The following is a 56031-nucleotide window of genomic DNA, read 5'->3' as shown; positions in this document are numbered from 1 at the left end:
CACACCGGCCCGATCGGGACGCCGCGTCCGTCACGGGCGCCTGCGGTGGTGGGAGGTTGGACGGGAGCCTGCCGGGTAAACGCCGCCATGGCCCATCGTCGTCCGGGCGACGGTCCCGTGCGCTCAGCGCTCGACGCGGTCGCCGAGCGGACCGTCCGGTCGGTGGCCGAGGCCCGTCGGCGCGGCGGCGCGGGCGGTCGGGTACGGCTACGCCAGCTCGAGGTGACCGTCGTGATCGCGGTGCAGGCCGGACTGGCCGCGGCGCTGGCGGCCCTGATCGCCCAGCACCTGCTCGGCCCCGGGGCGCACGTCTTCGCCCCGGCCGCGGCGGTCGGCACCATCGCCACCGCCATCGGTCAGCGGGCCCGCCGTACCTTCGAACTGCTGGCCGGGGTCGGGATCGGCATCATGATCGGTGACGGGCTGCGGTTCCTGCTCGGCTCCGGCCCCTGGCAGACCGGGGCGGTGGTCGCGTTGGCGATCGCCAGCGCGCTGCTGGTGGCCGGTCGGGGCGGGGCCCTGGTCGGGCAGGCCGGCGGTACCGCGGTCCTGATCGCGACGCTCGCCCCGATGGAACGGGGCCTCGAGCTGCCCCGCGTCTTCGACGCGCTGGTCGGCGGCGCGGTCGGCCTGCTGGTGGTGGCGCTGCTGCTGCCGATCAATCCGCTGCGGGTGGTGGACCGGGCGGCCGCGCCGCTCTTCGCCGCCGTCACCGAGCAGCTGTACGCGGTGGCGGACGCCCTGTCCCGCCGGGACGCCGACGCCGCGATCCGGGCGCTGGACCGGCTGCGGGGGCTGGACGCGGACCTCGGGCGGCTGAACGAGTCGCTCAGCGGGGCGGACGAGGTGGTGACGCTGGCACCGGCCCGCTGGCACCGCCGGGCGCGGTTCCACCGCTACGCCCGCAGCACCGAACACCTGGAGCGCCTGATCCTCACCAGCCGGGCCCTGGCCCGCTGGAGCGCGACCGCCCTCCAGTACGGCGAACCCGTCCCGGTGTGCCTGCCCCGGGCGGTTCGTCGGTTGGGTGACGGCGTGGCGGAGCTGCGCCGGGAGAGCCGGGCGGATGAGGAGCCCGAGCGGACCCGGCAGCTGGTCCGGGAATGCGCCCACCTCGCCGGCCGGGCCTGGGCGGAGGGGGTGCGGTCGTACGGGGACGCCCTCGTCACCGATCTTCGTACCGCCGCCAGCGACCTGCTGCGGGGAACGGGGTGCGATCCGGAGGACGCCAACCGGATGGTGCGCCAGGCCGCGCTGGCCGGGGTGGCCGAGGTCCGTCCGCCGCTGCGCCGGGAGCTGCGCCGGCCGCGGCGTACCAGGATCACCGGCACCCGGCGGCGGGCGCGGCTCGCCAGGCGGGCCCGCCCCGAGGGGCGGGCAGCCGCGTCGTACCCGCCCGCGCGCTGAAGCGCTGCCCGGCACCCGGGCCGGCTGGCGGACCCCGGGTGCCGCGTGGGCGGCACCCGGGGTCGCGCCGGTGGTCGGCGCGGTCGGCCCGGTCAGGTGGCGACGCGGGCCAACAGCGTGAACGCCCGGACCGGATCGTCGGCGAGCTGGGCGCGGTCGGCCTCGGCGATCAGCGTCGCCCAGTCCGCCGGCGCGCTTCCCCGGACGACCGCCGCCTGGGCGGCCTCGCGGGCCACCGCGAGGATCGCGTCGTTCCGCGCGGCAGAGCCCTGACCCGTGCCGAGCTGCCGGCCGAGCGGCCGCAGCACCTCCGGCGCGTTGCGGAGTGAGCCGTCGGTGTTCCAGTTGCCCGGCGCCAGCGCCGCGCGCAGCTCCGGCCGCTGGTCGGCCACGGCCGCCAGCCCGGACCGGCCGTGGTCGGTGCGCAGTCCCCAGCCGAACGGGTACAGCGGTTGGTAGTCCCGGTCGCCGACGTTGATCGGCACCTGGGCCTCGCTGCGCGGCCAGGTCACCGGGAGGCGGCCGGTGAAGGGCCGCCGGCCGAAGAGGACGTCGGCGACCCCGGCGCCCTCGCTGCCGGGCAGCCATGACGCCACCAGGGCGTCGATCTTGCCGAGCTGGTCCGTCACGATCTGCGGCCGTCCGGAGACCACGAGGACGACGCACGTCTCGATCTCGGCGCAGACCTTGTCGATCACGGCCTGGTCGGCGGGCTGGAGGCGCAGCGACTTCTCCTCCTGCTGGGGCGTCGAGCACCAGCCGCACTCCGGGCCGCCGACGTCGCCGTACCCCTCGGCGTACGGCGTCTCGCCGACCACCACCACGCCGACGTCGGCGCCGGCAGTGGACGCCGAGGCGTCCGCGCTGTAGGTGACCCGGGCCTGCGGTGCCACCTGCCGGATGCCCTCCAGGATCGTGGTGCCGGGGATGAGGTCGCCCGACTGGCCCTGCCAGGTGATCGTCCAGCCGCCGGCCTGGTTGCCGATGTCGTCGGCGTTGCGGCCGGCGACGTACAGGTTGGCGTCGCGGCGCAGCGGCAGCGCCCGCCCGGCGTTCTTCAGCAGCACCTGCGACTTCGCCACCGCGTCCCGGCCGATCGCCCGGTGCTTCGCGCTGCCGACCTGGTCGACGTTCGCCGCCGAGGCGTACGGCTGCTCGAAGAGCCCGAGCTCGAACTTCTTGCGCAGGATGCGCCGCACGGCGTCGTCGAGGCGCGCCCGGCTGACCCGGCCGGCGGTCACCTCGGCCAGGAGCAGCTCCTCGAACTGCGGGGCGGTGTTCGGTTCCATGAACATGTCGGTGCCGGCGTTCACGCCGACCCGGACCTTGTACGCGGTCAGGCCGGTGTTGGTCGGCTCGGCCGGGTCGGGAATCTGGTGGATGCCCTCCCAGTCGGAGATCAGGAACCCGTCGAAGCCCATCCGGCCCTTCAGGACATCGGTGAGCAGCTCCCGGTTGGCGTGCATCTTGGTTGGGTTGCCGAGCCCGTCCTCGGTCCAGTCCACGCTGGAGAAGGAGGGCATCACGCTGCCGACGTGGTGTCGCCACAGGGCGGGACCGTAGGGCGAGAGGTCGGTCCGGGCGAAGTGGGCGCGGTCGGTCACCGTCACGCCCTGGTCGATGGGGTACCGCTGCTCCCACCACGGCTTGCCCTCGTTGGCGGCAGCAATGGCCTCGTCGTAGTCGGTGTCGCCGTCGCCGGCGTAGTGCTTGGCGGTGGCCAGCACCCGGTCGGCGTCGTCGAGCTGGCCGGCGCGGCGCCCCTGCAGGCCGTCGATGACGGTCTCCATCGGAATGACCAGCGCGGGGTCCTCGCCGAAGCTCTCGTAGCTGCGCCCCCACCGCTCGTCGCGGGAGACGCACACGCACGGAGCGAAGTTCCACGGGATGCCGGTGGCGCGCACCTCGGTCGCGGTGGCGTGCCCGACCCGCTCCACCAGGGCGGGGTCGCGGGTGGCCCCGAGGCCGACGTTGTGCGGGAAGACGGTGGCCCCGTACACGTTGCCGTGCCCGTGCACGGCGTCGATGCCGTAGATCATCGGGATCTGCAGTCGGGTGCTCAGGGCCTGGGCCTGGAACTCGTTGACCATGTCGACCCAGGCGGCCGGCGTGTTGGTGGCGGGCGTCGAGCCCCCGCCGGACAGCACGGAACCGAGCCGCCACTGCGCGACCAGCGTGGGATCGGCGGCCACGGCAGCCCGCTCGGCCTGGGTCATCTGGCCGATCTTCTCCTCGACCGTCATCCGGCCGAGCAGGTCGGCGACGCGCCGGTCGACCGGCAGCCTCCGGTCGAGGTACGGCAGGCCGTGCGCGTTGACCACCAGGGCCGGCTGGCCGTCGACGGTGGCGCCGGTGGAGCCCGTGGCGAGCGTCAGTGGGATGCTCTCGGCCGTCTCGGCCGTCCGGTCGCCGTGGACGGTGACGGTGATCGGCCGGGCGGTGCCGGACCGGCTGCCGGCCGGAAAGGTCAGTGCGCCGGCGGCGGGGGCGTAGTCGGCGCCGGCCGTGGCGGTGCCGCTGCCCGTGGTGTAGCGGACGGTCGTCGGGGCCGCCAACGGGCGTCCGTCCGACGTGGTCACCGAGACGGTGACCTCTGCCCGGCCACCCTCGCCGACGGTCTGGACCGACCGGTCCGCGGCGACGGTGACGGTCTGGGTGCTCGCGGCCGAAGCGGCCGACGCCGGCAGCAGCGATGCGGCCAGGACGACGGTTCCGACGAGTGCGACGCGGCTGCGCCAGCATGAACTCATGTGGTGCCTCCCTACGGGAGTCGGCCGCCCGCACCCTCTCGGTGGGGATCGCCCTCGTCCCGGTAAGGAATCCTTCCCAATCCCATCAGGGCGCGTCAATATTACGGCGCAATAAAAGTCGGGCGGAGGCGGGCGGCGGCACCGGACGGGGTGGCCGTGGCCGCGCGCGCTGTCGCCGGCGTCGGTCAGGCCAGGGCGGCCACGGCGGCGTCCGCGCCGTTGCGCCAGAGCACGCCGACCTCGCTGAAGCCGGCGGCGCGCAAGGCCGCCAGGTGCCAGTCCACCGGCGGGTTCCACTCCGGACTGTGCCCGGTCGGGTAGATCTGTCGCCGCTTCTCCACCAGGGGCGCGAGGGCCGGGTCCGCGGCGGCCTGCTCCCACCATCCGCTCCACGACTGGGCCGCCCCGGCGGCGTGGCGGGCCGTACGCCGCTGCCGGGCGCGGTCGGCCAGCCCGGCGGTCAGCGTGGGCAGGGCGTCGTCGGGCATGTGATCGGCGTTGACGAACACGCCGCCGGGGCGCAACGCGGCGCGGATCTCGCCGTACAGGGTGGCCAGGCGGGGGCCGTCGAGCCAGTGGAGGGCGGTGGCGGTGAGCACCGCGTCGTACCCGTGGTGGGGGAGCGCGGCGGTCCAGTCGGGACGGTTGAGGTCGGCGGTGACGACGGTGGCGCGGCCGGCCAGGGCGGCCTCGGCGATCGTGAGCAGGACCGGGTCGAGGTCGGCCAGGGTGACCTGCGCGTCCGGGTGGCGGGCGAGGGCGCGCAGGCTGATCGAGCCGGTGCCGCCGGCGAGATCCAGCAGCCGCAGCGGTCCGTCGCCGGCGATTGCGTCGGCGGCGTCGAGCAGCGCGGCGAAGCGGTGTTCCCGGTCCGGCAGGTACGCCTCCTGCTGCCGGTCCCAGCTTTCCTGCCAGGCCCGCGCGTCAAATTGGTAAGGAGTCATGACCCCGACGTTAGTTACCGGGAGGCGGGCTGTCGAGAGCTGGCGCGAACTTGTTGCCAACGATTGGCAATTGCAGCAAGCTGCCGATAGCGGGATGCGCCGGCGGTGCGCACCGCGCGGGCGGATCGATGTGGGCCGGGACGGAGATCCCTCGACCCGGACGCCGGCCGGGGTCGCCGGGACCGCTGTCCGGGGAGGGATCGCTACGCTGCTCGCATGGCAGACGAGGGCGTGTCGACCACGCATGCCGAGGTGGTGACATGGTCGGTGGACGACCCGATCGTGGCGGCGGTGCGGCAGGTGCTGGCGGCGATGCCGTCCGGGTGCAGCTGGCTGCTGCCGGTGATTCAGGACGGTGAGGTCGTCGACTTCCGCGTGGCCGCCACCAGCGAACAGGGCCGCGACGTCTACGGCCGGGGAGCCGGGCGGGTGGGCGGGCTGCTCAGCGCCCTCTATCCCGGCCTGGTCGGCGGCGTGCTGTGGCAGGCGTACCACCGGGTGCTGGCCAGCGGCGTGCCGGCCCGGGTGCCGGACTTCCGGTACGAGGGCAAGCAGGCCGGCGTGGTCGCCGACTCGGTGTTCGACATCAGCGTGCAGCGGGTGCTGGGCGGCCTGCTGGTGTGGTGGGAGCGGCTCGACGAGCACCAACGTCGGATGGAGCGTACCGAGCTGCTGGGCAGCCTCGGCTGGGCGGAGTACGACCTGATCACCGGCCTCAGCGAGTGGTCACCCGGGATGTACCGGATCTTCGAGCGTGATCCGGCGCTGGGCCCGCTGTCGCGGGCCGAGCAGTCCGCGGCGATCGTCCCCGACGACCACGGGCTGCGGGAGGCCGCCTGGCAGACGTTGGACAGCGGTGCGGCGTCGGACGTCACGGTGCGCTTCCGGGCGGGCTCGTCGGTGAAGTACCTGCGCATCCTCTCCGACGTCGCCCGGGACGCCGACGGCGCTCCGGTGAAGATCTACGCCGTGGTGCAGGACGTGACGGCCCGGGTGGCTTCACGTACCGCCATCGAGCGGCTCAGCGACCAACTGCACACCCGGGAGCTGACGGCGCTGGCGGAGCACCGCCTGGCCCGGCAGTTGCAGAACCTGATCCAGCCCGTGCCCCACGAGCCGGTCCCGTTGGCCGGCCTCGAGGTGCTGGTCGGCTACCTGCCGGCGGAGAGCGCCGTGCAGGTCGGCGGGGACTGGTACCACGCGCAGACGTTGCCCGACGGGCTGGTCGCGCTCGCCGTCGGCGACGTCGCCGGGCACGGCCTGGAGGCGGCCAGCGGGATGGCGCACCTGCGGTTCGCGCTGGTCGCCTGGCTCTCGATCGGCATCCGGGACCCCGGAGTGCTGCTCGGGCACATGAACCGGCTCTGCGGGCAGCTGAGGATCACCGCGACCGCGGTGGTCGCCGTCTACGACCCGCCGACCCGGTCACTGTCCTGGGCGCAGGCGGGCCACCTGGCCCCGTTGCTGGCGCGCGGCGGGACGACCGCCGAACTCGACCGGCCCGCGGGCATGCTGCTGGGCGCCGACGCCGACTCGACCTATCCGGTCGTCGCCCCACGGCTGCGCGGGGACGACCTGCTGCTCTTCTACACCGACGGGCTGGTGGAACGTCGGGTCGGCGACCCGGTCGACCTGCTCGGCCCGGTGATGCGGACGCTGTCCGACATCTCCCGTGACCCCGACGCGCAGACCCTGCCGCGGCTGCGCGACGTGCTGCACCAGCCCAGCCCGGAGGACGACACCTGCACCCTGGCCGTGCGCGTGCTGCGCTGACCCGTCCTCAGAGGTGGAACCGGAGCCGCACCACCGTCCCGGCCGGGGTGGGCTCGACGGCGACCTCGTCGCAGATCCGGGCGACGATCGCCAGCCCCCGACCGCGGATCGCCTCGGCGGTGGGCATCTCGCGGACCACCGTGCGCGGTCCGCCCTGGTCGACGACGTCGCAGACGAGCTGGCCCGCCTCGACCCACACCCGCACCAGGCCGCCCCCGTGGGTGTGCTGCAACGTGTTGGTCGCCAGTTCGCTCACCGCCAGCGCGAGCAGCTCCACCCGGGCCGCCGGCAACCCCCGGGCCAGGGCCCGGGAACAGACGAACGCGCGGACGTGCACCAGGTCGTCGGCGTGCGCGTACGGCATCGCGGCGACGGCGGAGGACGGGCCGGCGGGACGGTCAGACATCGTCGTCCTCCACCGGCCGGCGGGCCGTCACCGCGGGTCCACGCCGTCGTCGGTGGGCGGTCGCAGCAGGTCGGCGACGCCGGTGATCGCCAGGACGTTCGCGACGGGCCCGCGGGCGTTGACCACGTACAGCCGGCCGCCGGCCGCGCGGGCCGCGTGGTGGGCGGTGACCAGGCCGTGGATGCCGGTGGAGTCGAGAAAGTCGAGCGCCCCCGCGTCGACCAGCACGACCGGGGCACCGGCCACCGCGGCCAGCAGCACGGCCGTGAGCTCCTCCCGCGCGGCGAGGTCACACTCGCCGGCGAGCCGCACCACCGCCCGCCCGGGTTCGGTGGACGTCCTCGCCTCGAAGTGCGCCATAGGGCAGCTCATCCTTCCCCGCGCGGAGCAGTCGGCCGGTTCGCGCACATGATGTCACCTCCCCGGCGAACGTCGCGCCCGGCGCGGCAGCCCGATGTTCCGCCACGGGACACCGGGTGGCGACCTGGCCGCTGGTGACCGCCGCCGGCGTGGCTCCGCCGCAGGTGGGGGCGGGTGGCGAACGCTCCCGCGGGTCAGGCGGCGGGCTCCAGCCAGGCCACCGCCCGGCGCGCGGTTGCCTCGGGTACGTCGTGCCCACCGTCGAACTCGTCGTAGGTGACGTCGTAGCCGAGGGTCTGCAAACGCGGCACGAGGGTCCGGCTGCACCGGTCGATCGGCAGCACCCGGTCGGCGGTGCCGTGCGAGATGTAGACGCGCGGCGTGCCGTGGGTGAGCAGCGGGGCGGCGAAGCCGGGAGAGAAGGCCAGGACGGCGTCGAAGACGTCGCCGTTGATCAGTCCGATCGACAGCGCGTACGAGGCGCCGTCGGAGAACCCGCCGATCAGCATGCCGGCGATCGGGTAGCCGGTGACGATCTCCTGGAGCACCCGGTCGATCCGCCGTACGTCGGGGCCGAAACCGACCCCGATCACGTCCCAGGTCGCCGCGGCGGACTGCGGTGCGACGAGCAGCAGGCGTTGGTCGTCGGCGACCGGCAGCATCAGCTCCAGGGCCTGCCGGGGTGACCCGCCGGCGCCGTGCAGCAGCAGGGCCAGCCGGTACGGGCCGCCGTCCGCCGGCGCCGGCACGTAGGCCTGGGCGACCAGCTCACCGTCCGGTGCGTCGAACGACACCAGGCCGGTGCGGCCCGAGGCGGCGACCGGTGGACCCGGTCGTACGCTCAGGCGGCCGTGCCGGGAGTTCTCCTCCGGCTGCTCGTGCGGTCGGGCGGTCTCCGGGGTGATCGGCATGGGTGCCTCCGCTTCGGCGGGACTGTCCGGCGGGCTACCCGGTCCGGCGCGAAGCAATCCCGCCCCGGCGGGCGAAGTGGTCCGGCGTGCGTAAGGGCGCCTGAAGCGAATCGTAAGCGGGATCCGGCAATGTTTTGGGCGTCACCGGAGAGCACCACCGACATCCCAGGAGATCCCGATGCGCAAGCTCATCAACTCGACCTACATCACCCTCGACGGCGTCATCGAGAACCCCATGTGGACCATGCCGTACTTCGACGAGGAGGCCGCCGCCTTCGCCGCCGGGCAGACCAACGAGGCCGACGCGCTGCTGATGGGTCGGATCACCTACGACGGCATGTCCGCCGCCTGGCCGACCCGGGACGAGAGCGACCCGAGCACCGGCGCCGCCTACTTCAACAACGTCAAGAAGTACGTCGCCTCGACGACCCTGACCGACCCGACCTGGAAGAACAGCGAGGTGCTGCAGGGCGACCTGATCGAGGAGGTGACCCGGCTCAAGGCGCAGGACGGCAAGGCCATCCTCCAGTACGGCTTCGGCTCGGTCACCACCCAGCTGATCGCGGCCGGTCTGCTCGACGAGGTCCGGTTCTGGATCCACCCGGTGCTGGAGGGCGGCGACAGCGTGACGGCACCGCTGAAGGACTTCAAGGCGTCGTTCGAGCTGGTCGACACGAGGGTCCACCGCAGTGGCGTGATCATCGCCTCGTACCGGCCGACGGCGGCCCGCTGACGGACGCGCTCTCCAGCTGGGCCCGGGCCTCGCCCGGGCCCAGCTTGCCACCCTCGGCGACCAGCGCGTCGAAGCGGTCCCGGCCGAGGGCGGCGACCAGCCGTACCGTCACCCGGTCGGTCTCGTCGCGCTCCGCCGGCGCGGCCGGGGCCCGGGCGGCCTCCCGCGCGGCGGCCGCGGCGCCCAGCAGGCGGGCCGCAGCCTCGGGCGAACGCACCGCCGAGGCCATCCCCTCCAGCGCGTTGACGGCGTCGCGCGGGGACTCCATCGCCTGCGCGGCGTCGAACGCCTCGACGTGCAGGGCCAGAGCGGCGGCCGGGTCGCCGTTCTGTTCGGCCGCGTAGCCCAGCTCGACCAGGACCATCGGCAGGTACAGCGCGGGCTGCGTCTCGCGGCGGCCCTGCTCGGCGATGCGGGTCAGGTGCGTGACGGCCACGTCGAGCTTGCCCTCGCGGCGGGCGGCCAGGCCGAGGCCGATCTCCGCGAAGATCATCGCGTTCGGCGCGTCCTGCTCCACCGCCAGCTGGTACGCGCGTTCGGCCAGCTCCCGGCCCTGCCCGTAGTCGCGGGTCTGCACCGCCAGCCAGGCCAGCCAGGACAGCTTGCTGCCCACCTCGGGCCAGAGCGACAGCTCCTCGGCCCAGCGCAGCCCCTCCCGGTGCAGGGCGGCGGCGCGCTCGTGCTCGCCGCGCATCTCGGCCAGGCCGCCCACCCAGTCGGTCGCCTGCAACCGGCCCCAGCGGTCGCCGAGCTGCGCGAACAACGCCGCGCTGCGGGTACCGGCGTGCTCCAGCGTGGCCAGGTCGCCGGTAGCGTGGGCGAGCTTGGCCCGCGAGCTGAGCACGGCCGCCTCGGTCCAGGCGTCGTCGACGGTGGTGGGCAGCAGCTCCGCCGCCAGGGTCAGGTCGCTGCGATCGAGGACCGCGTTCGCGACGAACCACGCGGCCCGGCCGCCGGGGTCGCCGGCCAGGGCGGCGCGCAGGTCGCCCGGCGCGATCGGTTCGCCCTGCAGCAGCGCGAACCCGGCCCGCCACGGCGCGGCGCGCGCCTCCTCGGCCGGGTCGCCCCGCACCGCCAGCGCCCGCCGCGCCTCGGTGAGCCGGCCGCGCAGGAACCAGTACCAGCTCAGCGCGATCGCCAGGCGCAGCCCGCCGCCGTGGGCCAGCGCCGAGCGCAGGTTCGCCGTCTCGGCGTCGAGCCGGGCCAGCCACTCCTGCTGGTCGGCGCCGCGCAGCTGCGGGTCGGCGCGTTCGGCCAGGTCGGTGTAGTACGCCGCGTGCCGCGCCCGGACGTCGTCGGCGTCCTCGAGGCGTTCCAGGCAGAACGCGGCGACCGACTCCAGCAGCCGGTAGCGGGGGCTCCCGCCCGAGTCGTCCACCACCACCAGCGAACGGTCCACCAGCCGGGCCAGCGCGTCGAGGTCGGTCCGGCACACCTGCTCGGCCGCGTCGGGCGTGCAGCCGTCGCTGAACACCGCGAGCCGGGCCAGCACCCGGCGGTCGGCCTCGGCCAGCAGGTCCCAGCTCCAGCCGATCACCGCGGTCAGCGTGCGCTGCCGCGGCGGCATGTCCCGCTGCGCGGTGGCGAGCAGTTTGAACCGGTCGTCGAGCCGGTCCACCACGCCCTGCACGCCGAGCGCGCGTACCCGGGTCGCGGCCAGTTCGAGGGCCAGCGGCAGGCCGTCCAGCCGGCGGCAGAGCTGCGCCACCGCCGGCGCGGTCCGCTCGTCGAGGTGGAAGCCGCGGTGCTGCGCGGCGGCGCGGGCGGCGAACAGCCGGGCCGCGGCCGAGCGCCGGACCGCGTCGAGGTCCCGGTCGTGCTCGGGTACGGCCAGCGGCGGCACCTCCCAGAGCAGCTCACCGGTGAGGCCGAGCGGTTCCCGGCTGGTGGCCAGCACGGTGACGCCGGGCGCGTCCCGCAGCAGCCGGACGACCAGCGCGGCGACCGGCTCGATGACGTGCTCGCAGTTGTCCAGCACGAGCAGCAGCTGCCGGTGCCGGAGCACGGCGGACAGCCGGTCGACGGCGGACACGCTGGCGCCCGCCGCCTCGCGCAGGTCCAACGCCCCGAGCACCTCGTCGGCGACGCGCGGGTCGCCGACCGGCAGCGGCGCCAGCTCCACCAGGTGGGCGCCGTCCGGGAGGACCAGCTCGCGGGCGGCCTCGGTGGCCAGCCGGGTCTTGCCGACCCCGCCCGGCCCGACCAGCGTGACCAGCCGCTGCCCCGGGAGCAGGGCGCGCAGCTCGGTCAGCGCCTCGGCCCGTCCGACGAGCCCGTCGAGGCGGGCCGGCAGGCTGTTCCGGATGATCGCGGCCTTCGGCGGGGGGCTCAGGCCGGCGTCCTGTTCGAGGATCCTGCGGTGCAGGGCGACCAGCTCCGGCCCCGGGTCGAGGCCCAGCTCGTCGACGAGTCGGTCGCGCAGGTCGGCGTAGCTGTCCAGGGCCTCGGAGGTACGGCCGGCCGCGTAGAGCGCGCGCAGCTGCAACGCCCGCAGACCCTCGCGCAGCGGGTGCCGGGCGACCAGCTCGGCCAGGTCGGCGGCGACCAGGTCGTGCTCACCGCGCGCCATCCGGGCGTCGGCGAGCCGTTCGTGCACCACCAGGCGCTGCTCGGCCAGGCGGGTGGCCTCGGCGCGGGCGAACTCGGCGTCGGCCACGTCGGCGTACGCGTCGCCGCGCCACAGGGCGAGGGCGGCGGTCAGCCGGTCCACGTCGGTGGCGGTGGCCAGTTCGGCGAACCGGTCGGCGTCCACCGCGCCGGTACGCAGCAGGTAACCGGGCGGTCGTGACTCGACCAGCTCGCGTGCGCCCGGCTCGGCGTCGTTGAGCGCCTTGCGCAGCTGGGACACCCGCACCTGGAGGGCGCCGGCCGGATTGGCCGGGACGTCCTCACCCCACAGGTCGTCGATCAGGCGGTCCGCCGAGACCACCTGGTTGCGGTGGGCCAGCAGGTCGGCCAGCAGCACCCGCACCTTGGTGCCGGGTACGACGACCGGCTCGCCGGCGTCGGTGCTGACGGCGAGCGGCCCGAGCACCCCGAACTGCACGGCGGCCATCCTATCGACGTGGAAGGCGATCTGAAGCCGACCGTAAGCGCCGTGGCCCACCGTGGGCACATGGACATCCACCACGAAGAACACGGCACCGGCGAGGGCCGCCCGGTCGTCCTCGTCCACGGGGCGCTCTCCGGCATCGGCACCTCGTTCGGCAGGATCCTGCCGCTGCTGGCGAAGAGCCGGCGGGTAATCGCGGTCGAGCTGCAGGCACACGGTCGCACCCCGGACATCGACCGTCCGCTGACCGTGGAGAACTTCGCCGCCGACGTGGTCGAGCTGCTCGACCGCCTCGGTGTCGAGCGGGCGGACCTGTTCGGCTGGAGCATGGGCGCGGCGGTCGCGCTGCGCCTCGGCACGGACCACGCGGACCGGGTCGGGCGGCTGGTGCTCGCCTCGGTGAGCTTCGACGACGCCGGCCTGCACCCGGGACTGTTGGACGGCATCCAGGACCTGCAACCGGAACACCTGCACGGCTCGGAGTTCCACGAGGAGTACCTGCGGACCGCGCCCGACCCGGCCGGCTGGCCCAACCTGGTCACCAAGATGAAGGTCCTGGACGCGAACCTGCCGCGGTGGACGCCCGAGCAGATCCGCGCGCTGGCCGCGCCCACGATGATCGTGCTGGCCGACTCGGACATCGTCCAGCCCGAGCACGCCGTGCGGATGTTCCGGCTGCTCGGCGGGGCGGTGGCCGGGGACCTGACCGGCCTGCCGTCCTGCCGCCTGGCCATCCTGCCCGGCACCACCCACACCACCATCCCGCACCGCGCCGACTGGCTGGCCCCGATGATCGACGAGTTCCTGGACGAGGATCACCGCGGGTAGTTGCCTTCTCGCAACGGTCGCGGAAATTTCCACCGTGGGTAACCTGCGAGCGTGAACGACGATGCTGCGGCTTTCGACCCGGGGCTGGTGAGCCCCCGGCCGACCGCGGTGTCCGTGCTCATGTCCGAGGACTTCACCGCCTCCACCGTTACCGCCCTGCGGCACCGGTTGCGGGCGGCGGTCAGTGGCGCGGGACTCGTGGGTGACGAGGGCTACGACTTCGTTCTCGCCGTGCACGAACTGGCCACCAACGCGGTGCGCCACGGTGGCGGCCACGGCCACCTCGACCTGTTGCGCCAGGACGACGTGCTGATCTGCGAGGTCAGCGACCACGGGGTGACCGCGTCAGGTCTGCCGGTGCGGCTGCCCCCCGTCGACGTCGCCGGGGGACGCGGCCTGTGGCTGGCCCACCGGCTGAGTGAGGGCCTGCTGCTCACCCGAGGGGTCGACGGCGTCACCGCCACCGTGACCGCGTGCCTGGACGCCGTCGCCGGCCCGCCCGTCGTCGACGGCGCGACCGCCGAGCCGCACCGGTCCGCCGAGGACGACCCGCGATGACGCCGCGGTCGGGCTGACGGCACCGGATCAGCGCCGGCGATACCAGCCCGACGGTCGACTCCGGACTCCGCCCGGTGCCGGCCCGTCGGCGGTCGCCGTCAGGGTCGGCGGCGCGTCGGGTCGGGCCCCTGGTCCCACTGTTCGCCGCGCCTGCGGCGGTCCTCCCGTACAGCGCTGCGGATCGACCGCAGGGTGGCGTCGGGGGCGAAGATGAGCGCGTACCAGCGGTCGAGCATCGCGTGCAGGTCGCTGAGCGTGGCCGTCGCCCGCTCCGTCTGTTCCCGGGCCGTCCTCAGCTGCTCGCGGGCCGCCTGTGCCTCCGCCTCCAGCTCCGCCACCCGCACCCGCATCGGTTGCACGAGGGTCAGTGCCGCATCGGTGAGCATGTCCGCCGCCTCCGCCTTGAACTTGCCGCGTTGGGCCACGACGGCGGCGATGGCGGCCAGGCCGCTGGCGCCGCCGAGCACGCCCAGCACGGACAGGAGGACCTGCACCCACTGTGGCGCGGTGCTGGTGTCGGCCGGCGGCGTCATCGTCGGCCGCCGGTGGGACAGTTGCCGCTGTCCACGTCGGTGTTGCGGATCAGCCTCCGCAGGTCGAGCAGGATCTCCGTGGCGCGCCACCACGAACCCACCGCGACCGCGGTGATGAACGACGCCGCGGCGATCGCCATCCGGCCGGACATCACCACCAGGGCGACGGAGTACATCCCGGCGAGGGTGCCCAGCAGGAGCATCGCCGCGAGTTCGATGCCGAGGGCGGTGGAGACCCGTCCCGGCCAGGTCAGGCCGAGCAGGCCGCCCAGCCCGGCGACGACGAGGCCCAGTTCCCAGCCGATCCGGATCGGTTGCGGCATCGCCATCTCCACCGAGGGTGGGCGCACGTTGAGGGTGATCAGCAGGAGCCCGCACACCGGCGCGGTGACCAGGACGGTGTTCTCGAACGGTCGCCGGTTGCGCCAGATTCGCATGCTCTGCACGGCAACTCCCTGAGGTCGTTGCGGGTACCCCGTCGGGAGCGGTTGCCGGAGGCGTACGACCACGCAGGCCGGGGTGGCACCCGCTGCGGTACCAGGGTGTGACGACGAGCGCCATCGGTGGTCGACACCTCTAGTCATACCACCCGTTTCCGGTCGCCCCAACTGATGGGATCCGACATAAGCGCTGGTCAGGGGTGGCGCGAGCGGTCTCGGACGGGCCGCCGCGGGAGGTTGAAGGGGTGAGTCGAGCGACGTCCGGATGTCCCCTCTCGACTGTCGAGCAGGCGGCCTCGCCACTGTTCAGGAACAAGACACCTTCCGGGCAAATAGCCAAAAAAGCGCAAAACACCAATGAACCCGGTCACCAGGTGCCGACGGCGGAGCGTTTGCCGACCGTGGCCGCGGGTAGCCACGCTGCCTCGCCACCGGAAGGACGTCGCATGGCCGAGCTGAAGTTCGTCGAGAAGGTCGCCGCACGGGCGGGCGTACCGCCGGAGACGGCGCGGTCCCTGACCGAGGCCACCCTGGGCACCCTCACGCAGCGGATCAGTGGCGGCCAGGCCGGGGCCCTGGCCGGCCACCTCGCCGACGAGTTGAGCCCGTTGCTGATCAAGGGCACGGAGGATCCGGAGGTGTTCGGCTACGACGAGTTCCTGCGTCGGGTGGGCGACCGCGCCGGGGTGGACCGCGGGGTCGCCGAGCGGGGCGTACGGGCCGTCCTGCAGACCCTGCACCGGGTGGTCGGACACCGGGAGTTCGAAGACGCCATGGTGCAACTGCCGGCGGACCTCCGGGCGCTGGCCGAGCCCCTGCCCCACGGGCCCTGACCGACGCCGGCCCCCGGTCGTACCCGGGCCGGCCGGCGACGGTGGATCCCCCGGCGCGCCGCCGCGCGGCCGACCGGCGCCGGCCGGGGGTGGGGGCGGGTCAGCCGACGGCGACCGCGGCCAGGTACTGCTCCGCGCGGTCCGGCGCCATGAACCAGTCGTCCAGGTCGTTCGGGTCGCAGAAGCCGTAGGCGAACCGACGGGCGACCGCCGGACTGGTCGCGGCGGTGGCGAGGATCTGCTGCACGTGTGGGGGCAACGGCTGGAGCATGGCGTTCGTCCAGTGGGTGACCGCCTGGCCGGTGTCGGCCCAGAACCGCTCGAACGTCCGCTCCATCCACTCCGGGTCGAAGGGCTGGTCGGCGCGGTCCAGGATCGACCGCAGGTACGCGTCGGCGCACTTCGCGGCGGTGTTGCTGCCCTGGCCGGTGATCGGGTCGTTGGCGATCACCACGTCGGCCATGCCGAGGACGGCGCCGCCCGAGGGGAGTTCGCCGACCGGGTGGCGCACCGTGGGGGTGTACCGGCCGGACAGGGTGGCCCGCCCGTCGGTCAACTCCACCCGGGCGCACCGCTCGTGGATCCACGGCGTGTACTGCCGGGTCAGCTCCAGGGTCAGCCTGAGGTGCTCGGCCGGATCCCGCCGCTCCTGCCACAGGTCCAGCGGCCCGCCCGGCACCGCCTCCCAGAACAGGATGTCGCACGGTCCGGACATGGTGAGCGCGGGAATGACGAAGAGTTCCCCGAGCCCGGGCACCGCGTTGAAGCTGACGTGCGGCTGCGGCCACAGCGGGTCCGGCGTCATGCCGTGCACGTACGCGACGGCCAAGCCGCGCTGTGGCGTCGCGTAGACCGACCGCTGCGGGTCACGGTCGAAGACACCCACCAGATCGCCCTTGCCGGCCGCCACGACGGTCAGGTCGTAGCGGCCGAGCCGGGTCAGCCCGTCCAGGTCGGCCGTGGTCACGCCCTGGTAGTGCACGGTGCCCCCCCGCTGCTCGAACAGCTCCAGCCAGGCGGCCATCTTCAGCCGCTGGTCGGTGCTCTGCGCGGGGTCGTCCAGCGGGCAGGGAACGCGCAGGGCCCGCTCGCCGGGCGGCGCGGACAGCGACACGTGCAGCCCCTGGATCTGCGGCGTCTGCTCCGTCCAGAGATCCAGGCCGTACCGGCGTTCGGTGTGCAGGGCGGCGGCGAACATGGCCTGTGTGCTCATCACCCAGCCACGGCGGATCTCCTCGGGCGTACGGGCCGACATGATGGTCACGTCGTAGCCCTCGGCGAGCAGGCCGAGTCCGAGCTGCAGCCCGGACTGACCGGCCCCGACGATCAGGATTCTGCGCATCTGTACCTCCAGGTGGGTGAGCTACCGGACCGCGCCGGCGGTGCTGGCCATGGTGTGTTCCACGACCGTCACCAGGGCCCGCGCGACCGACGAGGGGTCCCGGACGTCGCAGGCGACCAGGGGAACGTGGGCGGACAGTCCGAGGGCCGCCCGGACGTCGTCCAGGCGGTGGGTGAGCACGCCGTCGAACAGGTTGACGCAGACCACGAACGGCAGGTCGGTGTCCTGCTCGAAGTAGTTGACCGCGGGGAAGGACGCCTCCAGGCGTCGGGTGTCGGCCAGGACGAGGGCGCCCACCGCGCCGCGACACAGGTCGTCCCACATCGGCCAGAACCGGGGCTGGCCGGGCGTGCCGAACAGGTACAGCACCAGATCCCCGCCGATCGTCAGCCGGCCGAAGTCCATCGCCACGGTGGTGGTCGTCTTGTCGATCCCCGGATCGAGCCGGTCCACGGTCTCGCTCGCCGCCGTCATCCACGCCTCGGTGTTGATCGGCGGAATCTCCGAGATGGACTGCACGCACGTCGTCTTGCCGACCCCGAAGCCGCCGGCAATGACGATCTTCGCCGACGTCGGCAGGGGGTGCTCAGGCGAGCTGACGGAGGCCATCGCGGAGTCTCTCCAGAAGGCGGTGGTCGAACGGGGAGGCGGCGGTGTCGCCGTGGATGCACAGTCGGTCGGTCGCGGCGAGATCGTCAACGACCACCCGGGTCACCCCCAGCGACATGCCGCAGACGGCGGACAGCTCGGCGACCGACCGGGTCGTGCGGGCGTGCTCGTAGAGCGAACGGGGCTCTGGCAGCAGGCCCGAGGCGAACACGGCGTCGTAGTACGGCACCGACACCAGGGTGTGCACCAGCAGGTGCTGCCGGGTGCGGGTGCGCCCGCCGGTGAGGACGTAGGGCCGCACCTTCCAGTACGGGGTGGGCATGGTGGAGACCTCCTTGGGCTCCGGGACGGTCAGCGGGCCGGCCGGCCGGCGGTGTGGCGGTGCAACTCGCTACGGACCTGCGGGGTGAGCGCGTGCCGGACGGCTCCGACGAACTGTGTCATCCGGTAGGCGACGACGCGGAGGTCGCAGCCGGCCGTGGCGGCCACGGCCAGGCCCGCCGACTCGCCCACCCGCATGAACAGCAGGTGCCCGTGGGGCAGCCGGACCGTCAGGTACTCCGACGTCCCCAGGTCGAGCAGGGCGGCGCTGCGGTCGGCGATGCTGAGCAGCCCGGAGGTCAGGGCGGCGAGCTGGTCGCCGAGGTCGCGGGGCACCCGACCGGACGCGGCGAGCTGCAGTCCGTCGAGGGAGACGAGCACTGCGTGGGTGACGCCGGGTACGTCGTCGGCGAACTGGCGGACCAGCCAGGCGCAGTCCGGCGGGCTCTGGCCGGCGATCTGCTGGTGGCGTGCGTCGAGCGGTCCGGTCATCAGGGGTGTCCTTCGTCGAGGGTGGCTGGTCGGGCGTCGCCGACCCCGGCGGCGAAGTCGGCTGTCTCATCGGGCCAGGCAGACCCGCCGGGCGCTGGGGCCGGGGGCTGGGGTGCCGTACCCGGTGGCGGCGGGCGGTGCGCTCCGGGCGAGGGAGTCTGCCCACGTACGCTCTCGCGTACCCGGCGGGGCAGGCCGCCGGCCGGCTCCGGCGGGCGGGTGTCCGGGGCCGGGCCGTCGCCGGCCGGCGCGGCGTCGAGGAGGGTGGCCAGGCGCACCGTCGGGGCGCGCCTGCTGTCGTCGGACCTGGACATCTGCGCGCTCCCTTGCGGGATTCCGGCCCAGACGGGTGGCCGGCCGCCCGCCGTCGTCGGCGCGGTGCCGGCAGGCCCCGGCCGGGCGGCGGGCGCCACCTCGCAGAGCAGGGATCCGGGGATCAGCACCGTCGCGGTGGTGCCGCCCGAGGGGCGGGCGGTGAGGTTGACCCGCAGCTGGTGGGCGCGCGACAGGTGCGCGACGACGAGCAGGCCCAGGTGGGCCGCGGGGTTGCCGGTGGCCGGTGCCGGCGCGGTGCCGGCCAGCATGGCGTTGAGCTGCGGTAGTTGGCCAGGGTCGATGCCCACGCCGGCGTCCTCGGCCCGGAGCAGCACGCTGCCGTCCTCGGTGACGTAGGCGGAGACGACCACCGACGAGGTGGGCGGCGAGAAGCGGGTCGCGTTGTCGAGCAGTTCGGTGAGCACCCGGATGACGTCGTCGGCGGCGAACTCGACGACGCCCAGGTCCACGACGTGTCCGACCCGGACCCGCGGGTAGTGCTCGATGGCCGAGGAGGCGGCCCGGACCACGTCGACCAGGGTGACGGTCTGCGGGCTGGCGTCTTCGACCCGGCGGCCCAGCAGCACCTGGAGGTTCTCCGCGTGGCGGCGGATGCGGGTGTTCGCGTGGTCGATGCGGTAGAGCCGTTCGAGCCGTTCCGGGTCCTGCTCGTCGGTCTCCACTGCTTCGAGGTGGCTGCCCATCTGGTACGCCGAGGCGAGGATGCGCAGCGCGAACTGGTCGCAGATCGCCGGCCAGAGATCCTCCGCGTGGTTCTCGGGTGGGGGTGGGCTCGCCGCGGCGGCGTCCGCCTGCGCGAGCGCGGGATCGAGCCACCGGGCCGCTCGCTGCCGCCACGTCATGCGTCGACGATGCGGTGCCGTCACTGTGGACATCTCGTCGTCTTTCACGAAATAGCAGACCTATCGGTAATCAGGGTTTCTGACACGGTGCAGCAGTCAACCACCGTTCCCTGATGGTGGCAACGCCGTACGGCCGATCTGAGGCTTTTCGCACCGCGCCACCACCCTGTCCGAGGCCGCGCAGGACGGGGTGGGCTGCGCGATGACGGCAGGCGTACGGGTCGATCTGCGTCGATCAGCCGGTGGTCGTGCCGCCGCATGCCTGCCGTCCCGGTTCCGGGCCGGTCGCGTCGATGCCATGTCTGTACATCGCGCGCAACGGTCAGAGCGCAACATCATTTTCTGGGTGACCACCGCGCACGGCTGGTCAGGTGCCGTCCACCGTCCCCGCTGGCCCCGACGAGGCGGTGTCAGGTGCGGACGTCGGGCGGCGGAGTCACCGGCCGGTACGGGGTCACGGACCGCGCCCCGCCAGTGCGCACGAGGGCCCCGCCCGGCGGCCGGCGCCGCCAGTGCGCACGAGGTGGTGGCTGCGGAAGCCGGTCGGGTCGGCCGGGGCGGTGGCGGCCGGTGTGCAGCGCCGATCCGTTGCCGTGACCGACCGACCCGGCCGGGTGGCACGACGCCGCGCCGGCCCGGACGGTCAGCCGAGCAGGTCCCCGGTGGGCAGCGGCAGCCCCGGCAGTGACGGCAGCAGCGACGGGCTCGGCGCCGGCGGCGGGGGAGGCTTCGGTAGCGACGGCAGCGACGGCAGGAGCCCGGATCCGGAGCTGGGCCGCGGCGAGGGCCGCGCCGACGGCGACGCCGGGGCGGTCGGGGGTGGAGCCGGGGCCGGAGCGCTCGGGGAACCGCCGGTCGTCGAGGCGGCCGGCGCGGGCGGCGCAGGCGGGGCGCACCGGGGCCAGCCGGGGCAGCTCGCCGCCGCCAGGTCGCGCAGGACGGCGTCGATCTCGGCGCGCAGCCGGGCCGCGTCGGCGGGGTCGGTGACCGAGGTCAGGTCCTGTTGGGCCCGGTCGACCCAGTGTCGGGCGTCGTCGAGCCGGCCGGCGGCGACGGCGTCGCGGGCGCGGGCGATGCTCTGCTCGACGGTGCGCACCGCGGCCTGCTCGGGATGCAGGACCTTGGTCAACGACCACAGCGGGCTCGTCGGCCCGGCGTTCTTGCTGCCCACCCCCAGTCCCGTCGCCAGCACGAGGACGGCGGCCACGGCGGCGGCCAGCCGCAGTGCCCACGGCCGGGGCCGTCGCGGTCGGACGCGGCCGGCCCGGGCGTCGTACGGCCCGGAACGGAGGTCGGCCCCGCCCCGCCCGCCGGCCTGGGTGCCGACGGCGGGGAAGCGGTCGCTCGTCCCGGTCTCGTCGACGCCGGCGGTGACGTCGGCCTGCCAGGCGGCGAGCATGGCCGCCAGGTCGTCGCCGTCGGTGCCCTCCTCGCCCCGCCCGAGCGCGTCGAGGAGCAGGTCGTCGCGGGTGACTGTACCGAGGTCCAGCTGCTCGCCGCCGTCGGGCTCGTTCCTGGTCATGCCGCCACCTCGTCAAGTCCGCTGCCCGCAAGGGTACGGAGCCGGGCGAGGGCCCGGGACTGGGCCACCCGTACGGCCGCCGCCGACATGCCGAGGATCGTGCCCACCTCCTCGGCGGTCAGGCCGACCGCCACCCGCAGCGTGATGATCTCCCGCTGGACGTCGGGCAGCCGCTGCAACAGCACCGACAGCCGGCGGGCCAGGTCGGTGGCGACGGCCTGCTGCTCCGGACCCGGCGCCGCGTCCGGGTGCTCCACCGGGGTGTCGGTCATGGTGACGGCGGAGTCGCGTACCGCCGCCCGCTGGGCGTCGGCGACCTTGTGCGCGGCGACGGCGAAGACGAACGCCGAGAACGGCTTGCCCTGCTCCCGGTAGCGGGGCAGGGCCTTCAGCACCGCCAGGCAGACCTCCTGGGCGACGTCGTCGGCGGTGGTGTACGCCCCGCCGACGCGGCCCAGCCGAGCCCGGCAGTACCGCACCAGCCCTGGCCGTACGTCCGTGAGCAGGGCCGAGACCGCCGTCGGATCGCCGACAGCGGCTCGACGGACGAGCTCTGGCTCGATCGATGTGGTCATGGATTGCGAGACACCTTCGTTACCGGCGGGTTAACCGCACGCTATCGAGACGTGGGCCACTTTGCATAGGTCACCCTGGGTGCCCGCCCGCCTGCGCAAAGAAGTGTGTTGCGTTCCGTCCGGCCGGCGCGATGTCAGTGATGTCGACGGAGGGAGGGCGCATGGGTGTCGAAGTGGCGGTGCAGGGACTGACCAAGTCCTTCGGCGGGCAGCCGGTCTGGTCGGACGTCAGCCTGACCCTGCCGGCGGGCGAGATCTCGGTGCTGCTGGGCCCGTCCGGCACCGGCAAGTCGGTGTTCCTGAAGACCCTGGTGGGGCTGCTCCGGCCCGACGCCGGTTCGATCTGGATTGAGGGCAAGGACCTGCCCCGGCTCTCCGAACGCGCGCTGTACGAGGTGCGAAAGCTGTTCGGCGTGCTGTTCCAGGACGGCGCGCTGTTCGGCTCGATGACCATCTACGACAACGTGGCGTTCCCGCTGCGGGAGCACACCCGCAAGTCCGAGTCGCAGATCCGCGACGTGGTCAACGAGAAGCTCGACATGGTCGGCCTGGTCGGCGCCGAGAAGAAGCTCCCCGGGGAGATCTCCGGCGGCATGCGCAAGCGGGCCGGACTGGCCCGCGCGCTCGTGCTCGACCCCCGCATCGTCCTGTTCGACGAGCCCGACTCCGGGCTGGACCCGGTGCGCACCGCGTACCTGAACCAGCTCATCATCGACCTCAACCAGCGGACCGGGGCGACGTTCCTGATCGTCACGCACGACATCAACACCGCGCGTACGGTGCCGGACAACATCGGGCTGATCTACCACGGGCACCTGGCCATGTTCGGGCCCCGGGAGATGCTGCTGTCCAGCACCGAGCCGGTGGTGCGACAGTTCCTCAACGCCCAGCGGGTCGGCCCGATCGGGATGGCCGAGGAGAAGGACGCCGAGGAGTTGCAGGCCGAGGCGGACGCCGGGGCCGAACTGCCCCCGCTGCCGCCCATCCCGCTGCAGCTGCCGCCCTCGGACGGGCTGCCCCGCCAGGCCGAGCGCCCGCCGGGGCAGTGGTGCCGGGACAACGGCGTCACCCCGCCACCCGGCTCCTTCGAGGGCCGTCGCGACACCGCGCAGCCGACCATCGAGCTGGGCCGGGAGCTCGCCGCCGACAGGCGGCACCACCGGGAGGTGGCCGGATGAGCGCCCCCGTCGCCGCCGTCCGCGCCACCGGCGACTTCTTCGCCTTCTGCCTGGACACCCTGCGCGGCCTCGGCCGCCGGCCGGTGCAGGTCCGCGAGTTCGTCCAGCAGGCCTGGTTCATCAGCTCGGTGTCCATCCTGCCGGCCGCGTTGGTCTCCATCCCCTTCGGCGCGGTCATCGCGTTGCAGCTCGGCTCGCTGGTCCGGCAGCTCGGCGCGCAGTCGTTCACCGGGGCCGCGTCGGTGCTCGCGGTGGTCCGCGAGGCCGGCCCGATCGTCACCGCGCTGATCATTGCCGGCGCGGGTGGCTCGGCCATCTGCGCCGATCTCGGCTCCCGCAAGATCCGCGAGGAACTCGACGCGATGCAGGTGCTCGGCATCGACCCGATCCAGCGCCTGGTGGTGCCGCGCGTGCTCGCCTCGATGCTGGTCGCCGTCCTGCTCAACGGCCTGGTCAGCGTGGTCGGGGTGAGCGGTGGCTACCTGTTCAACGTGGTCATGCAGGGCGGCACGCCCGGCGCGTACCTGGCCAGCTTCCAGGCGCTGGGGCAGCTGCCTGACCTGCTGGTGGGCGAGGTCAAGGCCCTGCTGTTCGGTGCGGCCGCCGCGCTGGTCGCCTCCTACAAGGGGATGACCGCCAAGGGCGGCCCGAAGGGCGTCGGCGACGCGGTCAACCAGAGCGTCGTGATCACCTTCATGCTGTTGTTCGCGCTGAACTTCGTCGTGACGGCCGTGTACTTCCAGCTTGTACCGCAGAAGGGAAGCTGACATGCCGGGCCTGCGGTACCTTGACGACCTGGGCGGCCAGCTCGCCTTCTACCTGCGCGCCTTCGCCTGGACCCCGCGCACCGTGCGCCGATACAAGCGCGAGGTGGTCCGGCTGCTGGCCGAGGTGAGCTTCGGCTCCGGCGCGCTCGCCGTGGTAGGCGGCACGGTCGGCGTCATCTGCTTCCTGACCTATTTCACCGGCACCGAGGTCGGCCTGCAGGGCTACCAGGCGCTCAACCAGATCGGCAGCAGCGCCTTCACCGGCTTCGTCTCGGCGTACTTCAACACTCGTGAGATCTCCCCCCTGGTGGCGGCGCTGGCGCTGTCGGCCACCGTCGGCTGCGGTTTCACCGCCCAACTCGGAGCGATGCGGATCTCCGAGGAGGTGGACGCCCTCGAGGTGATGGGCGTGCCGTCCCTGCCGTTCCTGGTCACCACCCGCATGATCGCCGGCTTCATCGCGGTCATCCCGCTCTACGTGGTGGGGCTGCTCACCAGCTACCTGGCCACCCGCACCATCGCCGTTTTCTACTTCGATCAGTCGGCCGGCACCTACGACTACTACTTCAATCTGTTCCTGCCCCCCGTCGACGTGCTGTGGTCCTTCTTCAAGGTGCTGGTCTTCAGCGTGATCGTGGTGCTGGTGCACTGCTACTACGGCTACACCGCGAGCGGTGGACCGGCCGGCGTCGGCGTCGCGGTCGGGCGGGCCGTCCGGCTCGCGATCGTCGCGGTCAACATCGTCGACTTCTTCCTGTCGCTGGCCATCTGGGGCGCGACCACCACCGTCCGGATCGCGGGGTGAACATGAGAAATCGCATTCTGGGCATCGTCTTCATCGCCCTGCTGACCGCGGCGCTGACCGCCTCCGTGCTGCAGTACAAGAAGGCGTTCACGCCGGTCGCCTGGGTAACCCTGCACGCCGGTCGGGCCGGGCTGCAGCTCAGCCCGGGCGCCGACGTCAAGGTACGCGGGGTGGTCGTCGGCGAGGTGCGCTCGGTGGGCAGCGAGGGCGCCGGCGCGAGGATCCGGCTGGCCCTGGACCCGGCCACGACGCCACTGATTCCGGCCGACGTCAGCGCGCGGCTGCTGCCCAAGACGCTCTTCGGCGAGCGGTACGTCGAACTCGTCCCGCCGACCGGCGGCCCGGCCGCACCGATCCGCGACGGCGCGGTCATCGGCCAGGACCGCAGCCGTACGGCCGTCGAGCTGGAACGGGTCCTCGACCAGGCGCTGCCCCTGCTGCAGGCGGTGCGGCCCGACCAGCTTGCCGCGACGCTCGGCGCCATCGCCACCGCGCTGGAGGGACGCGGCGAGCAGCTCGGCGCGAACGTCGAGCGGCTCGACGCATACCTCAAGCAGCTCAACCCGGCCATGCCGACCATCGCGGAGGACATCCGGAAACTGGCGGTCGTGCTGGACAGCTACGACGCCGCGCTGCCCGACCTGCTCGCCCTGCTGCGCGACGTGACCGTCACCTCCCGCACCGTCACCGACCAGCGTGAACAGCTGGCGGCGTTCCTCATCGAGACCACCGACACGGCGGACCTCACGCGCGGCTTCCTGGACCGCCACGGCGACCAGCTCATCTCCCTCGGCCAGGTCAGCCGACCGGTGCTGCAACTGCTTGCCACGTACTCCCCGGAGTACGCGTGCATGATGAGCGGCCTGGTCGCCCTGCAACCCCGCGTCGAGGAGGTCTTCGCCGGCGGGCGGATGCACATCACCCTCGAGGTCACCCGTGACGGCGGCAAGTACGAGAAGGGCCGCGACGAGCCGGTCTACGGCGCGCACGACGGCCCGCACTGCCGGGGCGTGCCCGACCCGGGGAAGCCGGCGCCCGAGGTGCCCATCAACGACGGTTACGACTACCGGGGCGAGCGCCCTCGTACCCCGCTGCCGGTCGGCCTGCTGGGGACCTCGCCGGCCGGCGGGTCCCCGGGCATGGGCCGGGCCGGCACCGCTGAGGAGCGTGCCCTGGTCAATCCGCTCGTCGGTGCCGTCACCGGCACCCCGCCGGCGGAGGTTCCCGACATCGCGGTCCTGCTCTGGGGGCCGTTGCTACGCGGAGGGGTGGTGAACGCCCGATGAGCAGCAAGACCATGGCGCCCCTGCTGAAGCTGGTGGTCTTCGCCGCGGTGACCCTGCTGCTGACCGCGCTGCTCGCGCAGACCCTCGGTGCCTTCCCGCCCGGCGGCGTCACCTACCGGGCCCGGTTCACCGACGTCACCGGGCTGCTCCCCGGGGACGACGTACGCGTCGCGGGGGTGAAGGTCGGCCAGGTCAGCCGGATCAAGGTGGTCGACAGCACCGTCGCGGAGGTGGCCTTCAACGTCACCCGCGACGTCCCGGTGGCTACCAGCGTCCGCGCCAAGATCCGCTACCGGAACCTGGTAGGTCAGCGATACCTGGCGCTCAGCGAGGGGCCGGGGGAGGGGCGGCCGCTGCGGGCCGACGGCGTCATCCCGCTCGGCCAGACCACGCCGGCGTTGGACCTCACCGTGCTGTTCAACGGGTTCCGGCCGTTGTTCACGGCCCTCGACCCCGACGACGTCAACAAGCTCGCCTACGAGATCATCCAGGTGCTGCAGGGCGAGGGCGGCACGGTGAGCAGCCTGCTGCAACGCACCGCGTCGCTGACCAACACCCTTGCCGACCGGGACGCCGTCATCGGACGGGTCGTCACCAACCTCAACGGCGTCCTGGCCACGCTGGCCGAACGGGACCGCAACCTCGACCAGAGCATCAGCCAGCTGCAGCAGTTCGTCTCCGGGCTCTCCGCCGACCGCAAGGCCATCGGCGAGTCGCTGGTCAGCATCGGTGAGCTCACCACCGCCACGTCCGCGCTGATCGACGAGGTACGACCACCGCTCGCCGCGGACATCCGAGCCCTGGACGAACTCAGTGGCAACCTCAACCGCAACGCGGCCGTCATCGACGGCACCCTCGGCCGGCTCCCGGAACGGTACGCGTCCCTGACCCGCGTCGCCTCCTACGGCTCCTGGTTCAACTTCTACCTCTGCGACTTCGACGGCAACGTGGCGGTGGCCGGCCGGGCGCCGATCGACGTGCCCACGTTCAGCGCCCCGGCCGCCCGATGCGCGGGAGGCAGCCAGTGAAACCGTTCCGGGAACGCAACCCCGTCGTCATCGGCACGGTCGGGCTGGCGCTGATCGTCGCCGCGCTGCTGGGCGCCTTCCAGCTCGACCGGCTGGCCGACCTGACCGGACGCGCCTACCAGGCGGCCTTCCACGACGCCAGCGGCCTCACCACCGGCAACGAGGTGCGGGTCGCCGGGGTGCGGGTGGGCAAGGTGACCGCGGTGGAGCTCGCCCGAGACGGCGCGCCCTACGTCCGGGTCCGGTTCCGGCTGGACGACGACAGCGTCCGCCTCGGCAGCGACACCAGCGCCATGATCAGGATCAAGACGGTGCTCGGCCAGAAGTACCTGGCCCTGATACCGGCCGGGCCCGGGCGGCTGCGCGAGGGCGGGCAGATCCCCCTCGCCCGGACCGCGGCGCCGTTCGACGTGGTGCAGGCGGTCACCGGACTCGCCGACACCCTCGACAAGATCGACACCGAACAGCTCGCCGCCGCCTTCACCACCCTGTCCGAGACCTTCGCCGACACGCCCGACAGCGTGAACGCCTCCCTGGTCGGACTCTCCCGGCTCTCCCGCACGGTCGCCGACCGCGACGCCGAACTGCGGACCCTGCTCTCCCGCGCCCGCTCGGTCACCACCGTGCTGGCCAGCCGGGACGAGGAGTTCCGCAAGCTGGTCGCCGACGGCGAGGCGCTGCTGGCCGAGGTGAGCCGGCGTCGGGACGCCATCCACAAGCTGCTCGTCGGCACCGACGAACTCGCCACGCAGCTCTCCGGACTGGTCACCGACAACCGCGCCCGGATCGAGCCCGCGTTGCGCAAGCTGCGCGAGGTGGTCGCCATCCTGCAGCGCAACAAGGAAGACCTGGAGAAGACCATCCAGCGGATGGGCCCGTTCGTCTCGACGTTCGCCAACGTGGTCGGCAACGGCCGCTGGTTCGACTCGTACGTGGCCGGTCTGCTCCAGCCGTACCAACCGACGAGGGGAGGCCGCTGATGCCCGGTCCCATCCAGCGCTGGCGACGACCGGTCGCCGTCGCCACCGCCCTGCTGGTGGCCGTCGCCGCCGGCGTGGTCGTCCTCCGTGACGGCACACCCGACCGGCGGGTGGTCGCCTACTTCTCGCGTGCCGTCGGGGTGTACCCGGGATCGGACGTGCGGGTGCTGGGCGTTCGCGTCGGCGAGGTGCTCACGGTCACCCCGCAGGGCCGCAGTGTCAAGGTCACCATGTCCTACGCCCCGGGGATCGACGTCCCCGCCGAGGCGCAGGCGCTCATCGTTCCGCCCAGCGTGGTCAGCGACCGGTACGTGCAGCTCACCCCCGCCTACGCCGGCGGCGCCAGGCTCACCGACGGGGCGGAGATCCCACTGGAGCGGACCGCCGCGCCGATGGAGATCGACGATGTCTACCAGGCGCTCGACGACTTCAACCGCACCCTCGGCCCGGAGGGGGCCAACCGCGACGGTGCCCTGTCCGACCTCGTCGCGACCGGCCGGGCCAACCTGGAGGGCAACGGGCAGAACCTGCACGACACCCTCGACGGCCTGTCCCGGGCGCTGACCACCCTCTCCGACGGCCGGCAGGACCTCTTCGGCTCCGTCGCCAACCTGCAACGCTTCACCACCGCGCTGGCCCGCAGCGACCGGGAGGTGCGCGCCTTCAACCAGCAACTCGCCGACGTCGCCGAACAACTGGCCGGCCAACGCGACGAGCTGGCCGCCGCGCTGCGCAACCTCGCCACCGCGCTGGCCGACGTCACCGCGTTCGTCAAGCAGAACCGAGCCGCGCTGACCTCCAACGTCGCCGCGCTGACGGAGATCACCGGCGTGCTGGTCGGCCAGCAACAGGCGGTCATCGAGATCCTCGACGTCGCCCCGCTCGCCGTGAACAACCTCGCCCTCTCGTACAACCCACGGTCCGGGACCCTGGACACCCGCAACAACGCGATGGGCCCGTACGACCCAGCCAGCTTCGCCTGCTCCCTGTTGGTCGACCAGCTTCCCGCCGCTGAGGTGCCCGCGAAGTGCATGGCGCTCGCGCAGACCCTGCACCAGCGCGGGCTGCCCATGACCGACCAGCTGCGCAAGCTGCTCAAGCTGCCGCCCGGCGCCCCGGCGACCGGCGGGTCCTCACCGGGACCTCCCATCAGCTCCCCCGGTGCGTCGATCCCCGACCAGGCGCCGGGCGGCTCCGGCATCACCAGCGACCCCACCCTCGGCGGCATCCTGCGGGGCACCCCGTGACCGCCCGGGCGCTGCGCGCCCTGGCCGGCGCGGTCCTGATGGCGCTGCTCCCGACCGGGTGCGGCCTGCCCGACCTCGCCGACCTGCCGCTGCCCGGCGGCGCCCCGAAGGGCGAGGGGTACACCGTCACCGCCGAGTTCAGCGACGTGCTCGACCTGGTGCCGCAGGCCGCCGTCAAGGTCGACGACGTGACCGTCGGAAGCGTGGAGAAGATCTCCCTCGCCGGCTGGACCGCGCGAGTCACCCTGCGTATCGGCACCGACGTGCGCCTGCCGTCCAACGCCACTGCCGCGGTCCGGCAGAGCAGCCTGCTGGGCGAGAAGTACGTGACCGTCGCGGCGCCGATCACCGGAGCCTCGACCGGCCGACTCGCCGACGGCGACGTCATCCCGCTGTCCCGCACCAACCGCGGCGCCGAGGTCGAAGAGGTCCTCGCCGCCCTCGGCCTGCTGCTCAACGGTGGCGGGTTGGCTCAACTGCGGACCATCAACCAGGAACTCGGCACCGCACTCGCCGGACGGGAACCCGCCGTCCGGGACGCGCTGGGCCAGCTCGACGAGTTCATCGGCGGGCTGGACAAGCAGAAGGCCGACCTGGTCCGCGCCCTCGACGCCCTCGATCGGCTGACCGGCCGGCTCAACCGGCAGAAGCAGGTGCTCGGCGACGCGGTGGACTCCCTCGCCCCCGGCCTGACCGTGCTGGCGCAACAGCGCGCCCAACTGACCAGCGCGCTGACCGCCCTGGACAAACTCGGCGACGTCGGCACCCGGGTCGTCAACCGCAGCCGCGACGACACCGTGGCCAACCTCCGGTCGTTGCAACCGATCCTGGAGGAGCTGGTACGCGCCGGTGACGACCTGCCGAAGTCCCTGGACTTCATGCTGTCGTACCCGTTCCCGCCGAACGTCACCGGCGCGATCGTCGGCGACTTCGTCAACCTGTCCGTCACCGCCGACCTCGACTCGGCCTCGATCCTGGCGAACCTGGCCGCCGCGGCCCCCTCGCCGGCAGGCCCGGCGGCGGCGCCGAGAACGGCCACTCCGGCCAGGCCGCCCGCCGCCGGCGGGCCGTCGCCCGCCGTCCCGCTGCCCGGCACCGGTCCGTTGCCCGGCCTGCCGATCCTTGAGTGCCTGCCCGACCCGGACAGGTTCCCCGCCACCTGGACGCCGCCGAAGGACTGTCTGCTGCCGGAGGGCTGCGTCCTGCTCAAGCCCGGCTCGACGGTGCCCGTCGGCGGACTGATCCTGCCCAAGGGCGTCGTGCCACCGGGCACCGCCTTCCCCGCCGGGACCGAACTGCCCCCGGGCACCGTCATGTCGGCGCAGTGCGTGCTGCCGGTGACCGGCGCGGTGACCGGACAGATCGGCGGCCTGCCGGACATCCTCGGAGGGGGACTGAAGCCATGATCGGACGTACCGCGAAACTGCAGGTTCTGGCGTTCGTGCTGGTAAGCGTCCTCGGCGTCGGCTACGTCGCCGTCCGCTACGTCGGTGTCGGCGACCGGCTGCTCGGCGGAAGCTACGTCGTCCACATGGACCTCACCCGAGCCGGTGGGATCTTCCCCAACGCCCCGGTCACCTATCGCGGGGTGCCGGTCGGCCAGGTCACCGCGGTCGCCCTGCACGGCGACGGGGTCCGCGCCGACCTGCGGTTGCAGCGCGACGTCCGGGTGCCCGACGACCTGCGGGCCGTGGTGGCGCAGCGCTCCGCCGTCGGCGAGCAGTACGTGGACCTGCGCCCGGACCGCGACGGCGGGCCGTACCTCGCCGACGGGGCGGTGATTCCGGCGGACCGGACCGGCGTCCCGCTCGCCCCGGAGGTCCTGCTGACCAACCTCGACGCCCTGGTCCGCTCGGTCGACCCCGAGGACCTCACCGTCCTGATCACCGAACTCGGCACCGCGTTCGAGGGCAACGAGACGGCGCTGGCCAGCATCCTCGACGCCGGGGATGCGCTGCTGACCGAGGCGGACGCCCGGCTGCCGGAGACGCTCGCGCTGATCGACGACGGACGTACCGTGCTCACCACCCAAGCAGAGTCGGCCGAGGCGCTGCGCCGGTGGGCGGCCGGCCTGGCCCAGCTGGCGGCCACCCTCCGCGAGGCCGACCCGGACCTGCGGCGGCTGCTCGCCGCTGGACCTCCCGCCGGGCGTGAACTGTCCGCACTGCTGCGGGGACTGGAACCGACGGTCGGCACCCTGCTCGGCAATCTGGTGACCGTCAACGGCATCGCCGCCCGGCGGCTGCCCGGCATCGAGCAGATGCTGGTGGTGTACCCGATCGCCGTCGCCGGCGGTTTCACCGTCACCCCGGGCGACGGCACCGTGCACCTCGGTCTGGTGGTCAATGCCAACGACCCGCCGTCCTGCGTGTACGGGGGTGGCAACGCGAAGTGCGACGCCGGGGAGCGGGCGGCCGGCGCCAGCGTGCGCGGCAACGCCAACGCCCCCCGACCGGGGGGCCGGGAACCCGCGGCCGGCCCGGCGTCGTCCGGCGCCGCGCCGAGGGCCGGAACCACCACCGGTGGGTACGACCCGGCGACCGGCCTGGTGCTCGGCGCCGACGGTCGACCGTTGCAGTTCGGCGGGACCGGTGGTCAGTCCCGGATGGCCGGGGACCAGTCGTGGAAGCAGTTGCTGCTCGCCGGGGTGACCCCGTGACCGGCGCGAAGAAGGAGGTGGCGATGCAGGCACGCAGGAACCACACGCTGAAAGTCATCAAGGGGGCGAAGCCTGGAGTGCCGGGCCGGGCGGCGCAACGCCGGATGGTCCCCCGTCAGCTTCCCCAGCCGGAGGAGCCGATCGAGGACGTGCTGAAGCGGCTCGACCAGGAACCGGTCGAGGACCCGGCGGAGTTGGCGGATCCGGCGGCCGGTGACGACCCGGCGGACGCGGACGCTCCCCCGGAGGAGGCCGCCGGGGGCCGCCCCGCGGAGAAGCGGGCCACGCCAGCGCCGACGCGACGGCGGCGCCCGCTGATCGTCCTGCTCGTGGTGGTGCTCGCCGCGGCCCTCGCCGCCGCCGGCATGGCCGGTCACCGGTGGTACGTCGACCGGGCGACGGACCAGGCCCGGCAGGAGGCGATCGCCGCCGCGAAGCAGGCCAGCGTCAACTTCGTCTCGGTCAGCGCGGCCAGCGTGGACCGGGACATCCAGCGGATCACGGCCGGGGCCACCGGTGACTTCAAGGACGAGTTCAGCCGGGGGCAGTCCCAGGTCCGGGCCGCGGTGGTGGAGAACAAGGTCGACTCGCGCGGGTCGGTGCTGCGGGCCGGGCTGGTCTCCGGTGACCGCGGCCGGGCGGTCGTGCTGGTGGCGGTCGACGCCACCGTCAAGAACGTCAAGTCGCCCGAGGGGCGGCCGTCGCACTACCGGATCCAGATGGACCTGGTCCACGACAAGGACTCCGGCCGGTGGCTGGTGTCCCGCCTGCAGTTCGTCGGATGAGAGAGGGAGGACCCGTGCGTACCCTGGTCGACTTCGCGCGACGGCCGCGCGTGCTCCGGCGGCCCGCCGCCCGGATCGGGCTCGTCCCGGCTCTGGTCGTGGCGATCGTGGTCGCGACCGCCGTCGCCGGTCTGGCGTGGTGGGGCGACCACCGCGCCGAGCAGCGGGACACCGCCGTACGTCAGGCGCTGGCCACCGCGCCCGCCGCCGCCAAGGCGATCTTCTCCTACGACTACCGCACCTTCGACGACAGCGTCGCCAACGGCCGCAGCTTCGCCACCGGCTCCTTCGGGAAGGAGTACGAGCAGACCACGGCGGCGTTGAAGCAGACCGCCGCGAAGCAGCAGGCGGTCGTGGCTGCGGAGGTGTCCGCGACGGGCGTGGTGACCGCGACCACCGACCGGGTCGAGCTGCTGGTGTACCTCAACCAGTTCCGGCGCAACGTGAACACCGCCGGGGAGAAGGTCGACCAGAACCGCGTGGTGCTCACGCTGGTCCCGGTCGACGGCGAGTGGAAGGTAGCCAAGGCCACGGCCATCTGAGGTCCTCGTAGGCGGCTCTCCCGGACGGCATCGCCACCCCTTCTGCCCGACGGCGGCGATCCGGACCGGCGGGCGCCGGCGGCGTACCGCTGGTCAGGAGCGGTGGCGGGTGACCGCCGTCGCCTGCAGCGTCGGGCGGCGCACCACGGCTATCCGGTCGCCGCGGGCGCGGATCGACGTGCGCCCGCCGCGCCGGCGGCGCACCGTGAGGTCGACGGTGGCCCGTCCCACCTGTACGCCCTCCAGCGTCAGGTCCGGCAGCCACTCCGGCAGGTGCGGGTCCACGAAGATCGTCCGCAGCGGTGCGGCCGGGCGCAGCGCCAGCAGCGCCTGGACCAGCGCGACCACCGAGCTGGCGGACCACGCCTGGGGCGAGCAGGAGTCGGGATAGACGCCGGGATGTGGATGGGCGTCGTCGCGGGGCAGGCCGCTGAGCACCTCCGGCAGGCGGTGGTCCTCGAAGAGCGCCGCAGCGGCGAACATCCCCTCGGCCAGCCGGTGCAGCTGTGCCCAGCAGCCGTACCGGGCCAGGCCGAGACCGATGGTGCCCGCCTCCACCGGCCACACGCTGCCCCGGTGGTAGCTGAACGGGTTGTACGCCGGATGCGCCGCCGACAGGGTCCGCACCCCCCAGCCGCTGAACATGTCGGGCGCCAGCAGCCGGCGGGCGACCAGGCCGGCGACCCGGGTCGGCACGATGCCGGTGGTCAGCAGGTGGCCGTCGTTGGAGTTGACCGACCGCACCTGCCGCCCGTCCGGCCCGAGCGCCATCGCGTAGCAGCCCTGATCGGGCATCCAGTAGGCCCGGTGGAAGCGGCGACGCAACGCGCGGGCCCGGGCCACCAGCTTCGCGCCGAGGGCGGGCCGGCCCGTCGCGGCGAACACCACGGCGGCGTGCCGTAGCGCGGCGTACCAGTACGCCTGGAGTTCGCTGCTCGCGATCGGGTTCGGCACCACCTGCCCGTGCTCGTCGACGACGGCGGTGTCCGAGTCCTTCCACCCCTGGTTCTTCAGGCCGGACCGGGCGCGGCAGTGGTACTCCAGGAAGCCGTCCCGGTCCAGGTCGCCGTACCGGTCGAGCCAGTCCAGGGCGCGGTGCGCCGTCGGCAGCAGTTCCCGCACCGTGTCCAGGTCCCCGGTCCAGGCCAGGTACTGCCCGAGGAAGACCAGGAAGTCCGGCGCCGTGGACCAGTCGCCGTGGTAGTGGGTGAACGGGTCGAGCCCGAGCACCGACACCGGGCCGAGGCGGGCCTCGTGCAGCGGTTTTCCCGGCTCCTCGTCGCGCCGGTCGTCGACGCGCTGCCCGACGTGGCGGGCGTTGAGCCGAAGGCTGTCCGCCAGCATCGTCGGCCCGGCCACCAACGCCTGCCACGACGCGGTCATCGTGTCCCGGCCGAAGATCTCCTGGTAGATCGGCAACCCGGCCATCGGCGCCGTCGGCCCGGCCGGCTCGCCGAGCGGCAGCACGGTCAGGTCGTCGACCGCGCACCGCCAGGCCGCCGTGACGTCGAAGTTGCTGCTGCTCAGCCGGGTGAACTCGCGGGCGAGGCGGGCGCCGGCGGCCGTGGCGGCGTCGGTGGGGTCGGTGAACGTCGGCGGCGGCGCGACCAGGCGCTCGCCGTCGAAGACGGGCTCGACGAGGAGATCCACCCGGCTGCTGCCACCCGGCGGCACCGTGACGTCGACGGCGAGCGCGCCGTCGACGTACCGGACGGGGGCGTCGGCGCGTATCCGGATCGCCACCGCCCGGTCCAGGTCGTCGCGCAGGTAGGTCAGGAGCAGTTCCCGCTCCGCCGGGTCCCACGCCCGGTCGACGTCGCCGAACTGCCGGCGGCGTCCCGTCTCGGCCTCGCTGGTGTCCGCGAAGTCGGCGGCGAGGTGGATCCGCACCGGCAGGGTGCGTGGCCGGGCGGCGTAGCTGACCACGCTCAGCCGGGTGCGCAGCCCGTCCCCGACGAACCGTTCCGTCAGCAGGTAGACCGCCTGCGAGGGCAGCGCCTCGCCGTCGCCGAGTTCGGCGTACGACAGTTGCGCGTGACCCCGTACGTTCGCGGTGCTGAACGCGACCGGTTCCCGGCCGTCCACCGTGAGCCGCTCGGCGCTGAGCATCCGGGTGTTGCGCGCGAAGAAGCCCTGCGGCTCGGCGCCGGTGATCCGGCCGCGCACGTCGGTGACCAGGGTGCTCCACCCGCTCGCCACGTACAGCAGGTCGGGGCGGACGCGCAGGTTCCGGACCCGGCTCATCGGCGGTGCGGCGGCGGGTGGCGCCGGCCGGGTCGGACGCGGTGACCAGGTGACGCCTGCGCAAGCGGCATCGCTCCCGCCCCCCTGATCCGCGATTCGAGCCCGGCCGCGGCGCAGCCGGTCGGCCGGGCCCGCCTACCCGCTCCCGCCGCCGGTACACCCCGCCGCCTCCCGGCGCCCTCCTTCAGAGAAGGAGTGGCCATTCCAGCTTCCAAGGCCACTCATTCTCCGAAAGGGCACCCGCATGCGCGGGCGGGCGTCGGCGCGGGCCGGGGGGTGCGGGCCGGAGGCACCGGCGGCCCCCGGACGCACGAGGGTGCGGGCGTGCACCGACAAGGTTTCGCCCGGACGGCGGCGGGTAGCCGTCGCCGGACAGATCCACCACCGACGGGAGACGGCCGTGGGGTACAGGGCGCGGCAAGGAAAGCAGCCGGTCGATCCGGAGCACGCCGAGAACGAGGCCGGCCAGGCCCGCCTCGTCCAGGTGGAGGCGGACACCGAGGTCCCGGCCCCGGACGACACCGACGTACGCCCGGACCTGGTCACCGAGGACGACGGGTCGGGCGTGGCCGGTGGGTCCTCCGGTGGTAGCGGCGGTGGCTCCGGCATGCGCGGGCACCCGGACGCCGCCCGCTGACCCGTCCACCGGTTGACAGCGGTACGCGACCAGCCGGGCGTTCACACCACTGCAATCGACGGCAGCGAACAGCAGTACCCGGCGGTCCACGTCGCCTGGTTAGGGGACCGGGATGAATCCATGGTTAACGGGTCGGATGCGATGCTTCACACCCTTTGGGGTTCTTCGCTCGTTTAGCCGGCTTACCCGGCGGTAGCTATTGGCATATGAAGAACCTGATGAATGCGCCGCGGTTGGCCGCGGGCGCGCTGACCCTGTCGTTGACCGTCGTCTCAGTCCCCGGCGTCCCCGCTTGGGGCAGTGCGGTAACCCCGCCGCCGGGGAGGTTCGAAGTGGACAGCACCTCCGACGCTCCTGATCGGACGCCCGGGGACGGGCGGTGCCGCACCGCCGACGGCGTCTGCACGCTGCGGGCTGCGGTGATGGAGGCCAACGCACAGTCGGACTCGACCATCGTGGTCCCCGCCGGGCGGTACACCCTGCGCATCCCGCCGCTGGTCGGCCGCGCGTTCACCGACTACACCCTCGCCGACACCGCGCATGGCAACCTGAAGATCGTCAAGCCCACCACCATCGTGGGCGCCGGCCGGGACCGTACGGTGATCGACGGCGGTCGGCTCGACCGGGTCTTCACCGTCCTGCGACCGGCCACCATCTCGGACCTCACCATTACCGGCGGCGTGTCGGCCCCGGTCGCCTCGGTCTACAACTACTACGGCGGGGGCGCCGCGCTGAACGCATCCGACCTCACGATGGAGCGGGTCCGGCTCACCGGCAACAGCGCCCGCTTCGGCGGCGCGGTCCAGAGCATCCCGTTCACCTCCTTCACCCTGCGCGACAGCCTGGTGGACGACAACGAGGCGGGTGAGGCCGGCGGGCTGCGGTTCGACTCGGTCGGCCTGGTCGAGCGGTCGACGATCACCCGCAACAGGGTCAGCAATCCGCACGACCCCACCCGCCCGGGGGAACTGGCCGGGCTGGGCGGTGGCATTGACGTCCGCGGCGTACGTACCGTCACCGTGGTCGACTCCGAGGTGACCGAGAACTACGCCGAGGACGGCGGGGGCGGTATCAACATCTCCCTGGCCTACCTGCCGGGGAGCACCGAGGACCGGTCCGGACCCGGCGCGGTGGAGCTGAAGGGTTCCGTGATCAGCGGAAACACCAGCCGGAGTGGTCCCGGCAACTGCCGGGCCGTCCGGGCGCGCATCGTCGACCTCGGCGGCACGACCGACTCCGACGGCAGCTGCGCGACCACCCGGTAGCCCACCGGGCGGCGTCGGTTGACCGGGTCTGCTGGCGCCGCCCACTGGCACCCGGTTTCGTACCGAGTGCCGGGTTTACTGACCGTGACGGCTACAGGATCGACTCAAGAGTCGACGTGATCTAGGTACGTCCTGCCGAATCAGGTACCGTCGCCTGTCACATCGTCTTTGCACCAACACTGGCTGCCTGTCACACGGGCGCCGAACCGGAGGGACACAGCGTGACTTTCCACAGCGCAGTCCGTAAGGCTGGCCTGATCGTGGCGATCGCCACCCTCGCGGTGAGCGCGGGATGCGCCAAGAAGGATGACAGTGAGGTCCAGGCCAGCGGGGTCAAGCTCGTTGAGAAGGGCAAGCTGACCGTCTGCACCCACCTGCCGTACGCGCCGTTCCAGTCCAAGGATCCCAGCGGCAAGGTGATCGGGTTCGACGTCGACGTGATGGACCTGGTCGCCAAGGAACTGGGCGTGGAGCAGAAGATCGTCGATACACCGTTCGAGGGGATCAAGTCCGGCCAGGACCTGAACACCGGCAAGTGCGACGCGGCTGCCGCCGGCATGACGATCACCGAGGAACGGCAGAAGGTGATGAACTTCTCTGACCCGTACTTCGACGCGACGCAGGCGATGTTGGTCAAGACCGGCAAGCCGCTCAAGTCGCTGGACGACCTCAAGGGGAAGAAGCTGGGCGTCCAGGCGGCGACCACGGGCCGTGACTACGCCCGGAAGTTCGAGAAGGAGAAGGGCCTGCAACTCGTCGAGTTCGAGGATCTCGCCGCCCTGCAGCAGGCCCTCGCCAACGGCCAGGTGGAGGCCGCCATCAACGACCTGCCGGTCTGGACCGAGTACATCAAGGAGCACCCCGGCGGCTTCGAGGTGGCGGCCGAGTTCGACACCGGCGAGCAGTACGGGTTCTCGGTGAAGAAGGACAGCAACCCGGAACTGCTCAAGAAGATCAACGAGGTGCTGGCCAAGGCCAAGCAGGACGGCAGGTACGACGCCGTCTACGAGAAGTGGATCGGCAAGCGGCCGAACGCCTGATCGAACCCCACGACCGGAGGGTGCGCGCCTGTCGCGCGCCCTCCGCGTATTCAACCTGTGCGTAGCAAGGAGCATCGAACAGTGAAGCTGCGACGCCGCCAGCGAGAGCGGCTGTTCCTCTGGCTCCAGTACCTGGCCTTCATCGCCGTCATCGCCGCGGTGATCTTCGCCGCGGACTGGGACAGGCTCAGCGAGGCGTTCTTCCGCGTCGACATCATCGAGTCGATGTTCCCGACGATCATCACCGTCGCGCTGCGCAATACGATCCTCTACACGCTGGGTGCGTTCGCCTTCGGCCTCGTGTTCGGCACCATCCTCGCGCTGATGCGGCTGTCCCGGGTGGCGCCGTACCGCTGGGTCGCAACCGCGTACATCGAGCTGTTCCGGGGTCTGCCCGCGCTGCTGGTGCTCTTCCTCGTCGGGTACGGCATTCCGATCGCCTTCCCGGAGCGGGAGATTCCGGGCGGCGTGTTCGGTTCGATCGCGATCGGTCTCGGGTTGACCGCCGCGGCGTACATGGCCGAGACCATCCGGGCGGGCATCCAGGCCGTGCCGAAGGGGCAGATGGAGGCGGCGCGCACCCTCGGCATGTCGCACTTCACCGCGATGCGCACCATTGTCATCCCGCAGGCGTTCCGGGTCGTGATCCCACCGCTGACGAACGAACTCATCCTGCTCACCAAGGACTCGTCGCTCGCGTACGTGCTCGGCGTGACCGCGCAGACCATCGAGGTCACCAAGTTCGGTCGGGACACGCTGAACGACCGGGTGAACGCCACCCCGCTGCTGGTGGCCGGGTTCGCCTACCTGGTCATCACGCTGCCCCTCTCCCAGGTGGTACGACGTCTCGAACTCCGCTACGCCAAGGCTCGGTGACTGACATGACGACCACCCAACCCCGCCCCGCCGTCGAGATCCGCGACCTGCACAAGTCCTTCGGTCCGCTCGAAGTGCTCAAGGGCATCGACTTCGAGGTCGGCCACGGCGAGGTGGTCTGCGTCATCGGGCCGTCCGGATCCGGCAAGTCGACGCTGCTGCGGTGCGTCAACCTGCTGGAGGAGCCGACCGCCGGCAAGATCTGGGTAAACGGGGTCGAGATGACCGACCCGGATGTCGAGATCGACTCCGTACGTCGCGGCATCGGGATGGTCTTCCAGTCGTTCAACCTCTTCCCGCACCTGACCGTGCTGAACAACCTCACCATCGCCCAGCGCCGGGTGCTCCGGCGCGGCCGCGCCGAGGCAGAGCGGATCGCGCGCAACAACCTGGAGCGGGTCGGGCTGACCGACAAGGCCGACGCGTTCCCGTCGCAACTCTCCGGCGGGCAGCAGCAGCGGGTGGCGATCGCTCGGTCGCTGTCGATGGAGCCCAAGCTGATGCTCTTCGACGAGCCGACCTCCGCGCTCGATCCGGAACTGGTCGGTGACGTGCTCACCGTCATGCGCAACCTGGCCGAGGACGGCATGACGATGATGGTGGTCACCCACGAGATGGCGTTCGCCAGGGACGTGGCCGACCGGGTCGTGTTCATGGATGGCGGCGTGGTGGTCGAGCAGGGGCGGCCGCAGGAGGTGCTCGGTGCGCCACGGCACGAACGGACCCGCTCGTTCCTCTCTCGGGTCCTCGATCCGACCCAGGTCGCGCAGCTTGGTCAGCCCGACCAGTCGCCCGAGCCGCCGGAACCGCCTCGCCTGCCGGCCGACGACCGCCACAATCTGTGACAGCCTGGGTGCGCCGCCGCATTGACCCGCCCCGCGTCAGCTTCTCCTGAACGCCGCTTCGCTGCGTCGATCCCGTTGGTGGCGGATGCGATGTTCCTACCGCGGTGAGCGCGGCTGTGCGGACTGCCGCCGTCGCCGGCGTGGCCGATGCGGTGTGGCCGTGTCCTGTCCTGACGGATGCGGACGTTCAATGCGGGTGGGGTTGCCCCGTACGAGCTCGTCGTGGATGCGCCATCGGGCGGTGGTGGCGGCGCGCCGCGCTGTCTCGTCGCCGTGCTCGATGCGCTGGCGCAGCAACTGGACGGCAATGCGGCGGTTGAGGCTGAACTGCCGCTCGGTGTCGACCACGACGACGATGCCGGAGGGACGGTGGTTGCCCGTACCGCCGTGCTGGCCTTGTTGCGGTGCTGACCGCCGGGGCCGCCGGTACGGCAGGCGACGATGTCGACATCTGCTTCCGTAAAGGTCGTGACCGGGCTGTCGACCCGGCACGGTCGGACGGTGACGTACCAGTTCTTCCGGCCGGCGTCCGCGCGGTAGGGGCTGGGGGCCTGCCAGCACAGGGTTCCGCTCCACGAGGCGGCGAACGCCTCGGCGCCGGCGCCGGAGATCTCGACCAGTGCCGACCGGTAGGTGCCGGGCCGGTCCCCGGGTACGGTCTGGACCCGATGGGTCACCAGGTTCTGCCGGGTGGCGTCGGCCGCCAGCCGGCCCAGCAGCTGGGCCAGCGCCCAGGCGCACTCCTGCGGGCCACGCCCGGCGGACATGAGCAGGTGGACGCTCATGGCCGGCCCCGTTCACGGCGGTGGTTCCGGCGGTCCGATCGGGGCGTGGACCCGATGTCGGGCGTCTTGTAGGTGACCAGGGGGACGGTGGTGGCCACGGGGGTGGCCAGGTCGTGGTCGACGAGGTCGCTGATCACCTGCTCGATGCGTTGTAGGCAGTGGGCGCCTCCTCGAAGAGCAGTTGACGGTCCCCGCACACCACCAGCGACCCCACCGGGGTACGGCGCAGTTCCTCGACGGTGTGCTTGGCCCGGCCCCGGCGCAGGGCGTCCGCCCGGGACATCTTGCGGCCCGCGCCGTGGGCGACGGAGTGGTTGGCATCCGGGCCGGCGTGGGCGGCCACGAGGTAGGAGGGAGTGCCGCGCGTACCGGCGATGAGCACGTCGCGGCCGTCACCCGGCGCCGCGCCCTTGCGGTGCAGGTAGACCCCGTCGCGGACCTCGACCAGGTTGTGGCACTGATCGACGATCGGCTCGGTGGGTTCCGCTCCCAGGGCGTGGGCGACCCGGGCGGCCATCAGCCGCCGGTTGAGCGAACCCCAGCGTACGGCGTCGTCATGCATCGCCAGGTAGGCGGCGGCATCAGGGGTGCGGCCCGCGCCGTGGACCTCGGTGTGCGCCCGCAGGATCCGCTCGCCCAGCCCTCGGGAACCGCTGTGGACGATGAGAACGAAGTCGCCTGCGGCGAGCCCGAGACGGCTCGCGTGGCCCGGCTCGACGACGCTGTCGATCCGCGCCAGCTCGACGAAGTGGTTACCCCGGCCGACCGTTCCGAGGCCCTCGACGTGACCGGCGGGAACGTCGCCCGCCATGACGGCCCAGGCCGGGTCGTCGGCATCCCGCTCGGGGTCCAACGGGCGGTCGAGGTCGGGGAATCGGGCGGCGAGCTTCTCGGGTACGGCGCGCTTGAGCTTGATGGGAAACACGGCAATGCCGCAACCGATGTCGGAGCCCACCAGGAACGGATACAACACGGTCGACGCCATGGCGGCGCCGATGGGGGCGCCCTTGCCCGGGTGCAGGTCCGGCATGCCGGCGACGTGGATCATGCCGTCGAGGGCGGCCACCTGCTGGCACTGCGCGAGGGCATTCGACTCGATCCAGCTTGTGGGGGAGGCGAACACGGTGACGGTGGCCGGGGTGGACGGCGGCCGGGAGTGGTGCTGAGACAAGGACGCTCGCTTCTCGCGAAAGGGTACGGACGGGCGGCATGACGGCGCCGGTCGGCGCCGCGGTGGCCTGAGCAGGGGTGCTGTCCGTCAGAGCGTCATGGACACCACCATCCCGGAGCCCACCGTGCGCGGCAAGCGACTTTCGACCGCGCGGGGCAGCGGGACAGCGGCCCGGAGACCCTCCGGCACCTCCTCGCCTGACCTGATCAGCGCGCGCATCCAGCCTGCGCAGGCGTCACTCAGCCGCCGCGGGCGAACAGGGCCAGGCGTACCCGGTTGGGGCTGTTGGTCTTGGTCATCAGGCTGGTGATGTGGGTCTTCACCGTGGTGACGCCGATGTGCAGCCGGTCGGCGATCTCGGTGTTGGACAGCCCCTCGGCGACCAGGTTCAGCACGTCCTGCTCGCGCGCCGTCAGCCCCGGGGCCGGCTGCGGCGTCTCGGGGCGGGCGTGCACCGCGCGCTGGACCAGGCGTTGCAGCACCTCCTGGCTGAACGGGCTGTCGCCCACGGCGGCCCGGCGGACGCCGTCGAGCAGGTCGGCGGGGGGTGCGTCCTTGAGCAGGAACCCGCAGGCACCGGCGGTCAGGGCCGGATAGAGGTGGTCGTCGTCGCCGAAGGTGGTCAGCACCAGCACACGGGTGGCGGGGCGGTCGGCGAGGATCCGGCTGGTCGCGGTGATCCCGTCGACGCCGGGCATGCGCAGGTCCATCACGACGACGTCGGGTACCAGCCGCGCGGCGAGGCTGATCGCGTCGCGACCGTTGTCGGCCTCGCCGACGACCTCGATGTCGGGCTGGGCGTCGCAGAGCATGCGCAGGCCCGCGCGGATGAGGTGCTGGTCGTCGACCAGCAGGACGCGGATCATGCGAGCTCCGTCTCGTGGGGTGCGGCCGAGCCGGCGCGGGGGACCGGCGGGCAGGGGGGAGCGGTCGACGCGGCGGCCGGGAGCACGGTGCGTACCCGCCAACCCGCGCCGGTCGGGCCGGCCTCCAGCCGGCCGCCGAGAACCTCGACGCGCTCGCGCATGCCGGTGATGCCGTGGCCACCGCCGGGCGGTACCGCCGCCGGCACCCGGCCGTGCCCGTCGTCGCGGACCTCCCAGTGCACGGCCCCGTCGACCACCGACACCGCCAGGCGCGCCCGCGCCGACGTGCCGACGTGTTTGGCCACGTTGGTCAGTGCCTCCTGGGTCAGCCGCAACACCGCCAGGCCCCGGACGGCGTCGAGCGAACCGACCGCCGGGTCGATGTCGGCCTCCACGGTGACACCGGCCTGGCGGGCCCGGTCGACCGCCGCGCCGAGTGCCGCCGGAAGCGCCGCCGGCTCGATCGCGGTCAGCGCCGCGTCACCGCGTACCCCGTCGGGGTCGCGCAGGACCGCGACCAGCCGGCGCAGGTCCGCCAGGGCGGCGGTCCCCGTGCCGTGCACGTCGTCGAAGACCTCGCCCACCCGCGGATCCAGCTCCGTCAGCACGTGCCGGGCCACGCCCACCCGCAGCACCATCGACGCCACGTGGTGCGCGACCACGTCGTGCAGCTCGCGGGCGATGGCGCTGCGTTCGTCCGCGCGGGCGGCGCGGCTCTCCGACTCGCGCCGGCGCTGCTCGGCCGCGGCCCGCTCCTCGGCCTGCCGGCCGAGCTCCCGGGTGGTGCGGATGACCAGGCCGAGCAGCAGCGGCACGCCGACCTCCACGGTCAGCCCGAAGACGCCGGAGAGGAACCGCCGGAACGGGTCGCCGATCGAGTCGGTCAGGTCCACCGCGGCCAGCAGCCCGGCGGCCAGCCAGATGAGCCGCGGCCGGTCCGCCCGCATGGCCAGCTCCAACAGGGCCCAGCTGGCACCGACCTGGTTGATCGTGGTGTCGTCGACGAGCTGGATGGCGACCGCCAGCAGCGCGGCCTGCGCCACCAGGTTGACCAGCGCCCGGCGGTGGCACACCAGCCCGACGGCGAACGCGACCAGCGCGAGGATCCACTGGGTGGTCGTCGGTGAGCGTCCGGCGTGGGCGCCGAAGACCAGGTAGCCGACGCCGCTGAGGTCGAGCAGCAGCATCCGCGCGAACGTGTCGCGCGCGTCGAAGAGCCGTCCCACCCACCCCACCGGATCAGCCTAGGCGCTGCGACTCGCGGGCCGGAACGACCGCCGGCCGGGCCCACCTCGCCCGGAGACCGAGGTAGGCGGCCAGCCCGAGCGGCCCGAGCAGGATCGTCAGCACCAGCACCGGAGCCATCACCAGCGCCGGCACCCCCCGTTCCCGACCGTCCAGCCAGGCCCACCGGCCGACGAACAGGTCGAACCCGACCATGTGCGCCCAGGCCGCCGCCGCGCCGTCGGTGCTGCCGAGCAGGTCGCGCACCCCCGGCAGGGTCGGCGCCGTCACGGCCGGCAGCACGTCGGCGAGCGCCGGGAGCACCAGCAGCGCGTAGCTCACCAGGACCGGCAGCACGATCAGCGGAGAAGAGATGATCCGGGCGGTCCCGGACCAGCGCGGCAGCAGCAGCATCAGCGCCCAGAACGGCGCGGCCAGCGCGAAGGTCAGGGTGAACAGCGTCCCGGTCATGCGGCCAGCGCCAGTTCGGAGCGGCGTCGGCGGACGAGGACCAGCGCGGCGGCGGTCGCGGTCGCGGCCGCCAAGGCCGCGGCGGCGGCCAGCGTGAGGGCGTCCGGCCGCAGCAGCGGCTGTCCCCGCAGCGCCTGCCAGGTCAACAGCATCGTGAGTACGCCGTAGGCGGCGCCCGCGACGACCACCAGCCGCACCTGGCTGCGCTCGTCCAGCCACGCCCCGAGGAACCGGCTCAGCAGGATCGCCAGGATCGGTAGCGCCTGCAGGGCGTGCAGCCCCACGAAGTGCCCGATCCGCAGGTCCCCGCCGGTGGTGCTCCAGCCGACCAGCGGGAGCCCGGGCCCGCCGTCCGGTACGCCCACGCTGTGCGCCCCGGCGATCCCCTCGGCCGCCAGGTCCTGGCCGGGCACCACCATCGGTATCGCCGCCAGCATGCCGAGCAGGGACAGGCCGAGCCCCCACCCGACCGCGTACCTGGCGACCCGGTTCGCCATCGGCTGCCGCAGGACCACGATGCCGATGACGAGGTGCGCGACGAAGAGCACCATGATCGACGCGCCCATCACCTGCCACAGTGCGGCGTTCAGCGGAGTCGTCTCGTTGTAGTGGCTGGTCGTGCCGCGCAGCACCTGCCCGACGATCACCGCCATCTCGGCCAGCGACATCGCGACGATGACCGTGCCCGCCCGCTCCGCGGTCCGGCTGCGTCGCGGCAGCAGGGAGAGCATCCAGGCGAGGGTGGTGCCGTACAGCACGAACGACACGGCGAACTTGAACGGCTTGAGCCAGATCGGGACGCCGGTGAGGACGCGGGGATCGGCGAGGATGCCGATCGCGGCGACGACGGCGAGCACCGCCATCCCCGCGACGAAGACCATCATGGGGCGGTGCCAGTGTGCCGCCCGGCGCAACGAGGTAGTCATACCTGTAGATGCTCGTGAACCGGTCGTCGGGGCGCGCCCGACCTCGGGCCCCGGTTGCGGCCGGCGGTCGGAGCCCGGTCTCCTCCCGCGGGAGGAGGCGGCGCATGGGCGCTACCCGGCGGTCGGCGCCACGCAGTAGACGTCCCCGGAGTTGACCTCGTGCGGCAGCGACCTGAGCCGCTCCGCCAGTTCCGTCGCCGACATCCACTCCCCGAAGGCCAGGGCCATGTCGTCGCCGAAGGCGATGTTGAACGCGTCGAAGCCGAGCGCGGTGAGGCGGGCGACGCAGCGCCGCGCCACGGCCCGCTCGATCGTGGTGAACTCGAAGGACAACGCGGGCAGCGGGCGGCTCAGGCCCGCCAGCACCGCCTCCTCGAAGCCCTCCACATCGATCTTGACGAAGGTCGGCGTGCCGTGGCGGCGGATCAGGGAGTCGAGCGTCGTGGCGGCCACCTCGACCGTGGCGTCCCACACCTCGTCCTCCCAGCCGCCGGCGCCGTGGGCCGCCTGCAGGAAGTGCGAGGACGCCGTGGTCACCGTGGGATTGCGGGAGTTGACGTGCAGGCGGACGCTGCCCTCGTCCGCTCCGCAGGCCGCCTCGACGACGACGACGTCGTCCTCCCCGGCATAGATGCGCCGGATGGCGCGCACGCACAGCTGTTGCGGCTCCACGGCGACGACGCGTGCCCCGAGGCGACGGAAGCTGCCGGTCCGGTCGCCCACGTGGGCCCCGATGTCGAAGACCACGTCGCCGGGCCGGACGAAGCGGGCGTAGAACTCGTCCATCGCCGCCTCGCGCTCCGGATCGCCGTAGTAGGACTCCAGCGACCGGCGCAGCGACGACATGGCCGGATCAGCCTTGAGTGCCTCCACCGCGCGGGTACGAGCCCTCACCGGAAGACCGTAGCCCGGACCGGGCCCGGAAACGCCGGCAATCGACAACAGTCAGGTGATCCCCGGCCGGGCGGGGGAGGCTCCGCCGGCCGCGGGGACGGGGCAGGATGGGTGGGTGGACATCGAGCCGGTCGACTGCGCCCCGGAGCAGCGGTTCCGGCGGGCGATCCTGGGGCAGCGCTGGGAGCACCTCACCTTCCTGCACTGGGCGGTCGCACCGGAGGTGGTCGCGCCCCTGCTGCCCGCCGGCACCCGTCCGGACACGCTCGACGGGCTCAGCTACGTCGGCCTGATCGGTTTCCGGATGGTGGGGCTGGGCCTCGGCACCGGGCCGGGGGTGCCGTACTTCGGCAGCTTCTGGGAGACGAACGTCCGGCTCTACTCGGTCGACCACACCGGCCGGCGGGCCGTGGTGTTCCGTTCGCTCGACGCGTCCCGGCTGGTGCCGGTGCTGGTCGCCCGGGCGACCCTGCGACTGCCGTACCTGTGGTCGGCGATGCGGCTGGACCGCGACGGTGACCACTTCACCTACCGGTGCCGGCGGCGTTGGCCCGGACCGGTCGGAGCGACGAGCCGGATGGTGGTACGGGTGGGGGAGCCGATCGCCGACCCGACCCCGCTGGAGCACTTCGTCACCGCCCGCTGGGGGCTGCACACCCGCGCGTACGGGCGCACGCTGCACCTGCCGAACTGGCATCCCCGTTGGCCGCTGCACCGGGCCGAGCTGCTGCGCCTGGACGACGAACTGGTCGCCGCCGCCGGGTTGCCGCCGCCGGCGGGACCGCCGGCCAGCGTGCTGTATTCGCCCGGCGTTCCGGTCCGGTTCGGCCCGCCGGTCACCCTGCCCGAGACCCGGTGACCGCGACGCCCGTCGCTCGGGGAGGTGGGACGGGACGCCGCGCCGCCGTCATCTGGTGGCGGTGGCCGACAGGATGGGCAGGCGGGCCAGGACGTTGGCGGTCGCGACCCGCACCGGATCGGGGTCGGCCCAGCTCCAGTTCGGGTGGGCCCGGTTGGTGAGGAGCACGAAGACGGTCCGGCGGGCGGGGCTCACCAGCAGCGACGTGCCGGTGAAGCCGGTGTGCCCGAAGGTGGTGGGGGCGCTGAGCCGACCCATGAACCACGGCTGGTGCAGCACCACGCCGAGCCCGTGGTCGGCGGTCCGGTTCGGGCGTTCCGGGTCGACGGCGGGCAGCCCGGCGTTGGCGTTGGTCAGCATCCGGCGGACGGTGCTCTCGGCCAGGATCCGCTGGCCGCCGTACGTGCCGCCGTCGAGCAGCAACTGGCCGATGACGGCGACCTCCTCGGCGGTGCTGAAGATGCCGGCGTGCCCGGCGATGCCGCCCAGGTGGTTGGCCACGTCGTCGTGCACCACGCCCCGGAGCAGCCCCCGCGAGGAGCGCGCGTCGGTGGCCACCAGCCGGGTGGCCCGGTCCATGGCGCTGAGCCAGGTGTTCGGGTTGAAGCCGGTCCAGCGCAGGCCGAGCGGGTTGGTCAACTCGGTCCTCAGCGCCTGGTCGAGCCGTTGGCCGGTGACCTTCTCCACCAGCCTGCCCACGACCATCAGCCCCACGCTCGAATAGCGGAACACCCGGCCCGGGATCGCCCCGCTGACCAGCGGGGTGGCCAGGACGGCCTGCCACTTCTCGGCCAGCGTGGCGTAGCCGGTCACCGTGGCACCCACGGGGAGCCCGCTGGTGTGCGCGAGCAGCATCGCCACCGTGACGGCCGACTTGCCGGCACCGGTGAACTCCGGCAGGTAGCTCACCACCGGCGCGTCGAGGTCGAGTCGGCCCTTGTCGACCTGCCGCAGGGCGAGGATGGACGTGTAGACCTTGGTGATCGAGGCGAGGTCGAAGATGGAGTCGGTGCGCATCCGGACCCGCTCGCCGGCGGGCAGGAGGACCGGCCCGGCACCGAAGCGCAGGGCCTCGCCGACGGCCGTCTCGGCGTACGGCTGCCCACCGTTGAGCGCGAGCGCGACCGCCCCGGCGTACATCGGGTGGGCGGGGTTCAGGCTGGTCGGCTTCAGGTGGCCGGTGAGCACGGTGGTCAGCCGCCGGCTGACCGGGGAGGTGCGGACGACCGGCCCGGTGACCGCGGCGGCGCCCTGGCCCGGGGCCGACGCGCCCGGCGTCCGCCACGAGCCGGCGTGGCCCGTGGGCGGTGCCGCCCGGCAGCCGGTGAGCGCCGCGGTGGCGGCGGAGAGCCCGAGTCCGAGCAGCGAGCGACGGTCGACCGGCATGGCTGGATCATGCCAGGCCGGCGGGTGCGGAGACACCGTCGTCCGCACCGCCTGACGGTAGTGGAGCAGCTACGGACGCAGGACCGGCCGGTTAGCCGACCCGGCATCGACCGAGCGCGAGACGCCTAGACCCAGACCGACCCCCTTCGGGAGCAGTTTGTCCAGGACGACGTCGCCGATGTGCGGGATGAGGTGCACGCGGACGTGGGATTCGTAGCCGCGGCGGGTGTTGTCGTCGACGGTGAGCCGCTGCAGCCAGGAGGAACCGGGCGGTCGACGGCATCGGCACGTTCGTCTTCCAGGATGGGCTGATCCGCTTGCAGACCGTGCGCTACACCCTCCTACCGAAAGACTGACCTCTACTTTGGATCCCTGTCCTGAGAACCCGGGGCACCTCAGCCAGGCTGAGCAGGGCTTGGCAGACGTCAGCTCTGCGTTCGTAACGGGCCGATTGAAGCAGTCCGCCCAGCCGGGTCAGCGGCGGTTTGAGGATGGGTAGCTGCTACCGTGGGCGGCCGAGGGCGTCTATCCGCCCCCATCGTCCAGGAATGTCGAGAAGTTCGAGCCGGCCGATCAGCTTCGGCAACGCGGGCCGGATAATCAGATGATCAGCGTGCGGTTCAAGGCCGAGAATGACGCGCAGCAGCAGCAGCGGGGCGCCTGATGACAACGCCCGAGGACTGCAGGCGGCCGGATACTCGACCGGGTACTCCGTCAGCGCTCGGTCATAACCGGCGAACGCCTCCGGTAGCCGCCCGTCGAAGAACTCGGCCGCCTCGATCATCGCCCCAGCGATCCGCCCCGCCTCTTCCGAAAGGCCGCAACGGCGCAATCCCCAGGCGATGAACGAGTTGTCGAAGGGCCACACCGTACCCACGTGACGGCCGACCGGATTGTACCGCCCCGCATCCGCGGCCAGGGTCCGCACGCCCCAACCAGAGAACAACTTCGGGCCGAGCAAATGCTCGGCGACCTTACCGACCCGGGACTCATCGACGATTCCGCTCCAGAGCAGATGGCCCATGTTCGACGTGAGTGCGTCGACCGGTCTGCCCTCGGCGTCGAGGGCGAGGGCATAGTACTGCCGATCCTCAATCCAGAAGTCCCGGTTGAACCGCTCCTTGAGGTCGGCGGCCTCTCGCTCCAGCCGGTCGGCATACGCTGGGTCACCCCAGAACCGTCGGGCCAGGCGGGCACCGCGGAGCTTGGCGTCGTACGCGTAACCCTGCAACTCGCAGGTCGCTCGCGGGAATCCCGGCAGCTGGCCATCGTTGTAGGAGATCGAATCCCAGGAGTCCTTCCAGCCCTGATTCACCAGGCCGCTCTGCTCGTTGCGGCGCTGATACCAGACGTAACCATTGCCCATGATGTCGGCGTACGTGTCGAGCCAGGCGAGCGCGGCACGTGCCTCGTATTCGAGCTCGTGCACCACGGCGTCGTCACCGGTCCAGCGCTCGTACTCGTCGAGCAATATCACGTAGAGCGGGGTGGAGTCGGCGCTGCCGAAGTATGCCGTGTGCGGCTGCTCCTCGAACACGGCCGACTCCCCGTAGCGGAACTCGTGCAGGATTTTCCCCGGCTCCTCCTCGCGGAAATCGTCCAGCCGGCTGCCCTGTGGAACTGCCAACGCGAACAGCGTCGCCTCGGCGAGCTCCGGCAGGAACGGCAGCGCCTGCAGGCTGGTGAGGATGCTGTCCCGACCGAGGACCGTCATGAACCACGGCAGGCCGGCCGCCATCAGGGTCCGGATCCGCCCGCCGGAGACCAGCGGTGTATAGCGCAGCGAGGCGAGATCGATGATGCTCCTTCGGTACGTCCTCAACAGTGGCTCGAAGTCGCACACCAGAGTCGGTGCCTGGTCCAGCCAGTGCTGCAGATCCTCCTGCAGCTTCCGCTTTGCCCGGCTGATGGGTTGGCCACGCAAGCTCAGGCGAACCTCCTGCCCATCCGGGCCTAGCGTCGCCACACGCAGTTGGGTGACCCACTTCCCATGCGGTTCGAGTCGGATGGCAAAGGTCAGCCCATTCTCATCGATCTCTGCCGACGCACTGGACGAGATCACCGTCTCTCGGCGGAACGTCTCCCGGTCGTAGCTCAGCCGCAGGCACCCGTCGTCGATACGCGCGAAATACCTGCCTTTCTTTTGTCGCATGTCCTTGATCTCGAACAGATCGGCGAAATCGCTGCCAACCTCCAAGCGGACAGTGAGATCGACGAACTTGTTTTCGTGATTGAGAACCGTCAGCTCCTCGTCAAAACCTGCGCCAACCGAACGCTGACGGATCACTGTCACCTTCGCGTCGATGTAGTGGGTCGGGGCGCCCGGAACGAGATAGAACCGCGTCTCGAAATACTGAAGATCATTGACAGCGAGTGCCGTCAGTCGCTCGCCATTGATACTTAGATGCCATCTCGACAAGAACCTGGTGTCGAACGAGAACAACCCGGTGGGCAGCGACGGCGACGCATCAATGTCGCCATTGCCGTCGCTGATCACGAAAGTATTGCCATCCAGGATACTGACCAATTCGCTCATCGTGCCAGGCTCCCGGGCCCGCCGGCCAGATTTCGTGGGTCACGTGCCCCAACAGGCCCTGGAAAGAGCCGTTCGAAGGCGCGGAACAGGTCCGTCCTTCCCGCGATGTAAATCCGGTATCCCAACCACGCCACGATCGCATTCCCCTCGCCCGTGACAAAGCGGCAGAACAATGTCTTGTCAGCGCGGATGAGACAGTCGGCGTCACGCTTCTCCCGCGATATGTCCATGTCGCCATCTTTGATGTCGACGAACCAATATTCAATCCGCCCGTCCGCAACCAGATCGCAGCGGATAGTGCCCGTGATCTTCCTAACCGCCGTGTCATGCCGCAGGGTGAGCGCGGTGAAGAACTCCGCAATCGGGTCTGCCATCCGCCATCCCCTCCGCCCGCCTCGATCCGATAACCGTTAGTCAAAATCACCTCACCAACGGTAGCGTGGATCACTCGCAGCGGGTGAGAATCGGGCAGGACCAGTGCCGATGATTGTCGGCACGCAGGATGCGATAGAGGGTGGAGATCGAGGCCAGGCAGGCGGCTTCACCGAGCAGCGTCGCAAATGCCTCGGTCACGGTGGTGTCGACGAGCCGGTCGCGGTCGAGCACCGCCAGGACGTGGGCGCGTTCGGTGTCGTTCGCCGCCCCCGTCAGCCGCGCCTACTACGAGCCGTAGCGACCCTGCTCAGCGGCTGACAGTCAGTGACGGTGGCATGGTACGACGTATCTGTCTTGTCGTAGTGGGTAGCGAAGCTGCGGCAGTGCTTGAGGCGGTTGAAGCAGTGCTCGACGACGTTGCGGTACTTGTAGAGCTGCTTGTCGAACGTCGGCGGCCGCCTCCTCGGCTGCCACGCCCTACATCATCCGACACCAAGATCCTTTGACGACACCGCCTAGGCCGGTGGCTCGTCGGCGGTCTGTTCGTGCCAGCGGGCGCGCCAGGCGGCCTCGTGCTTCTCGTAGCTCGTCCGCTCGTCGAGGGCGGCCTGCCGCAGGGCTCGCCGGGCGTCCGCCATCACCACGACCTCGACGGCCACCAACGCCACGCAGAGCGCGGTCAGCAGGGCGAAGGCGGCCAACCCCGGCAGGTGCGTCGCGGCCGGGATGGCGGCGGTGAGCGCGAGCACGGTGCCGACCCGGCTCCAGGACAGGGTGTGCAGGGTGCGCAGCTGGAACAGCATGTCCGCGCACAGGTAGCAGATCACCCCGCCGAACAGCAGCGGTACGCCGGGACCGTGCGCCGGCTCGGCGAGGCTGATCGACGGGTCGGCGATCTGCCGCACGATCTCCTCGGCCCCCAGGGCGAACAGGATCACCCCAGCGATCATCACCAGGTGCAGATAGGCGTACGCGTCGCGGGCCATCGACACCCGGGCCTGCCCCTGCGCGACGTGCTGCGCGATCCGGGCGGCCGGTGCGACCACGTCGTAGTGCGTCCACCACAGGGCGGCGGTGAAGACGATGCCCAGCACGGCCGCGGTGATCGCCGGCCAGGTGACCGGCTGGCCGAGGAGGTTGCCGCCGACGCCGACGGAGATGATCGACTCGCCCAGCGCGATGATCAGGATGAGGTCGTAGCGCTCGGTCCAGTGTTCGGCGGAGGTGACCATCCAGCCCCACGCCCCGGCGACCAGTCCGGCGCTGTACTGCAACAGGACGACGCTGACCCACAGCCCGTCCCGGACCAGCCCGGCCACGCCCGCGTCCTCGATCCGCGGCGGGATCAGCGCGGCGCTCAGCAGAAGCAGGGTGCTGGCCACCAGCTCCGGGGAGTACTTCAACAGCAGTCGCCGCTCGCCCGGCCGCTCCTTGGCGACGTGCCAGTACAGCAGCAGGTGCACCCCGCGGAACACCACGTAACTGATCGCCACCACCATCGGCCCGGCGGCCGTCTGTTTCGGGTGGTCGAACGCCTGCGGCAGCGACAACGCGAGGCAGAACACCGCCGCCATCCCGGCGACCATCAGCACCGGAACGAAGCCTTCGCCCAACCGGACCCGGGTGGCCACCACGCTGTGCACCACCCAGCACCACCACAGCACGGCCAGCACGAGCATGGCGTGCAGTAGTTGCCGGCCGGTGATGTTGGCGGCGGTGGCCCGGGTAATGATGAAGAAGGAGAAGACGAAGACCAGGTCGAAGAAGACCTCGAACCGGTCCACCCGGGCGCCCGGCGCGATCCCGACGGCCGGCCCCAGCCGCCCGCGCCACCGGTTTCCCACCAACCCACTGTGCCAGCCGAGGACCGGCCGGGGCCGAATTACAGTCGGATTACAGTCGGCCCTTTCGCCCGATCGCTACTCGCACCTGTCCTCGGAGCCCCGGCCGTACGGTTCGCAGCAGTCGACGCGGTGTCGGTACACCCGCAGGTCACGCCCGTGCCGGTGGGCCCGCTCCGAGGTGATCTCGTACAGGCAGGCCTGCCAGAGGACGGTCTCCCCGCCGCCGGGGACGACCTGGCCGTCACCCGGCCCGCCGCGCAGCAGCACCTCCATTCGATCGACGCTACGTGCTGTCCGGGCCGGGAGCGGTCGGTACGACCGTGCTGCCCGCCGGCGGCAGCTAGGTGACCGATGCCGTGGGACCGGTCGATGCCGGTCCCGATCAGGGTCCGACTTCCGCCCGGGTATGGACCTGGCCGTCCTCCACCCCCCATACTTAGGCGGATGGCTAAGTATTCCGGCGAAGGTGGCGGCGCGGGCGACGCGTCGCTGGACGACGTGTTCCACGCGTTGTCGGACCCCACCCGCCGGCGCGTGGTCGAACTCCTGGGCCGGGGCCCCGCCACGACCAGCGACCTCGCGCGTCCGTTCGGGATGGCACTGCCGTCGTTCACCCAGCATCTGAGTGTTCTCGAGCGCTCGGGCCTGGTGACCTCGGAGAAGAAGGGGCGGGTGCGGACCTACCGCCTGGCGCCCCGGTCGCTGGAGCGGGCCGACAGTTGGCTCGCCGCGCAACGTGCGCTCTGGACCCGCCGCCTCGATCAACTCGATTCGCTTCTCTACGACCTGAAGGAGCAGCAGACATGACCGCCTACACCATGAACCCCGACCTCGACCTGGTCCTGGAGCGCACCGTCGACGTCGCCCCGGAACTGGTCTGGAAGGCCTGGACCACGCCCGAGCTGATCGTGCGGTGGTTCGCCCCGAAGCCCTGGTCGACCTCGTCCTGCGAGATCGACCTGCAGCCCGGTGGCCGGTTCCACACCGTCATGCGCTCGCCGGAGGGTGAGGAGTTCCCCAACGACGGCTGCATCCTGGTGGTCGAGGAGGGCTCCACCCTGGTGTTCACCTCCGCCCTGGGCCCGGGGTTCCGCCCGCAGGTCGCCGAGGACGGCTTGCCGTTCACCGCGGTGGTCCGCATCGCGCCGGACGGCGCCGGTACGAGGTACACCGCCACGGCGATCCACGCCGACGCCTCGGCCCGCAAGCAGCACGAGGACATGGGCTTCGCCGAGGGCTGGGGCGCGGCGCTCGACCAACTGGTGGACGTCGTCAAGTCCCTCTGACCCGCGAGCGGGCCCCACATCGGAGCGGACCGGCTGGGGCGGTCGACGTCGGGCGCTCGCCCAAAGGCGGCGGCGGCCAGGGGTCGGCCGCCGCCGCCGGATCGCCCGGGAGGCCGCCGTCAGCCGCGATGCCACTTCTGGTTCGCGCCGCCGGTGCACTCCCAGAGCTGGAGCACCGCGTCGTTGTTCGGGTTCCAGCCGGCGATGTCCACGCACTTGTTCGCCTGCGGGTTGACCAGGTCACCCGCCGCACTGAGCACGAACTGCTGGGCCGGGTTGCCGGAGCAGGTCGCGATCTGGATGGCGGCGCCGTTGGCGGTGGAACCCCAGGCGACGTCCATGCACTTGTTGTTCTGGGTGCGCAGGGTGCCGTTGACGAACTCCCAGCGCTGGTTGGTGCCGCCGTGGCAGTCCCAGACGATGAGCCGCTGGCCGTCGGCGAAGTTCCAGTTGGGCACGTCGACGCACTTCTGGTGCCAGTTGCTGACCACCAGGTCGCCGGTGGCCGGCGGAGTGGTCGGCGGCGGTCCGGTCGGGCCGCCGGCGCCGAACGGCGTCAGGGTGATGGCGGCCGAACGCGGATCGCCGCTGTGCACCAGCGATTCGAAGCCGCCGACGTCGTCGTAGGCGAAGCCGTACGCCTTACCGTCGGCCATGTTGGCGTGGATGATGCGGGAGTAGTGGTTCGGGGCGCTGTTCCGGTAGAAGGTGGTGGCGTCGAGCCGCGGCTCGGTGTCGAACTGGCCGAGGGTGCCGCGGTTGAGCGCGGTGCAGAGGGTGCGCTTGATCTCCGGCTCGATGAACGGCGGGGTGTTCGGGGCGTTGAAGACCCCGTCGCAGCCCCACACGTTGCCGGTCGTCGGCCTGGCGACCGTCGCCACCTGGGCGCCGGACGAGTCGGTGAAGACCATGGTGCTGCCGACGGTGCGGCCGAAGAACCGGCGGTTCGGCTCGTTGGTGCGCGGCACGACCGTGAGGGTACGGCTGGTGTACGCGTTCCACGCCGAGCTGATGTACGAGTCGAGGTAGGCGGGGTCCATCAGGCCGGCGTCCATGGCCTTGCCGGGCGCGAGGACGCGCAGCACGGTGCCGTCGGCGCGGGTGACGACCGACCGGGCGAAGGCCGGCTGCGCCTTGACCGCGTTGATGACGTTGTTCCGGCCGTTGTTCAGCAGCTCGCCGGTCTTCGTGGTGACGCCGCTGCCGCTGGTGACGGAGACGGCGTGCGGCACGGCGAACTGGTCCACCTGCGAGCTGTTCAACCAGAGGCCGGCGTCGTTGTAGGTGAACTCGGACCAGTCGAACAGGACGTCCCGGTTCGGGTCGCCGGCGGCCCAGGGCGCGGGCTGGACGACCCCGTCCGGGGTGAGGCGGAAGTCGAGCTTGCGGCCGAACGAGAAGTACATGCGCCCGGAGATGAAGCGTGGGAACCGGACGGTGACGCTGCCGCCGTTGGGCGGGCCGGCGATCGACACGTCCGGCGCCGGGGTCGGTGGGATGCCGCCGGCGGGCCAGCGGGTGAAGGCGCCGGCGGCGTTGACGTAGCCGAGGCCGCCGCCGGGGCGGATGTCGGTGCCGAGGATGTAGAGGTGGACCGCCTCGCTGCGGCCGGTGTTGTTGGTGACGGTGACGGGGAGCAGGTCGGGGCCGACGGCGA

53 protein-coding genes and 2 pseudogenes (1 of these 55 running past the window's edge) are annotated in these 56031 nt (G+C 72.3%); 25 read left to right on the top strand and 30 right to left on the bottom strand.

Going from position 1 to position 56031, the window contains the following annotated elements:
* Positions 1-117: 117 nt before the first annotated feature.
* The gene (locus tag ACTMTB_RS23855; RefSeq protein WP_441148457.1) at positions 118-1407 is read left to right on the top strand and encodes an FUSC family protein; all 1290 of its coding nucleotides are present in this window, start codon (positions 118-120) and stop codon (positions 1405-1407) included.
* Between the two features lie 92 nt (positions 1408-1499).
* Here ACTMTB_RS23855 and ACTMTB_RS23850 read toward each other — a convergent pair whose 3' ends face one another.
* Together ACTMTB_RS23850 and ACTMTB_RS23845 are read right to left on the bottom strand one after the other, a co-directional pair.
* Positions 1500-4157, bottom strand: coding sequence for a glycoside hydrolase family 3 N-terminal domain-containing protein (locus tag ACTMTB_RS23850; RefSeq protein ID WP_441148456.1), 2658 nt, complete (start codon positions 4155-4157; stop codon positions 1500-1502).
* A gap of 185 nt (positions 4158-4342) precedes the next feature.
* Positions 4343-5101, bottom strand: a complete 759-nt coding sequence (locus ACTMTB_RS23845) for a class I SAM-dependent methyltransferase (RefSeq protein WP_441148455.1) — start codon at positions 5099-5101, stop codon at positions 4343-4345.
* A 216-nt stretch (positions 5102-5317) separates the two neighbouring features.
* Here ACTMTB_RS23845 and ACTMTB_RS23840 point away from each other — a divergent pair, with 216 nt between their 5' ends.
* Entirely contained in the window at positions 5318-6874 is a 1557-nt protein-coding gene (locus ACTMTB_RS23840; protein WP_441148454.1) for a PP2C family protein-serine/threonine phosphatase, read from the top strand.
* 7 nt (positions 6875-6881) lie between these two features.
* Here the strand turns inward: ACTMTB_RS23840 and ACTMTB_RS23835 are convergent, their stop codons facing one another.
* The 3 genes from ACTMTB_RS23835 to ACTMTB_RS23825 form a co-directional block, all read right to left on the bottom strand.
* On the bottom strand, positions 6882-7280 hold the full coding sequence (locus ACTMTB_RS23835; RefSeq protein ID WP_441148453.1) for an ATP-binding protein: 399 nt from the start codon (positions 7278-7280) through the stop codon (positions 6882-6884).
* 27 nt (positions 7281-7307) lie between these two features.
* Positions 7308-7640, bottom strand: a complete 333-nt coding sequence (locus ACTMTB_RS23830) for an STAS domain-containing protein (RefSeq protein ID WP_441148452.1) — start codon at positions 7638-7640, stop codon at positions 7308-7310.
* 194 nt (positions 7641-7834) lie between these two features.
* The gene (locus ACTMTB_RS23825; protein ID WP_441148451.1) at positions 7835-8551 is read right to left on the bottom strand and encodes an alpha/beta hydrolase; all 717 of its coding nucleotides are present in this window, start codon (positions 8549-8551) and stop codon (positions 7835-7837) included.
* Positions 8552-8729: 178 nt separating this feature from the next.
* Between ACTMTB_RS23825 and ACTMTB_RS23820 the strand changes: the two genes are divergently transcribed.
* Positions 8730-9284: a dihydrofolate reductase family protein gene (locus ACTMTB_RS23820; protein WP_441148450.1), complete on the top strand. Its 555-nt coding sequence runs from the start codon at positions 8730-8732 to the stop codon at positions 9282-9284.
* Here the strand turns inward: ACTMTB_RS23820 and ACTMTB_RS23815 are convergent.
* Positions 9250-12330, bottom strand: coding sequence for a BTAD domain-containing putative transcriptional regulator (locus tag ACTMTB_RS23815; protein WP_441148449.1), 3081 nt, complete (start codon positions 12328-12330; stop codon positions 9250-9252). The two genes, ACTMTB_RS23820 and ACTMTB_RS23815, sit on opposite strands and share 35 nt — an antisense overlap.
* Before the next feature lie 69 nt (positions 12331-12399).
* Here ACTMTB_RS23815 and ACTMTB_RS23810 point away from each other — a divergent pair, with 69 nt between their 5' ends.
* Positions 12400-13164, top strand: a complete 765-nt coding sequence (locus ACTMTB_RS23810; protein ID WP_441148448.1) for an alpha/beta fold hydrolase — start codon at positions 12400-12402, stop codon at positions 13162-13164.
* A gap of 51 nt (positions 13165-13215) precedes the next feature.
* Positions 13216-13722: an ATP-binding protein gene (locus tag ACTMTB_RS23805; protein WP_441148447.1), complete on the top strand. Its 507-nt coding sequence runs from the start codon at positions 13216-13218 to the stop codon at positions 13720-13722.
* Between the two features lie 98 nt (positions 13723-13820).
* Here ACTMTB_RS23805 and ACTMTB_RS23800 read toward each other — a convergent pair whose 3' ends face one another.
* Together ACTMTB_RS23800 and ACTMTB_RS23795 are read right to left on the bottom strand one after the other, a co-directional pair.
* On the bottom strand, positions 13821-14255 hold the full coding sequence (locus tag ACTMTB_RS23800) for a hypothetical protein (protein WP_441148446.1): 435 nt from the start codon (positions 14253-14255) through the stop codon (positions 13821-13823).
* On the bottom strand, positions 14252-14701 hold the full coding sequence (locus ACTMTB_RS23795) for a hypothetical protein (RefSeq protein WP_441148445.1): 450 nt from the start codon (positions 14699-14701) through the stop codon (positions 14252-14254). The genes ACTMTB_RS23800 and ACTMTB_RS23795 overlap by 4 nt, the downstream gene beginning before the upstream one ends.
* Positions 14702-15141: 440 nt before the next feature.
* Here ACTMTB_RS23795 and ACTMTB_RS23790 point away from each other — a divergent pair, with 440 nt between their 5' ends.
* Positions 15142-15528 (top strand): DUF2267 domain-containing protein, encoded by a 387-nt coding sequence (locus ACTMTB_RS23790; protein ID WP_441148444.1) that lies wholly within the window; start codon positions 15142-15144, stop codon positions 15526-15528.
* Between the two features lie 100 nt (positions 15529-15628).
* Here ACTMTB_RS23790 and ACTMTB_RS23785 read toward each other — a convergent pair whose 3' ends face one another.
* The 7 genes from ACTMTB_RS23785 to shbA form a co-directional block, all read right to left on the bottom strand.
* Positions 15629-16870 (bottom strand): styrene monooxygenase/indole monooxygenase family protein, encoded by a 1242-nt coding sequence (locus ACTMTB_RS23785; RefSeq protein ID WP_441148443.1) that lies wholly within the window; start codon positions 16868-16870, stop codon positions 15629-15631.
* Positions 16871-16891: 21 nt separating this feature from the next.
* The gene (locus ACTMTB_RS23780; RefSeq protein WP_357609899.1) at positions 16892-17479 is read right to left on the bottom strand and encodes a GTP-binding protein; all 588 of its coding nucleotides are present in this window, start codon (positions 17477-17479) and stop codon (positions 16892-16894) included.
* Positions 17457-17801, bottom strand: coding sequence for a DUF742 domain-containing protein (locus tag ACTMTB_RS23775; protein ID WP_154936744.1), 345 nt, complete (start codon positions 17799-17801; stop codon positions 17457-17459). The genes ACTMTB_RS23780 and ACTMTB_RS23775 overlap by 23 nt, the downstream gene beginning before the upstream one ends.
* Before the next feature lie 29 nt (positions 17802-17830).
* Complete coding sequence (locus ACTMTB_RS23770; RefSeq protein WP_357609896.1) at positions 17831-18292, bottom strand: roadblock/LC7 domain-containing protein; 462 nt, start codon at positions 18290-18292, stop codon at positions 17831-17833.
* Positions 18292-19470: an ATP-binding protein gene (locus tag ACTMTB_RS23765; protein ID WP_441148442.1), complete on the bottom strand. Its 1179-nt coding sequence runs from the start codon at positions 19468-19470 to the stop codon at positions 18292-18294. The genes ACTMTB_RS23770 and ACTMTB_RS23765 overlap by 1 nt, the downstream gene beginning before the upstream one ends.
* A gap of 643 nt (positions 19471-20113) precedes the next feature.
* Positions 20114-20992 (bottom strand): anti-sigma-D factor RsdA, encoded by an 879-nt coding sequence (locus tag ACTMTB_RS23760; RefSeq protein WP_441148441.1) that lies wholly within the window; start codon positions 20990-20992, stop codon positions 20114-20116.
* Positions 20989-21567, bottom strand: coding sequence for an RNA polymerase sigma factor ShbA (shbA, locus tag ACTMTB_RS23755; RefSeq protein WP_441148440.1), 579 nt, complete (start codon positions 21565-21567; stop codon positions 20989-20991). The genes ACTMTB_RS23760 and shbA overlap by 4 nt, the downstream gene beginning before the upstream one ends.
* A 161-nt stretch (positions 21568-21728) precedes the next feature.
* Between shbA and ACTMTB_RS23750 the strand changes: the two genes are divergently transcribed.
* From ACTMTB_RS23750 to ACTMTB_RS23700, 11 genes are read left to right on the top strand one after another with little or no spacing between them, the layout of a single operon-like run.
* Positions 21729-22745 carry an ABC transporter ATP-binding protein gene (locus ACTMTB_RS23750; RefSeq protein ID WP_441148439.1) on the top strand — a complete coding sequence of 339 codons (1017 nt, stop codon included), beginning with the start codon at positions 21729-21731 and terminating at the stop codon, positions 22743-22745.
* Positions 22742-23512, top strand: coding sequence for an MlaE family ABC transporter permease (locus tag ACTMTB_RS23745; RefSeq protein WP_441148438.1), 771 nt, complete (start codon positions 22742-22744; stop codon positions 23510-23512). Before ACTMTB_RS23750 ends, ACTMTB_RS23745 begins: the two co-directional genes overlap by 4 nt.
* Position 23513: 1 nt before the next feature.
* Entirely contained in the window at positions 23514-24317 is an 804-nt protein-coding gene (locus ACTMTB_RS23740) for an MlaE family ABC transporter permease (RefSeq protein WP_210775907.1), read from the top strand.
* Between the two features lie 2 nt (positions 24318-24319).
* Positions 24320-25603 carry an MCE family protein gene (locus ACTMTB_RS23735; RefSeq protein WP_441148437.1) on the top strand — a complete coding sequence of 428 codons (1284 nt, stop codon included), beginning with the start codon at positions 24320-24322 and terminating at the stop codon, positions 25601-25603.
* Positions 25600-26631: an MCE family protein gene (locus ACTMTB_RS23730; protein WP_441148436.1), complete on the top strand. Its 1032-nt coding sequence runs from the start codon at positions 25600-25602 to the stop codon at positions 26629-26631. Before ACTMTB_RS23735 ends, ACTMTB_RS23730 begins: the two co-directional genes overlap by 4 nt.
* Positions 26628-27611, top strand: coding sequence for an MCE family protein (locus tag ACTMTB_RS23725; RefSeq protein WP_441148435.1), 984 nt, complete (start codon positions 26628-26630; stop codon positions 27609-27611). The genes ACTMTB_RS23730 and ACTMTB_RS23725 overlap by 4 nt, the downstream gene beginning before the upstream one ends.
* The gene (locus ACTMTB_RS23720; RefSeq protein WP_441148434.1) at positions 27611-28858 is read left to right on the top strand and encodes an MCE family protein; all 1248 of its coding nucleotides are present in this window, start codon (positions 27611-27613) and stop codon (positions 28856-28858) included. The genes ACTMTB_RS23725 and ACTMTB_RS23720 overlap by 1 nt, the downstream gene beginning before the upstream one ends.
* Positions 28855-30264, top strand: coding sequence for an MCE family protein (locus ACTMTB_RS23715; RefSeq protein ID WP_441148433.1), 1410 nt, complete (start codon positions 28855-28857; stop codon positions 30262-30264). The genes ACTMTB_RS23720 and ACTMTB_RS23715 overlap by 4 nt, the downstream gene beginning before the upstream one ends.
* Complete coding sequence (locus tag ACTMTB_RS23710; RefSeq protein ID WP_441148432.1) at positions 30261-31517, top strand: MCE family protein; 1257 nt, start codon at positions 30261-30263, stop codon at positions 31515-31517. The genes ACTMTB_RS23715 and ACTMTB_RS23710 overlap by 4 nt, the downstream gene beginning before the upstream one ends.
* Complete coding sequence (locus ACTMTB_RS23705; protein WP_441148431.1) at positions 31514-32302, top strand: hypothetical protein; 789 nt, start codon at positions 31514-31516, stop codon at positions 32300-32302. Before ACTMTB_RS23710 ends, ACTMTB_RS23705 begins: the two co-directional genes overlap by 4 nt.
* A gap of 14 nt (positions 32303-32316) precedes the next feature.
* Positions 32317-32844, top strand: coding sequence for a hypothetical protein (locus ACTMTB_RS23700; RefSeq protein WP_210775901.1), 528 nt, complete (start codon positions 32317-32319; stop codon positions 32842-32844).
* A gap of 93 nt (positions 32845-32937) precedes the next feature.
* Here ACTMTB_RS23700 and ACTMTB_RS23695 read toward each other — a convergent pair whose 3' ends face one another.
* Complete coding sequence (locus tag ACTMTB_RS23695) at positions 32938-35088, bottom strand: amylo-alpha-1,6-glucosidase (protein ID WP_441148430.1); 2151 nt, start codon at positions 35086-35088, stop codon at positions 32938-32940.
* A gap of 400 nt (positions 35089-35488) precedes the next feature.
* Here ACTMTB_RS23695 and ACTMTB_RS23690 point away from each other — a divergent pair, with 400 nt between their 5' ends.
* The 5 genes from ACTMTB_RS23690 to ACTMTB_RS23670 all read left to right on the top strand — a co-directional run bounded on the left by ACTMTB_RS23690 (position 35489) and on the right by ACTMTB_RS23670 (position 39751).
* A complete protein-coding gene (locus tag ACTMTB_RS23690; protein WP_441148429.1) occupies positions 35489-35725 on the top strand; it encodes a preprotein translocase YidC in 237 nt (78 codons plus the stop codon).
* Positions 35726-36057: 332 nt separating this feature from the next.
* Positions 36058-36990: a hypothetical protein gene (locus ACTMTB_RS23685; protein ID WP_441148428.1), complete on the top strand. Its 933-nt coding sequence runs from the start codon at positions 36058-36060 to the stop codon at positions 36988-36990.
* A gap of 221 nt (positions 36991-37211) precedes the next feature.
* Complete coding sequence (locus ACTMTB_RS23680) at positions 37212-38030, top strand: basic amino acid ABC transporter substrate-binding protein (protein WP_441148427.1); 819 nt, start codon at positions 37212-37214, stop codon at positions 38028-38030.
* Between the two features lie 81 nt (positions 38031-38111).
* Positions 38112-38906, top strand: a complete 795-nt coding sequence (locus ACTMTB_RS23675) for an amino acid ABC transporter permease (protein WP_210775896.1) — start codon at positions 38112-38114, stop codon at positions 38904-38906.
* A gap of 5 nt (positions 38907-38911) precedes the next feature.
* Positions 38912-39751 carry an amino acid ABC transporter ATP-binding protein gene (locus ACTMTB_RS23670; protein ID WP_441148426.1) on the top strand — a complete coding sequence of 280 codons (840 nt, stop codon included), beginning with the start codon at positions 38912-38914 and terminating at the stop codon, positions 39749-39751.
* 96 nt (positions 39752-39847) lie between these two features.
* On the opposite strand, the pseudogene prfH reads toward ACTMTB_RS23670, so the two are convergent.
* The 7 genes and pseudogenes from prfH to ACTMTB_RS23635 all read right to left on the bottom strand — a co-directional run bounded on the left by prfH (position 39848) and on the right by ACTMTB_RS23635 (position 46040).
* Positions 39848-40536 (bottom strand): annotated as a pseudogene (prfH, locus tag ACTMTB_RS23665) (peptide chain release factor H).
* Positions 40533-41707: pseudogene (locus tag ACTMTB_RS23660) on the bottom strand (RNA ligase RtcB family protein). Before ACTMTB_RS23660 ends, prfH begins: the two co-directional pseudogenes overlap by 4 nt.
* A gap of 239 nt (positions 41708-41946) precedes the next feature.
* Entirely contained in the window at positions 41947-42573 is a 627-nt protein-coding gene (locus ACTMTB_RS23655) for a response regulator transcription factor (RefSeq protein ID WP_210775892.1), read from the bottom strand.
* Entirely contained in the window at positions 42570-43808 is a 1239-nt protein-coding gene (locus tag ACTMTB_RS23650; protein WP_441148425.1) for a sensor histidine kinase, read from the bottom strand. The genes ACTMTB_RS23655 and ACTMTB_RS23650 overlap by 4 nt, the downstream gene beginning before the upstream one ends.
* A gap of 4 nt (positions 43809-43812) precedes the next feature.
* A complete protein-coding gene (locus ACTMTB_RS23645; protein WP_441148424.1) occupies positions 43813-44268 on the bottom strand; it encodes an ABA4-like family protein in 456 nt (151 codons plus the stop codon).
* Entirely contained in the window at positions 44265-45194 is a 930-nt protein-coding gene (locus tag ACTMTB_RS23640; protein ID WP_441148423.1) for a hypothetical protein, read from the bottom strand. The genes ACTMTB_RS23645 and ACTMTB_RS23640 overlap by 4 nt, the downstream gene beginning before the upstream one ends.
* 111 nt (positions 45195-45305) lie before the next feature.
* Positions 45306-46040, bottom strand: coding sequence for an FkbM family methyltransferase (locus ACTMTB_RS23635; RefSeq protein ID WP_441148570.1), 735 nt, complete (start codon positions 46038-46040; stop codon positions 45306-45308).
* A gap of 163 nt (positions 46041-46203) precedes the next feature.
* On the opposite strand from ACTMTB_RS23635, the gene ACTMTB_RS23630 reads away from it, so the two are divergent.
* A complete protein-coding gene (locus tag ACTMTB_RS23630) occupies positions 46204-46947 on the top strand; it encodes a YqjF family protein (RefSeq protein ID WP_441148422.1) in 744 nt (247 codons plus the stop codon).
* A gap of 48 nt (positions 46948-46995) precedes the next feature.
* Here ACTMTB_RS23630 and ACTMTB_RS23625 read toward each other — a convergent pair whose 3' ends face one another.
* The 6 genes from ACTMTB_RS23625 to ACTMTB_RS23600 all read right to left on the bottom strand — a co-directional run bounded on the left by ACTMTB_RS23625 (position 46996) and on the right by ACTMTB_RS23600 (position 53361).
* The gene (locus tag ACTMTB_RS23625; RefSeq protein WP_441148421.1) at positions 46996-48333 is read right to left on the bottom strand and encodes a serine hydrolase domain-containing protein; all 1338 of its coding nucleotides are present in this window, start codon (positions 48331-48333) and stop codon (positions 46996-46998) included.
* Positions 48334-48835: 502 nt separating this feature from the next.
* Positions 48836-50869: an amylo-alpha-1,6-glucosidase gene (locus tag ACTMTB_RS23620; protein WP_441148420.1), complete on the bottom strand. Its 2034-nt coding sequence runs from the start codon at positions 50867-50869 to the stop codon at positions 48836-48838.
* Positions 50866-51243, bottom strand: a complete 378-nt coding sequence (locus ACTMTB_RS23615; RefSeq protein ID WP_441148419.1) for an SCP2 sterol-binding domain-containing protein — start codon at positions 51241-51243, stop codon at positions 50866-50868. Before ACTMTB_RS23615 ends, ACTMTB_RS23620 begins: the two co-directional genes overlap by 4 nt.
* A gap of 70 nt (positions 51244-51313) precedes the next feature.
* Positions 51314-51475 (bottom strand): hypothetical protein, encoded by a 162-nt coding sequence (locus ACTMTB_RS23610; RefSeq protein ID WP_441148418.1) that lies wholly within the window; start codon positions 51473-51475, stop codon positions 51314-51316.
* 284 nt (positions 51476-51759) lie between these two features.
* Entirely contained in the window at positions 51760-53091 is a 1332-nt protein-coding gene (locus tag ACTMTB_RS23605; protein ID WP_441148417.1) for a low temperature requirement protein A, read from the bottom strand.
* Positions 53092-53163: 72 nt separating this feature from the next.
* On the bottom strand, positions 53164-53361 hold the full coding sequence (locus ACTMTB_RS23600) for a hypothetical protein (RefSeq protein WP_280839323.1): 198 nt from the start codon (positions 53359-53361) through the stop codon (positions 53164-53166).
* Between the two features lie 171 nt (positions 53362-53532).
* On the opposite strand from ACTMTB_RS23600, the gene ACTMTB_RS23595 reads away from it, so the two are divergent.
* Both ACTMTB_RS23595 and ACTMTB_RS23590 read left to right on the top strand, forming a co-directional pair.
* Positions 53533-53895, top strand: a complete 363-nt coding sequence (locus ACTMTB_RS23595) for an ArsR/SmtB family transcription factor (protein WP_441148416.1) — start codon at positions 53533-53535, stop codon at positions 53893-53895.
* Positions 53892-54374, top strand: coding sequence for an SRPBCC family protein (locus ACTMTB_RS23590; RefSeq protein ID WP_441148415.1), 483 nt, complete (start codon positions 53892-53894; stop codon positions 54372-54374). Before ACTMTB_RS23595 ends, ACTMTB_RS23590 begins: the two co-directional genes overlap by 4 nt.
* 119 nt (positions 54375-54493) lie before the next feature.
* Here the strand turns inward: ACTMTB_RS23590 and ACTMTB_RS23585 are convergent, their stop codons facing one another.
* Positions 54494-56031 carry the 3' portion of a beta-1,3-glucanase family protein gene (locus tag ACTMTB_RS23585; RefSeq protein WP_441148414.1) on the bottom strand. Its footprint extends 109 nt past the window's final position, so 1538 of the gene's 1647 nt are visible here — the last part of the coding sequence; the start codon falls outside the window, past its right edge; it ends in the stop codon at positions 54494-54496.

Source organism: Micromonospora sp. L32 (assembly GCF_052068055.1).
In the GTDB taxonomy this organism is placed as follows: Bacteria; Actinomycetota; Actinomycetes; order Mycobacteriales; family Micromonosporaceae; genus Micromonospora; species Micromonospora purpureochromogenes.
Note: the sequence above shows the minus strand (reverse complement) of the source record. Positions and strands in the feature narration are given on the sequence as shown.

Coding starts and splice junctions, on each gene's coding strand:
- ACTMTB_RS23800 (WP_441148446.1), bottom strand. CDS start 14,255: ATGACGCCGCCGGCCGACACCAGCACCGCGCCACAGTGGGTGCAGGTC.
- ACTMTB_RS23765 (WP_441148442.1), bottom strand. CDS start 19,470: ATGACGTGGCGGCAGCGAGCGGCCCGGTGGCTCGATCCCGCGCTCGCG.
- ACTMTB_RS23595 (WP_441148416.1), top strand. CDS start 53,533: ATGGCTAAGTATTCCGGCGAAGGTGGCGGCGCGGGCGACGCGTCGCTG.
- ACTMTB_RS23850 (WP_441148456.1), bottom strand. CDS start 4,157: ATGAGTTCATGCTGGCGCAGCCGCGTCGCACTCGTCGGAACCGTCGTC.
- ACTMTB_RS23810 (WP_441148448.1), top strand. CDS start 12,400: ATGGACATCCACCACGAAGAACACGGCACCGGCGAGGGCCGCCCGGTC.
- ACTMTB_RS23730 (WP_441148436.1), top strand. CDS start 25,600: ATGAGCAGCAAGACCATGGCGCCCCTGCTGAAGCTGGTGGTCTTCGCC.
- ACTMTB_RS23820 (WP_441148450.1), top strand. CDS start 8,730: ATGCGCAAGCTCATCAACTCGACCTACATCACCCTCGACGGCGTCATC.
- ACTMTB_RS23615 (WP_441148419.1), bottom strand. CDS start 51,243: ATGGCAGACCCGATTGCGGAGTTCTTCACCGCGCTCACCCTGCGGCAT.
- ACTMTB_RS23695 (WP_441148430.1), bottom strand. CDS start 35,088: ATGAGCCGGGTCCGGAACCTGCGCGTCCGCCCCGACCTGCTGTACGTG.
- ACTMTB_RS23775 (WP_154936744.1), bottom strand. CDS start 17,801: ATGCCCACCCCGTACTGGAAGGTGCGGCCCTACGTCCTCACCGGCGGG.
- ACTMTB_RS23825 (WP_441148451.1), bottom strand. CDS start 8,551: ATGCCGATCACCCCGGAGACCGCCCGACCGCACGAGCAGCCGGAGGAG.
- ACTMTB_RS23620 (WP_441148420.1), bottom strand. CDS start 50,869: ATGAGCGAATTGGTCAGTATCCTGGATGGCAATACTTTCGTGATCAGC.
- ACTMTB_RS23790 (WP_441148444.1), top strand. CDS start 15,142: ATGGCCGAGCTGAAGTTCGTCGAGAAGGTCGCCGCACGGGCGGGCGTA.
- ACTMTB_RS23830 (WP_441148452.1), bottom strand. CDS start 7,640: ATGGCGCACTTCGAGGCGAGGACGTCCACCGAACCCGGGCGGGCGGTG.
- ACTMTB_RS23670 (WP_441148426.1), top strand. CDS start 38,912: ATGACGACCACCCAACCCCGCCCCGCCGTCGAGATCCGCGACCTGCAC.
- ACTMTB_RS23640 (WP_441148423.1), bottom strand. CDS start 45,194: ATGACTACCTCGTTGCGCCGGGCGGCACACTGGCACCGCCCCATGATG.
- ACTMTB_RS23840 (WP_441148454.1), top strand. CDS start 5,318: ATGGCAGACGAGGGCGTGTCGACCACGCATGCCGAGGTGGTGACATGG.
- ACTMTB_RS23590 (WP_441148415.1), top strand. CDS start 53,892: ATGACCGCCTACACCATGAACCCCGACCTCGACCTGGTCCTGGAGCGC.
- ACTMTB_RS23835 (WP_441148453.1), bottom strand. CDS start 7,280: ATGTCTGACCGTCCCGCCGGCCCGTCCTCCGCCGTCGCCGCGATGCCG.
- ACTMTB_RS23745 (WP_441148438.1), top strand. CDS start 22,742: ATGAGCGCCCCCGTCGCCGCCGTCCGCGCCACCGGCGACTTCTTCGCC.
- ACTMTB_RS23845 (WP_441148455.1), bottom strand. CDS start 5,101: ATGACTCCTTACCAATTTGACGCGCGGGCCTGGCAGGAAAGCTGGGAC.
- ACTMTB_RS23785 (WP_441148443.1), bottom strand. CDS start 16,870: ATGCGCAGAATCCTGATCGTCGGGGCCGGTCAGTCCGGGCTGCAGCTC.
- ACTMTB_RS23625 (WP_441148421.1), bottom strand. CDS start 48,333: ATGCCGGTCGACCGTCGCTCGCTGCTCGGACTCGGGCTCTCCGCCGCC.
- ACTMTB_RS23780 (WP_357609899.1), bottom strand. CDS start 17,479: ATGGCCTCCGTCAGCTCGCCTGAGCACCCCCTGCCGACGTCGGCGAAG.
- ACTMTB_RS23735 (WP_441148437.1), top strand. CDS start 24,320: ATGAGAAATCGCATTCTGGGCATCGTCTTCATCGCCCTGCTGACCGCG.
- ACTMTB_RS23645 (WP_441148424.1), bottom strand. CDS start 44,268: ATGACCGGGACGCTGTTCACCCTGACCTTCGCGCTGGCCGCGCCGTTC.
- ACTMTB_RS23600 (WP_280839323.1), bottom strand. CDS start 53,361: ATGGAGGTGCTGCTGCGCGGCGGGCCGGGTGACGGCCAGGTCGTCCCC.
- ACTMTB_RS23750 (WP_441148439.1), top strand. CDS start 21,729: ATGGGTGTCGAAGTGGCGGTGCAGGGACTGACCAAGTCCTTCGGCGGG.
- ACTMTB_RS23740 (WP_210775907.1), top strand. CDS start 23,514: ATGCCGGGCCTGCGGTACCTTGACGACCTGGGCGGCCAGCTCGCCTTC.
- shbA (WP_441148440.1), bottom strand. CDS start 21,567: ATGACCACATCGATCGAGCCAGAGCTCGTCCGTCGAGCCGCTGTCGGC.
- ACTMTB_RS23770 (WP_357609896.1), bottom strand. CDS start 18,292: ATGACCGGACCGCTCGACGCACGCCACCAGCAGATCGCCGGCCAGAGC.
- ACTMTB_RS23760 (WP_441148441.1), bottom strand. CDS start 20,992: ATGACCAGGAACGAGCCCGACGGCGGCGAGCAGCTGGACCTCGGTACA.
- ACTMTB_RS23720 (WP_441148434.1), top strand. CDS start 27,611: ATGCCCGGTCCCATCCAGCGCTGGCGACGACCGGTCGCCGTCGCCACC.
- ACTMTB_RS23655 (WP_210775892.1), bottom strand. CDS start 42,573: ATGATCCGCGTCCTGCTGGTCGACGACCAGCACCTCATCCGCGCGGGC.
- ACTMTB_RS23635 (WP_441148570.1), bottom strand. CDS start 46,040: ATGTCGTCGCTGCGCCGGTCGCTGGAGTCCTACTACGGCGATCCGGAG.
- ACTMTB_RS23710 (WP_441148432.1), top strand. CDS start 30,261: ATGATCGGACGTACCGCGAAACTGCAGGTTCTGGCGTTCGTGCTGGTA.